Source organism: uncultured Algibacter sp. (genome assembly GCF_947495675.1).
In the GTDB taxonomy this organism is placed as follows: domain Bacteria; phylum Bacteroidota; class Bacteroidia; order Flavobacteriales; family Flavobacteriaceae; genus Algibacter_B.
In genome coordinates this window covers 1-57,671 of record NZ_CANLZX010000020.1, presented here as the reverse complement: position 1 = coordinate 57,671, position 57,671 = coordinate 1, and the positions used below count along the sequence as shown (strand labels likewise).

The window sequence follows — 57,671 nt, the reverse complement described above, 5'->3', positions numbered from 1 at the left end:
TTAGTTTTCTTTTTTTAGAGCGGAGAAAAAATACAGACGTATAAGCAACTAGTAATGGAGGCGATTGAATAATAACTGTTTTTGGAATTTTATTCCATGTAAAAAACCAAATTAAACTCATACTATAAGATAGCATGGCCAAAAGCCGCAACAGTTTATTTTTAGAATTACTGGCGTAAATCCACAAACGGCTAATAGTTATATTGTTTTTTTGTGAAGTGTGCTTAAAACGACCTCTATATGCTTCAAAAATCTTTCCTTTAGGGTAATTAGGTAAAGGTGTTAAAACGGTAACGTTGATATCATGTTTTTGTAAACCTTCAGCTAAATGAAAAATTCGGTTTGAAGCTGCTCCTGTTTCAGGCGGAAAATAATTGGTTATAATTAGGATATCTTTCATTTGTAACTTCAAATAGATATTAAGTGTTGGATAATTCTCTTCGCAGCCTTACCATCCCAAAGTTCTGGAATTTTTCCTTGTTTCCAAGTTCCTGAAAGTAATATATTAAATGTAGTATTAATTTTTTCAACATCACTTCCAACTAAAACATTAGTACCAATATCACAAGTTTCTGGTCTTTCTGTACTGTCGCGCAAAGTTAAACAAGGCACGTTTAAAACGGTAGTTTCTTCTGTTATACCTCCAGAATCTGTTATTACCGCAAAAGCATGTTTAACTAAAAAATTGAACTCTAAATACCCTAAAGGATTAACATAATGTAGGTTGTCAAAGTTTAAGTTTAGGTTGTTTAAAAGTTTTTGAGTTCTTGGGTGAACAGGGAAAATTATAGGGTAATCCTTACCTAAGTATACAATTTGAGTTATTATTTTTTTTAATTGATCTTCTTCATCTACATTACTAGGTCTGTGAAGCGTCATGACCATATATTTTTTTTCAGATAGGCTTATATTATTCCAAATAGATGGTTTTTTAAGTCTATTTTTATTTTTTAATAAGGTGTCAATCATGACATTACCTACAAAAAAAATGTTTGATTTTGAAACCCCTAATTTTATTAGGTTATTATTTGCATAACTTGAAGTGGTAAAAAAATAATCAGTCAGACTGTCTGTTACAATTCTATTAATTTCTTCTGGCATTTTCATATCTCCAGAACGAATACCAGCCTCAACATGTGCGACCTTAATATGTGCTTTTTTTGCTACAATTGTACAAGCCATGGTGGATGTTACATCGCCAACTACCATAACTAAATCGCAAGGGTTTTGCTTAAGTTCTTCCTCAAAACCTATCATAATAGCCGCAGTTTGTTCTGCTTGAGTGCCACTTTTTACTTCTAAATTACTATCTGGTAGTGGAATATTTAATTCTTCAAAAAAGGTGCCGCTTAAATTTTTATCATAGTGTTGACCAGTATGTACAAGCCTATAATTAATATTAAAACCTTCTTTTTTCTTTTCTTGAATGGCTTCAATAATTGGAGCAATTTTCATAAAATTAGGTCTTGCACCAGCAACTATGGTTATATTCATGTATTTTGATTTAAGTAGGAAGAAAACTGCTTCAATTTACCACTTTTTGAACGAAGTAATTGATCTTGTTTTTCAAACTCAACAATAAGTCCTTTTTCAAGATAGTTTTCAATTTCAGTATTAATTGTTTTTATTTTTTCTTTGGAAAGTATTTCTGAGCTAACATAAATAATTTTAAAAGTATTGGGCTTTAATTGTTTAATTACAAATTCTTTCACATTTCCATCATCTTCTATAATGCTTTTAGTAATGTAATAAAAGGTTAAACCAGCAGCTTTTTTCCCACTTGGCAAAATTACAACATCATTAGTTCGCCCTACTAACTTTTCAAGAATAGGTGTTTTTAGAGTACTTGCTTTTGAAAGGGTTCCTACGTCCCCAATATCATATCTTATAAATGGGTGTGCTTTATTGTAAAGCGAGGTAATTACAATGCGCCCTTCTTCACCATATGGCAAAACATTGTTGTTTTCATCAAGAATTTCAACAAACAAGGTTTCACTATTAACTTGCCAATTTCCGTTAGGGTTTTCAAAAGCAATTAAATCAAGTTCAGAGGCGCCATATTCGTTAATAACAGGTACATTAAATTGTGTTTCTAATAGTTTTTTATCGGCTTTAAATAGCATTTCAGAAGTTACAACACAGGCATTTAAAGATGGACAAACATCTTTTAAAACACAGTTTTTCTTTTTAAGAAATTTAGCAAACTGAACAATGGCACTTGTATAACCATTAATATAGTTAAAAGACGTTGATTTAAATTTCTCTAAATGTTTTTCAAAAGTACGATCGCTTAAATCAAACACAGAAAACCTAAATCTACCACTAATTTTATCCTTAAAACGCTCTTTGTAATATCCTTTTTTATCTAATGGAATACCATAAAAACGAGCTTGTTTGGAACTATTAAAATTTATGTTATACCATCCAAAACGATTTTGAATAATTGCCCAAGTTAAGGCATGACTAAATTTATCTTTAGCAAAAATAAAAGGATGCCCAGATGAACCAGAGGTTTTGTTAATATAAATAGTATTCTTGCTAAAACCTTTTGAAAGTCTTTCTTGTAGTGGTTTTTGTAAATCTTTTTTTGTCATTATTGGAACCGAATTCCAATTGGAAACATCAATATTATTTGTAAAAGATTTATAAAAAATATTATTTTCTAAATGGAACTTAACAATATCATTTTTTTTAGAATTGATGTAAGCTAAGTAATCACTATCATTTATTTTATGAATTGTTTTTAATACACCAGAAGCTTCCTTAATAGGAAAGCCATTTAATTGTAAAGAAAAATCAAATAAATTCACGTTAAAAACATATAATTTGTAAAGTAAATAAAAAATATTCGTGTATTCGAGGCATTAATTTTATTTTTGCTGAAACAACGAAAAACTATGAATATTTTAATACTTGGTTCTGGAGGAAGAGAACACACTTTTGCTTGGAAAATTGCACAAAGCCCTAAATGCGAAAAACTATTTGTAGCACCTGGTAATTCTGGTACTGCACAAGTAGCAACAAACATAAACATAGGTGTTACAGATTTTCCAGCTATAAAAGAATTGGTTTTAAATAATCATATAGATTTAGTTGTTGTTGGTCCTGAAGACCCTTTGGTACAAGGTGTTCATGATTATTTTTTAAATGATGAGGCTTTAAAACATATATCGGTTATTGGGCCACAAAAAAAGGCAGCAGAGTTAGAGGGTAGTAAAGAATTTGCAAAAGAGTTTTTATATCGTCATAACATCCCAACCGCAGCTTACGAGAGTTTTACAAAAAAAACTGTAGAAAAAGGTTATGCATTTTTAGAAACTTTAAATGCTCCTTACGTTTTAAAAGCAGATGGATTAGCAGCAGGAAAAGGTGTTGTTATTTTAAATGATTTGAATGAGGCTAAAGCAGAACTAAAAAGTATGCTAGTTGATGCTAAATTTGGTGAAGCAAGCACTAAAGTAGTTATTGAAGAATTTTTAGACGGTATTGAATTAAGCTGTTTTGTATTAACTGATGGTGAGCATTACAAAATTTTACCAACAGCAAAAGACTACAAGCGCATTGGAGAAGGTGACACAGGATTAAATACAGGAGGTATGGGAGCGGTTTCTCCAGTACCTTTTGCAACAGACGAATTTTTAAATAAAATTGAAGAACGTATAGTAAAACCAACAATACAAGGTTTTAAAAAGGATAATTTACCTTATGTAGGTTTTGTTTTTATAGGTCTTATTAAAGTTGGTAACGATCCAAAGGTTATTGAATATAATGTTAGAATGGGTGATCCAGAAACCGAAGTAGTTTTACCAAGATTAAAAAACGATTTTGTTGAAATTTTGTTAGCTATGGCTAATGGTACTTTAGATAAAATAGATATTGAAATTGATGAGCGCGCAGCAACAACAATTATGACTGTTTCCGGCGGTTATCCAGAAGCGTATGAAAAAGGTAAAGAGATAACAGGTGTAAATGATATAAAAGATTCAATAGCATTTCATGCAGGAGCGCAACTAAAAGATGAAAAAATAGTTACTTCGGGAGGGCGTGTTATGGCAATTACATCTTATGGGAATACGTATCAAGAAGCCATAAAAAAATCTTACCAAAGCATAGAAAAACTACATTTTGATAAGATGTATTATCGTAAAGATATTGGATTCGATTTATAAAAATGAGTGAGAAGATATACTTTTATCTTCTTCATTGTTTTGATCAAATATTCTAAGTTGTAGCATCCAGTAAACCATTGCTACAAAACCTATTAATATAAAAATCCAAGATATTATATTTGCTGCAAACCAATTTTCTAATTCTAGCGCTCTAATAGCATCCATAGGAGCAAAAAGAACATTAACAAATAAATCTTGTATTGCGTAAAAGAAATCTTTCATGAGATGTTTTTTAATTATTTTATAACCATGTTATAGTTAGTATATTTACAAAGCAAAAATACAAAAACAGTTAATGATTACAAGCTTTTTTAATAAATCTAGACCATTATATTTTGCAATTGTTTTTTTTATTACACTTTTAGCGTTCATTTTTGCTAGAGTTGGTAAAGTTCATGAAGCAATATCTATAGATTTTGTAATACAGCAAATCGTACTTTTTTTTATTCTTTTTGGTTCGATTTTACTTCTAAATTTCATAGTCAACAAAAACAGTTTAACCAACAATAACAATTATGAAATATTATTATTTAGTCTTTTTTTGTTATTCATAACGCAGTCAACCAGCAATTCAAACATCATATTATCTAATTTTTTTGTGTTATTAGGGTTAAGAAGAATAGTAAGTTTACGTTCTCTTAATAATACTAAGAAAAAACTTTTTGATGCAGCTTTTTGGATTGCAATTGCGGCAATATTTTATTTTTGGTCTATTCTTTTTTTTGTGTTAATAGTTTTATCGCTTGTCCTCTACACAGATAATAATATTAGACATTGGATCATTCCTTTTTTAGGAGTTACAACTGTTTTTATAATAACTAGTTGTTTTTCTTTAGTTGTTTATGATAATTTTTTAGGTGTATTTAATCAGTCTACTAAAATTAGTTACGATTTTAGTAATTATAATTCTATTCAATATTTAATAGCAATTACACTTTTAATTTCTTTTGGTATATGGTCTTCCATGTTTTATTTAAAAAATATAAAAAAGAAGAAAAAGGCATTTAGGGCTTCTTTTAAAACAATAATTATAGCGGCAATAATAGGTTTTTTAATTGTTATACAAGCACCAGATAAAAACGGTAGTGAGTTTTTGTTTTTATTTGCTCCCTTGGCTATCATTATAGCCAATTACATTGAGGTTATTCAAGAAAAGTGGTTTAAAGAAGTATTTCTAGCTGTATTAATTTTGGTTCCTTTTCTATTATTAATGTTGTAATTTTTTACCATAAGCCAAATCTCCAGCATCTCCAAGACCAGGTACTATATAGCCTTTGTCGTTTAAGGTTTCATCAATTGCAGCAATCCATAAATGTGAATTAGAATCAAAATTTTGTTTTACAAAATCAACACCATCTTGAGCGCCAATAACACTTATTAGATGCACTTCTTTAGGTTTTCCAAAAGGCTTTAAAGCTTCAAAAGTAGCTACCATAGATTGCCCTGTTGCAAGCATTGGGTCTGCAAGAATAAGAGTTTTGCCTTCTAAATCTGGACAAGCTAAATATTCGACAATAATCTCAAAACTTTCAGGATTATGTTTATGATGCCTATAAGCAGAAATAAAAGCATTTTCAGCCTTATCAAAATAATTTAACAAACCATTATGCAAAGGAACACCAGCTCTTAAAATAGAACATAAAACAATGTCATTTTCTGGTAAATTGATGGTGCATTTTTCCATGGGAGTTTGTACCGTTTCAGATTTATAACTTAAGTTTTTACTCATTTCATAGCTTAAAATCTCACCAATACGTTCAATATTTCTCCTAAATCGCATACTATCTTTTTGTATGTCAACATCTCTAATTTCTGTTAAGAAATTATTTAATATGGAATTTTGTAGGGATAAATTATGAATTGTCATAGGTTAAAATCTAAATTTCGTGAAGTAAAGTTAATGAAACACAATTAGAAATTTATTTTTATCTATTTCAAGTTTTTTGATATTTAACATTCTTATATAATTTACGTAGTTTTGTAGCACAAAAAATAACACATATGTTCACAAGTAAAGCCAATAAAATTTTTCAAGATGTTATTGAAAAATATCATATTATTAATACAGTAGATCAACCTTTTGAAAATGCTTACTCAGAAAGCGATTTACTAGAGCATTTATTATATAGAAAATGTTGGATTGATACAGTTCAATGGCACTATGAAGATATCATTCGTGATCCGCAAATAGATCCAGTAGACGCATTAACGTTGAAACGTCAAATAGATGCTTCTAACCAGGACAGAACTGATATGGTAGAGTATATTGATAGTTATTTTTTAGAAAAATATAAAGATACTACAGTAAAACCTGGAGCTACTATAAATACAGAAAGCCCTGCTTGGGGTGTAGACAGACTCTCTATATTGGCTTTAAAAGTGTATCATATGAATGAGGAAGCTACACGTAAGGATGCTTCTTCAGAACATAAAGCTGCTTGCCAAAAGAAATTAGATGTTTTATTGGAACAACGTGTTGATTTATCAACTGCTATCGATACGCTTTTAAGTGATATTGAAAAGGGTGATAAATACATGAAAGTATACAAGCAAATGAAAATGTATAATGATGACGAGCTAAACCCTGTACTTCGTTCTCAAAAGTAAACATTAGTTGTTCTGAGTTACTTCCAGAAATTCTACCCTAATTTGAGATGTCAAAACAAAAACATATTCTAGTAATACGTCTCTCTGCAATGGGAGATGTAGCTATGACTATACCTGTTTTAAGAGCATTAACACTTCAATATCCAGAACTAAAAATTACGGTTTTAACAAAAGCTTTTTTTAAACCTTTTTTTAGAGATTTGGAACGTGTTGAGGTATTCTCTGCCGATGTAAAAGGCGAACATAAAGGTGTATTTGGTTTATATAAATTGGCAAAAACTCTTAATAAAAAAGATATTTTTTGTGTTGCCGATTTGCATAATGTACTTAGAAGTAAAATTCTAAAAAAGTTTATTATATGTAAGCGTTTTATTTCTGTTGATAAAGGTAGAAAAGAAAAAAAGCTTTTAATTACAGGTAAAGCATTTAAGCAGCTTAAAACAACTCATCAAAGATATGCCGATGTATTTGAGCAATTAGGATATAAAGTTGATTTAAAAAGCCCCACTTATCCTAAAAAAGTGGTTTTAAACTCAAAGCTTAAAAAATTAATAGGAGATACTTCAAAAAAGAGTATCGGAATTGCTCCTTTCGCTGCACATGAAAGCAAAAGATACCCATTAAATTTAATGCAAATTGTTATTGAAAACTTATCAATTAATTACAATATTATTTTGTTTGGTGGAGGTAAGCAGGAGTCTGAAATTCTAAACAATTACCAAAACAATTTTGATAATACAATAAATTTAGCTGGAAAATTAACACTTGATGAAGAAATGGATATTATATCTAATCTAGATGTTATGCTATCCATGGATTCAGGAAATGCGCACATTGCAGCTATGTTAGGAGTAAAAGTTATTTCTATTTGGGGTGTTACACATCCTTTTGCAGGTTTTTCACCATTTAATCAACCAGAGCATCATGCATTATTACCTGATAGAAATAAGTTTCCTTTAATACCAACTTCAGTTTACGGAAATAAATATCCTGATAGCTATATAGAAGTTTCGGGGAGTATTTCTCCGGAAACAGTTATTAGTAAAATTAAATCTATTGTTTAAATAAACCTATTAATAAGCTATAATATAGGGTTTTGTGTTGTGTTAAACATCATCAAAATCAACTGCTATTGTAGGGGTGGTTGGGTGTGCTTGACAAGTTAAAATTAAACCTTCAGCAACTTCATTTTCAGTTAAAATATTGTTTTGTCTCATAGTAGCTTCACCTTCTGTAATTCTAGCTAAACAACTACTACATATACCTCCTTGACAAGAATATGGTGCATCTAAATCTTCATCTAAAGCTGCTTCAAGAACTGTTTGTTTTTGAGACATTTCAAAAGTTGTAGTTTCATCATCAACGGTAATTGTTATTTTTGTTTTGCCTGAAGATGTTACATTCACTTCTTCAACTTCGTCTGGTTTTGATGCTTTAAAAAGCTCAAAATGAATTCTGTCTTTATCAATATCATGATCTATTAAAACATCTTTAATAGTAACAATCATAGCTTCTGGACCACATAAGTAAAAGGCATCAACTTCAACATGTTTATGTTTGTTTTTCATCACATAATTAACCGTGCTTTTTTCAATCCTACCGAAAATTGAATCATCTTCGTCTTGCTGGCTAAATACAAACTGTATTGAAAACCTATCTTTATACTCATGTTGTAAGTCTAAAAGTTCATTTAGAAACATAGTATCGTCTGTTGTTTTATTTCCATAAACCAATATAACCTTACTGTGTATTTCTTCCTCTAAGGCGCATTTTATAATGCTTAATATTGGAGTAATACCACTACCAGCAGCAAAAAGTGCAATGTTTTTAGTTTTAGAATCATTTGGTTCAAAAGTAAACCGACCTTTTGGCGGAGCAACCTCAATAGTATCTCCTACCTTTAATGTATTATTTGCATAAGCAGAAAAGGTACCATCTTTAACTTCTTTAACAGCTACTTTTAATTCACCACTTTTTGGAGATACACATAGCGAATAATCACGGCGAATTTCATTGCCATCTATTTCGGTTTTCAAAGTAATATATTGTCCTGCTTTAAAAGCAAAAGTATCTTTTAGATTTTCAGGAAGATTAAACGAAATACTTATTGCTTTTTCCGTTTCTCTCTTTATATTTTTTACTGATAATTTATGAAATGATGACATACAGAATGGTTTTTAACAAAAATAGTGAAGCCCATAAAAATAAGCTTGTTTTTTCTATAAAAATTAATACATAAGAATATAATGCATAATTATATTATGTATATATTTGAACTATCGATGAAAAACACAAATCTATATAAAGGCAGTATTACAACCATTATTTTAAAACTTTTAAACGAGCATGATAAAATGTATGGTTATGAGATAACACAAAAGGTAAGAGATATAACAAAAAACGAACTTCAATTAACAGAAGGCGCTTTATACCCTGCGCTACACAAATTAAAAGATCAAGGCTTGTTAGATGTTGAGGTTTTATATGTTGGTAATAGAGTTCGTAAATATTATAAGCTAACTGAAGCTGGAACAAAAGAAACAGTAAAAAAATTATCTGAACTAGAAAGTTATATAAGAAACATGCGTGCTTTAGTAAACCCTAAATACAGAGATGAATAAAACGAGATAAATATAATTTTAATATTTAATGTAACATTTTAATATTTTAGAACACTTACTTTTAAGGAAACTAAAACCACCAGAATGATAAAACAATTTTTAAGTTTAGAATGGAAAGCTTTTTTTAGGTCAGCTAGTTTTGGTAAAAGTTTGGGTATTAAAATATTTATGGGTTTTTTAAGCCTTTATTTTATCGCTGTATTTTTAATAATGGGTATTGGCCTCTACCCTGGATTAAAAAAAGTTTTTCCTGATAAAGACCCTTTGTTGCTTGTAAATAGTTTTTTGTTTTACTGGGTTATTGGGGATTTAGTAATTCGTTTTTTCTTTCAAAAACTTCCTGTAATGAGTGTAAAGCCACTATTAACATTACCCGTTAAAAGAAGTAAGGTTGTAAATTATGTTTTAGGTAAATCTGCTTTTTCTTTTTTTAATTTTTTACCATTATTTGCTATTATTCCTTTTGGTATTACGTTAATATTTAAAGATTACCCTTTAGTTAATGTTCTAATTTGGATGGCTGCTTTAATTCTTGTTGTTCTTATCATTAACTTTTTAAACTTTATTATTGAAAGTTTTTCGGCCGAAACTGAATTGTCCTTTCTGCCTATTATTGTTATTGCTGGAGCCTTATATGCTTTAAATCATTTTAATATCGTTCCCTTAAATGAGTTGTTAGGAAATGGTTTCAATGCAATTTATAAAACCCCTTTTTTAATTATAATACCATTATTAATTCTTCTTTTGTGTTATGCTTTTAATTTTAAATTATTAAGACAAAAACTGTTTTTAGATAGTGGATTAAAAACAAAAGTCAAAGAAGTTAATGTTTCAAATTTAGATTGGACAAAAAACTTTGGAGACATTGCCCCTTTTTTACAGCTTGATTTAAAATTAATTTGGCGTAATAAACGAACCAAATCATCAATTTGGATGGTGGTTATAGGTTTGCTTTATGGTTTGTTTATTTATACTAATCCACAATTTAAAAATTTAACGCCATTTTACATTTTTGTTGGTATATTTTCTACAGGAATATTTTTAATCAACTTTGGGCAATTTATACCAGCCTGGGATAGTAGTTATTACAAGTTGCTTATGAGTCAGAACCTTAAATACGAACAGTATTTAAAGTCTAAATTCACTTTAATGGCCATAAGTGTATTGATTCTTTTTGTTTTAGGAATACCATATGTGTTTTTTGGTTGGAAAGTTTTAGTAGCTCATTTTGCTGCAGCTATTTACAATATTGGTGTAAACACACATGTTATTTTATTAGGGGGGTCCTTTAACAGAAAAAAAATAAATTTAAGTCAAAAAGCAGCATTTAACTATCAAGGTACAGGGGCTGTACAATGGCTAATTGGTATCCCTTTATTGCTTTTGCCAATGGGTATATTTGCGGTTTTCTATTTTTTAATAGGTTTTGAGATAGCTTGCTTAGTCTTAATAATTCTTGGAGTAGTAGGTATTGTTTTTCATCAAAAATTAATGAAAATAATTACTCAAAAATATATAGATTCAAAATATAAAATGATTGATGCTTTCGATCAAAATAACTAATAATAATATTATGATAATAACGTCTAATTTATCTAAAACATACAATGGTAATCAAGTGTTAAGTATTGAATCATTAGAAATTCCTAAAGGCCAAAGTTTTGGTTTAGTAGGTAATAATGGAGCAGGAAAAACAACTTATTTTAGTTTGCTTTTAGATTTAATTCAACCAACAACGGGTAATATTAAAAGTAACGATGTACAGGTTAATAAAAGTGAAGACTGGAAACCTTTTACATCGGCATTTATAGACGAAAGTTTTTTAATTGGATATTTAACACCAGAAGAGTATTTCTATTTTATTGGCGAACTAAGAGGGCAAAATAAAGCAGATGTAGATACCCTTATTTCTGAGTTTGAAGATTTTTTTCATGGAGAAATACTTGGTCAAAAGAAATATTTGAGAGATTTAAGTAAAGGCAATCAAAAGAAAGCTGGTATTGTAGCAGCCCTTATTGGGAATCCAGAAGTAATTATTTTAGATGAGCCTTTTGCAAATTTAGACCCTACAACTCAAATTAGGTTAAAAAATATTATTAAAGAATTAGCTAACAAACAAGGAGTTACCGTATTAATTTCTAGTCATGATTTAATGCATGTTACAGATGTTTGCCAGCGTATAGTAGTTCTAGAAAAAGGAGAAGTTGTAAAAGATTTAGAAACTAGTGCGGTAACTTTAAAAGAGCTTGAAGCACATTTTGCAAACTAAGCCTTTTATTTAAAAGTCGTTACATTTTTTAGGTAAATACAAAAAGATGCTTATTTTTACCACTCTATATAATAATAGCAAGAGTTTATAGTTATTATTTAGACTAAAAACACCAGCATTGAAAACACCTACTAAAGCCATACTATTAGTTATTTTCTCAACATTTCTAACATTAAGTTGTTCAAGGAAAAAGGATAAATTTATCAATAGAAATTTTCATGCTATTACAGCCGAATATAATGCACTTTACAACGGGTACAATGCTTTAGAACAAGGTAAACAATCACTTAATGATGCTTATTTTGATAACTATTGGGAAGTATTGCCAATAGAGCGTATGCAGATATTTGAAGACATTGTATTACCAGGTCAATCTAAAAATGAAAACTTTTCAAGAGCAGAAGAAAAAGCTGCAAAAGCAATACAAAAGCACAGTATAAATATTGATGGAAAAGAAAAGAATCCTCAAATAGACGAAGCATACTTATTGCTAGGAAAAGCTAGGTATTTCGATCAACGTTTTGTACCTGCTCTAGAGGCTTTTAATTACATTCTTTATAAATACCCTGCAAGCGATAAAATTAATCAAGCTAAAGTTTGGCGCGAAAAAGCAAATATTAGATTAGATAATAATGAGTTAGCTATTAAAAACTTAAAACGTCTTTTAAAACAAGAAGATTTAGAAGGTCAAGATTTAGCCGATGCAACATCTATACTTGCCCAAGCGTATTTAAACACTAAAATTATAGATACTGCTATTACGCAGTTAGAAATCGCATCAAATGCTACAAAAAATAATGATGAGCGTGGTCGTTATCGTTTTATACAAGGGCAATTATATAATCAATTAGGTTATAAAGATAGTGCCAATATTGCATTTGATAAGGTGATTGAACTTAATAGAAGAACACCAAGAATCTATATGATTTCTTCATATTTAGAAAAAATTAAAAATTTCGATTTTGAAAATGGTGATAAGTTAGAAATGACCGAATTACTTAACGAACTGGAAGAAAATAGAGAAAATCGCCCGTTTTTAGATAAAATTTATCATCAAATAGGCATGTATCATTTACAAAATGGTTCCGATTCATTAGCCGTAAAATATTATAACAAATCTTTACGAACAGATACGCGAGATAATCTTCTTAAAGCAAAAAATTATGAAACTTTAGGAGACATGAATTTCGATGCATCTGTTTATGCCGATGCAGGGCAGTATTATGATAGTACGATGAGTAATTTAACACTCAATTCTAAACCTTACCGTATTATAAAACGTAAACGCGATAATTTAAAAGATGTTATTTATTACGAATCTATTGCTACAGTAAATGATAGTATTTTAAAATTGGTAAATATGCCAGAAGTTAATAAACTGGCGTATTTTGAATCTTTTGTTGAAGAATTAAAAGCAAAGGCTGAAGCCGAAAAAGAAAAAGAAGAAGCTGCCCAACGTAATAGTGGCTTAGCAACCAATAATATTGGAGCTCAACCAAACAGAATAGGAGTACCTAATAAAGCGTCCAATAACTTTTATTTTTACAATCCTACAACTGTAGCATATGGTAAGAATGAGTTTGTAAAGTTTTGGGGTGATAGACCACTTGAAGACAATTGGAGATGGTCAAGCAAAGGAGTTTTAAATAACCCAAGTAATGGTGGTGCTAGCAATATTGTAGACTCAGCATCAGAAGAACAACGTTTCGATCCTCAATATTATATCTCTAAAATTCCAACCGAAGAAAAAGTAATAGACAGTATCTCAAAAGATCGTAATTACGCTTATTATCAATTAGGATTAATTTATAAAGAAAAGTTTAAGGAATATAATTTAGCAAAAAACAAATTTCAAAATCTATTAAACAGTAACCCAGAAGAAAGACTTGTATTACCTTCAAAATATAACTTGTATAAAATTTACGAATTGCTTGGTTCAAATGATGAAGCCTCTATTGCCAAAGAGGAGATTATTGCTAAATATCCAGATTCTAGATATGCAACCATATTAAAAAATCCAGAATTGGTGACACAACGAGACGAAAACAGTCCAGAAAGTTTATATGAAGCTTTATATATTCAGCATGAAAACCAAGATTATCTTTCCGTTATATCAAAAAGTGAAGAATATATAAAAACCTTCGATGGTGAAGCTATGGTGCCAAAATTCGAGCTATTAAAAGCTACTGCAAATGGTCGCTTATACGGTTATGAAGCTTACCAGAAAGCAATAAATTATTTAGCAATTACTTACGCTAATACCCCAGAAGGGAAACAGGCACAAAATATAGAATCTAATTTTTTACCAAAAATAGCTAACAAAGAATTTGCTCAAGAAACAGATAGTATACCCGATAATTATAAAGTAATTTTTCAATTTAAAAACCCACAACCAGAAACTATTTCTAGTTTTAAAGAAACTTTAGATGAGGTATTAAAAAATGTTAAATACTATAAGTTAAACGCTTCAATAGATGTTTATGATACAAACACTAAATTTGTAGTGGTACATGGTATAAAAACAGCGCAAGTTGCAAAAACTTTCAATCAATTACTAACTGAAGAAGATCAAAATAAAATTACAGCCCCTTATTTTGTAGCATCATCTACAAATTATCAAATCATTCAAATCCATAAAAATTTGGATGCCTATTTGAATATAGATAATAATTAAACTTAACACATTCATTATGTTCTCTGATAATAAAAAAGATAAACAAATGGCAGAAGGCGCATCAAGTCAAAATATCATCGCGCAAAGCACCAAAATGCATGGCGATTTTACAAGTAAAGGTGATTTAAGAATTGACGGTACTATTGAAGGAAACATTAATACGTCGGGCAAGGTAGTTGTAGGGAAATCTGGATTAATAAAAGGAACATTAAATGGAACCGATGCTTATTTTGAAGGAAAGTTTTCTGGAAAATTAGTTTTATCTGGTACATTAACACTAAAAGCAACAGCCCATTTAGAAGGAGAGGTAGTTGCAGCTAAATTAGCAGTTGAGCCTGGAGCAACGTTTAATGTTACTTGTTCAATGAAAGGTGCAGTAAAAGATATTAATAATGGCGAACAAGCAATCCAACAAAGAAAATCTAAACCAGAAAAAACAGCTTAAACAAATTGCCGCTTTATCTGGAATAGCTATACAGATGGGTGTAACCATTTATCTTTTTGTTTTATTAGGCAAATGGTTAGATGGTAAATTTGATGGCGGTTCAAAAACCTTTTTAATTATTTGTACTTTACTTGGAGTTTCAATTTCTTTGTATACCGTACTACAACAAATAAAGAAGCTAAACCCTTGACATTAAAAAAACTTATTACAAATTGCTTAACGGTGATTTTTGTAGCATCCATAGCGTTTTTTATTCATTTATTTATAAATTCATCAATTGCCAATTCAGTTGAGTTTAGTCAGTTATTTTATTCATATTGGGTAAATGTGTTATTAGCTTGTGGAGTTATTGTACTTTTATTTATGTTAAGAAAAAGACTAAAAGATCAATTAGGATTTATTTTTATGGCAGCTAGTATGCTAAAATTTGTATTCTTTTTTTTTCTTTTTTATCCAGAGTATAATTCAGATGGTGATTTAAGTAGATTAGAGTTTTTAACTTTTTTTATTCCATACGTAGTTTGCCTAATAATTGAGAGTATTATATTGTCAAAGTTTTTAAATAGTTTGGATAATTATAATTAGTAATGAGATAAGTAAGTAAATAATATTAAATTTTCTTTTTTGCTTTTGATATAAAAGTATACCTTTGCACCGATTTTTAAGCCACTATTCATAATAAGTGATATGCATAACGTAATGTCTTTAAAAACTATTTGTTTATTATTTGTATTTGTAACAAGTCTTTCTTTTTCTCAAGAATCAATGCATTTAGAGGAAATTGCTCCTGAAGTAGAAGGTAAACAAGATGTAAAAACAGAAATAAAAGAGTATATAAATCATCACTTACTAGATTCGTATGATTTTAGTTTAACGTCCTACACTACCGATAGTGGAGAGCATAAATATATTGGGTTTCCATTACCAGTTATTTTATGGGATAATGGATTAAAAGTGTTTTCTTCTTCAAAATTTCATCATGGTGAATCTGTCGCAGAGGTTGATGGTAATCATTACGCATTACACCACAATAAAATTTATAAAACAGATGCTGCAGGCACTATTACTTTAGACGAGCATCATCATGCAACAAATAAAAAACCACTAGATTTCTCCATAACTAAAAACGTATTTACAATATTTTTAGTAGGACTACTTATGTTTTTTATGTTTAGCGGAATGGCTAAAAAATACAAAAAAGGAAATATGCCTAAAGGTATTGGTAGGTTTTTAGAGCCAATAATACTTTACATAAGAGATGATATAGCATTGCCAAATATTGGTAAAAAGCACTACAAAAGATATATGCCTTATTTATTAACGGTTTTCTTTTTTGTTTGGATTATCAATTTATTAGGTTTAACTCCATTAGGTGTAAATGTCACCAATAACATAGCTGTGACTTTAGCTTTAGCTTTAATCACATATGTGTTAACAACATTTACTGCTAATAAAAACTATTGGGGACACATTTTCTGGATGCCGGGTGTACCTGTGCCAATGAAAATTATTTTAGCTCCAATTGAGTTACTAGGTACTATTATTAAACCATTTTCATTAATGATTCGTTTGTATGCAAATATTACTGCAGGACATATCGTATTAATGAGTATTATTGGTTTAATGTTTATATTTAAAAACTGGTTAGGAAGTTCATTATCATTTGGTTTAGCATTTGCTTTATCATTGTTAGAACTTTTAGTGGCTGCATTACAAGCATATATCTTTACAATGTTATCTGCTTTATATTTCGGTTCGGCGGTTGAAGAACATCACGACGACCACTAAAAAAAGAATGTTTAATTTTTAATATATATATTATGACAGGTTTAAATTTCGTAGGAGCTGGTTTAATTGTTATCGGTGCTGGATTAGGTATTGGTAGAATCGGTGGACAAGCAATGGATGCTATTGCACGTCAACCAGAAGCTTCTGGAAAAATCCAAACAGCAATGCTTATCGCAGCTGCACTTATTGAAGGTATTGGATTTGCTGCTTTATTTGCAGCTTAAAAAAGCTAAAACAGCTTTAACGGTTGGTTAAAGCTGTTTTTAAATTTAATATTTATAAAAATCATAGATATAAATGGAAAAGTTAATAAATGAGTTTTCAATAGGGTTATTCTTTTGGCAATTAGTATTGTTCATAGGGTTAGTTTTACTTTTAAGAAAATTTGCTTGGAAACCAATTCTTGATGCTGTTGAGAAGAGAGAAAGTGGTATAGAAGATGCACTAAAATCTGCTGAAAATGCAAAATTAGAAATGCAAAATCTTCAAGCAGATAACCAAAAGTTATTAAAAGAAGCAAGAGCAGAGCGTGAAGAAATGTTAAAAGAAGCACGCGACATGAAAAATAAGATGATTGAAGATGCTAAGGCTGAAGCTAGTGAAACAGCTACTAAACTTATTGAACAAGCACAAGCAAGTATTCAATCTGAAAAGAAAGCTGCTATTGCAGATTTAAAATCTCAAGTAGCTAACTTATCAGTAGAAATTGCTGAAAAAGTAGTACGCACCGAATTATCTAACAAAGACAAGCAATTACAATTGGTTGAAACTATGTTAGGTGAAAAATCATTAAACTAAGTTATAATGGCAGGAGCAAGAGCAGCAATACGTTACGCAAAAGCATTATTAAGCTTAGCTACAGATAAAAAAGCAGCAGATGCTGTTAATATTGACATGAAGTTAATTGCTGATACAATTGCAGGTAACAAAGAATTGAGCGATGCGCTTCAAAGTCCAATAGTTTCTTCTTCAGTTAAAAAAGCAACGTTATTAGATATATTTAAAAACTCTAATGAAAGTACACTAAGCCTTATAGATACATTAAATAGTAATAACAGAATTGATATTTTAGGTCATGTAGCTTCAAAATATATTCAGTTGTTTGATGAGTCAAAAGGTATTCAAGTTGCTTCAGTAACTACAGCTGTAGAATTATCTTCAGATTTAAAGAAGAAAGTTTTAGCAAAAGCTAAAGAGCTTACTGGTAAGGATGTAGAAGTAGAAAATATTATTGATGAAACCATATTAGGAGGTTTCATTTTACGTATTGGAGATATGCAATATAACGCTAGTATTGCAAATCAGTTAAATAAATTAAAACAAGAATTTACATTAAACTAAGATCTTTAAGATCTAAATAAATAATAAGATGGCAGAAGTAAAACCAGCTGAAATATCAGCAATCTTAAAACAACAACTTTCAGGTTTTGAAGCGGGCGCTTCATTGGATGAAGTTGGAACTGTATTAACTGTAGGTGATGGTATTGTTCGTGCCTACGGATTATCTAACGCACAATATGGCGAGTTAGTAGAATTCGATGGCGGATTAGAAGGAATTGTACTAAACCTTGAAGAAGATAACGTTGGTATTGTATTACTAGGGGCTTCAGTAGGAGTTAGTGAAGGCTCTACAGTTAAACGTACAGGACGTATTGCTTCTATTAATGTAGGTGAAGGTATAGTTGGTCGTGTTGTTGATACTTTAGGTAACCCTATTGATGGTAAAGGACCTATTTCTGGTAAAACTTACGAAATGCCTCTAGAGCGTAAAGCTCCTGGAGTTATTTTCCGTGAGCCTGTTACAGAGCCATTACAAACTGGTATCAAATCTATTGATGCAATGATTCCTGTAGGACGTGGTCAACGTGAATTAGTTATTGGTGACCGTCAAACAGGTAAAACAGCAGTTTGTATTGATACAATCTTAAATCAAAAAGAATTTTATGATGCAGGAGAACCTGTATTTTGTATATATGTCGCTATTGGACAAAAAGCATCAACAGTTGCTTTAATTGCTAAAACATTAGAAGAAAAAGGCGCATTAGCTTATACTACTATAGTTGCAGCAAATGCATCAGATCCTGCTCCAATGCAAGTTTATGCTCCTTTTGCAGGTGCTGCAATTGGTGAGTATTTTAGAGATACTGGTCGTCCAGCTTTAATAGTATATGATGATTTATCTAAGCAAGCTGTTGCTTACCGTGAAGTATCTTTATTATTACGTCGTCCACCAGGACGTGAGGCGTATCCAGGTGACGTTTTTTACTTACACTCTAGATTATTAGAACGTTCTGCAAAAGTTATCAATAATGATGACATTGCTAAGGATATGAACGATTTACCAGATTCATTAAAACCTTTAGTAAAAGGTGGTGGGTCTTTAACAGCATTACCAATTATTGAAACTCAAGCGGGTGATGTATCTGCTTATATTCCAACAAACGTAATTTCGATTACAGATGGACAAATTTTCTTAGATGGTGATTTATTTAACTCTGGTGTACGTCCAGCAATTAATGTAGGTATCTCAGTATCTCGTGTTGGTGGTAATGCACAGATTAAATCAATGAAAAAAGTATCAGGTACTTTAAAATTAGACCAGGCACAATTCCGTGAGTTAGAAGCTTTCGCTAAGTTTGGTTCAGATTTAGATGCTGTTACTCTAAACGTAATTGAAAAAGGAAAACGTAACGTAGAGATCTTAAAACAAGCTCAAAACGATCCGTTTACAGTTGAAGATCAAGTTGCAATTATATATGCGGGGTCTAAAAACTTATTAAAAGATGTTCCTGTAAATAAAGTAAAAGAATTTGAAAGAGATTTCATTGAATTCTTAAATGCTAAACACAGAGGTATATTAGATACTTTAAAATCGGGTAAATTAACTGATGAAGTTACAGATACATTAACAACTGTAGCTAAAGATTTATCAGGAAAATATAGAGCATAATAACGATTCCTACTTTCGTAGGAATCCTATTTCATATTTTAAAATATGGCAAATTTAAAAGAAATACGTAACAGAATATCATCAGTATCTTCAACGATGCAGATTACGAGTGCCATGAAAATGGTATCGGCTGCTAAGTTAAAGAAAGCGCAAGATGCTATTACAGCAATGCGTCCTTATGCTGATAAGTTAACTGAACTTTTACAAAGTTTAAGTGCAACTTTAGATGCAGACTCAGGAAGTGCATATTCTGAACAACGTGAATTGAAAAAAGTACTTATAGTACCAATAACCTCTAATAGAGGTTTAGCAGGTGCTTTTAATTCAAACATCATTAAAGAAGTTAACAGATTAAAATCTGAAACTTATGCTAATCAAGAGGTTTCTTATTTAGCAATTGGAAAAAAAGCAAATGATGCTTTTAAAAAGACAAATAATGTCATTGCCAATAAGAGTGAAGTATATGATGATTTAACATTTGATAATGTTGCTGAAATTGCTGAGTTATTAATGGAAAAATTTATTACAGGCGAGTTTGATAAAATCGAAATTGTTTATAATAAATTTAAAAACGCAGCGACTCAAATTGTTATGACTGAGCAATTTTTACCAATTGTTCCTGTTGAGGGTAGTGCTAATGTTAATTTAGATTACATCTTTGAGCCTTCAAAACTAGAAATAGTAGAAGAATTAATCCCTAAGTCTTTAAAAACACAGTTATATAAAGGAATTAGAGATAGTTTTGCTTCAGAGCATGGTGCACGTATGACAGCAATGCATAAAGCAACTGATAACGCAACAGAATTAAGAGATCAATTAAAATTAACTTATAACAAAGCACGTCAGGCAGCTATTACCAATGAAATCTTAGAGATTGTTGGTGGTGCGGAAGCTTTAAATAATTAATATTATTATGCTGAGTTTGTTTCAGTATCTTACATAAATTAATAAAAACCTAACTTTAACCAGTTAGGTTTTTTTGTTTTAAAAACCCTATTTTTATCGTAATAAACAAATAGTTTTTGAGCACACTAAAGAAGTTCTTTAAAGACACCATTATATATGGTATTGCCGCTATTTTGCCTAGAGCAATTAATATTGGTCTGGTAAAGTTACATACAAGTGTATTTGGGGCAGAACGCTATGCTGTAAATACAGATTATTATGTATATGCGGCTTATCTTAATGCGTTGCTTACTTATGGCTTAGAAACAGCCTTTTTTAGATTTTTTAGTAAAGAAAAGGAGAAGGGTAAGGTTATATCAACATCATTCATTTCCTTATTAATTACAACAACACTTTTTTTAGCTATTGCATTACTCAATGCTCAAAATATAACTTCGATATTTGGGTTTGAAAATATTCTTCATGTTAAAATATTAATCTGGACTGTGTTTTTAGACACTATTGTAGTCATTCCTTTTGCTTATTTACGTGTCACTAATAGGCCCATTAAATTCACAGCAATAAAGGTTTTAAACATCCTAGTTTTCGCGGTTCTCAATATATTGTTTTTATGGGTTATTCCTAATAGTTATTTGTCCGATTCTATTTTACCAGAATCATTTAGGTTTTATAATAATGGTCAACCTCAGGTTATTTATATTTTTTTAGCGAATGTAATTGCTAGTTTTGCCACTTTGCTTTTTCTTCTACCTATCATATTAAAAATAAAGTGGAGTATTAATAAGAACGTTTTAAAAAGACTACTTACATATGGATTACCTATTATGGTAGGAAGTTTAGCCTATGTTACAAATGAAAATATAGATAAATTATTTCTTGGCGATTTTATTGGTAATAAAGAAATGGGTATTTATGCTGCATGCTATAAATTGGGTGTTTTTATGACGCTTTATATTATGGCTTTTAGGCTTGGGGCAGAACCTTTTTTCTTTAATCATGCAAAAGAAAAAAACGCAAAACAAAATTATGCTACCATTCTAAAATGGTTTACTATTCTAGGAGCAATATTTATGCTAGTTGTGGTTTGTTATATAGACGTATTTGCCAAATTATTATTAGGTAAGAATGAGTATTTCGAAGCTTTAAAAATTGTTCCAATCATACTTTTAGCTAATTTATGCCTAGGTATATATAATAACCTATCTATTTGGTATAAGCTTACAGACAGAACAATTTATGGTATGTATATTTCTATTTTTGGAGCAGTTATAACTATAGTTTTTAATGTTGTAATGATACCCATAATTGGCTTTATGGCATCAGCTTGGGCCACTTTAGCGGCCTATGGAAGTATGATGCTTATTTCTTATTTAGTAGGAAAGAAATATTATAAAGTACCATACAATGTAAAAAGCGTTATTCTTTATTTATTATTAGCATCGGTATTAAGTTTTATATCGTTTATTGATGCTTTTAGAGCAAACTATTATATTTCAACAGGTTTAGTTTTAGTATTTTTGGGAATTGTATTTATTCTAGAAAAACGTGAATTAAAAGAGTTATTAAAAAAATAGCATATTTTTTCGCTATGCATAGTAAAAACATCTCATGATTAATAATTTAATGAAATGAACATAAAAATAATAAACAAATCCAACCACGAATTACCTCATTACGAAACTATTGCTTCGGCAGGTATGGATTTACGAGCAAGCTTAACAGAATCCATAATTTTAAAACCTTTAGAGCGTACAATAGTAAGCACAGGATTGTTTTTAGAGCTCCCTGTGGGCATAGAAGCTCAAGTGCGCCCAAGAAGTGGTTTGGCTGCCAAAAAAGGCATTACAGTACTTAATGCGCCTGGAACTATTGATGCCGATTATAGAGGTGAGATAGGTGTTATTTTAGTAAATCTTTCGAATGAAGATTTTACCATTCAAAACGGAGAGCGAATAGCACAATTGGTGATTGCTAAACACGAACGTGCCGAATGGGAACAGGTCGATATACTATCAGAAACCGATCGTGGTTCTGGAGGATTCGGAAGTACAGGAACGAAATAAAAATATAAATACAGCTATTAACAAACAAAGAAATTAAAAATGAAAATAATAGTACCAATGGCTGGTCGAGGTTCTAGATTACGCCCACATAGTTTAACCGTACCAAAACCATTAATTCCAGTTGCAGGACAACCTATTGTGCACAGACTTGTAAAAGATATTGCCAAAGTTTTAAAACAACCTATTGAAGAAATTGCTTTTGTTTTAGGCGATCCAGCATGGTTTGGTGATGAGGTGGTTTCTAGTTTAAAAAAATTAGCTACCGATTTAGGTGCCAAAGCATCTATTTACAGACAAGACAAGCCGCTTGGAACGGGTCATGCTATTATGTGTGCTAAACCATCTTTATCTGGGCCAGCAGTAATTGCTTATGCTGATACGTTAATTAGAGCAGAATTTGATTTAGATTCAACCGCAGATAGCGTTATTTGGACAAAACAAGTGGATAATCCAGAAGCTTATGGTGTGGTTAAATTAAATGCTAATGAAGAGATAGTAGAGCTAGTTGAAAAACCAGAAACGTTTGTTTCAGATCAAGCGGTTATAGGAATTTATTACTTTAAAGATGTTGCGGTTTTAAAAGAAAAACTACAAGAAATCTTAGATGAAAATATTATGAATGGTGGCGAATACCAAATTAACGATGGTATTAAACGCATGATGGCAGAAGGTAAAGTTTTTAAAACAGGAACCGTTGATGAATGGATGGATTGTGGTAATAAAGCCATTACCATTGAAACAAATCAGCGAATGTTAGGGTTTTTAAAAGCAGATGGCGAAGAGCAATTAATAGCTAATTCAGCAAAACTAGATAACTCAAATATTATAGAACCTTGCTTTATAGGTGAAAATGTGGTATTGAAAAATACAACTATTGGCCCTTTTGTTTCAGTTGGAAATAATACAGTAATAGAAAATTCAACCATAGAGAATAGTTTAATTCAAACAAATTCTGAAATAAAAAATGCCACATTAAACAATGCCATGATTGGTAATAACGTTAAGTATAACGGAGATTTTACTAGTATAAGTATAGGTGATTATTCAGTATTGGAATAAGCTTCAATTTGTTTTTCCAAACGTGTATCAAAATCTCATTAAATTTGGAACACTATTTGAATCTAATTTGCATAACTAATACAGAGGAATATTAAAATAATCAATGAAAAAAAACATCTACATATTATTTTTTCTATTCGGAACTCTTTTGTTTCCGCATTTACACTATGCACAAGTAGATTTTAATAAAACACCAGATGATGATTTAGGTGATAATGAAGATAAATTCCAAGAGTTGTTTTACGAAGCATTAAAACAAAAAGGAATTGAAAATTATGATAGAGCTGCTGAAGCTTTACAAAAAGCTATAGAGATTGATAATTCTATTCCTGTTTTATATTTTGAATTAGGCAAAAGCTTTAATAAACTTAAAAATTTTGGAGCTGCAGAAGAAGCATTTAAAAAAGCAGTAGATAAAGACCCAGATAATGAATGGTTTTTAGATGAACTCTACGGGTATTATATATCACAAAATGAAAACGACAAAGCCCTAAAAACGGTAAAGCAACTTGTTAAATTTCATCCAGATTATAAAGAAGATTTGGCTTCACTTTATATGAAAATGAAAAAATATGACCAAGCCTTAGAGATTTTAGACGATTTAGATACTCAATTTGGAATTTCAGTTAGTAGAGATGTTAAGCGAAATAGAATTTACGAAGCTACTGGTCGTAAAAAAGACCAAATAGAAAATTTAGAAACACGTGTTGAAAATAACCCAGAAAAGGAATCAAATTATCTGGCACTTATTTTTCGTTATAGCGAAAATAATGACAAAGAAAAAGCCTTTAAAACAGCTAAAGAGCTTCTAAGAATTAATCCGAATTCACAATTAGTACACTTAGCTTTATATAAATTTTATTTAGACGATGCTGCTGCAGAAAAAGCTATTGAATCAATGAAAATAGTTGTTAAAAGTACAGAAATAAAGCCTGAAGCCAAATTAAAAGTACTTTCTGATTTTGTAGAGTTTGTAAAAGACAATCCACAGTATGAAACAGATTTAGTTGAAGCAACAGCTTTAGTTGGTAATGCAGATAACAGTAAGTCTTTTGAAGAATTAGGACAATATTATTTGACAAAAAATAATAAAGTAAAGGCTTTAGAGTATTTTGAAGAAGCTTTAAAACTTGAACCCAATAACTTCCGTTTTTTACGCAATGTTATGTTGCTGTACATAGATTTAGAAAAATATAATTTGGCAAAAGAAAAGAGTACAGAAGCACTTGAAATATACCCATCTCAACCCGTATTATATTTAATAAATGGGGTAGCTTTAAATCAATTAAAAGAACCAAAAGAAGCTATTAGTTCTCTTGAAACAGGTTTGGATTATATTATAGATGATACAAAAATGGAAGCCGATTTTTACAATCAAATAAGTAAAGCTTATACTCTACTAAACAATACTATTAAAGCAAAAACGTTTAGTGAAAAGGCAAAACAAATACACCCCAAAAATTAATGCATACTTCTTCAAAAATTATTTTCGTTTTAATTGTTACATTCTTGTTTAATTGCAAATCGGCAAAAACAATTAGCAGTAATGAAGCAGACTATAATTTGTCTACAAGACAATTAATAAAAGAAAATGCAAAACAAGCTGCAGATTTTAAAACATTACAATCTAGACTTAAAATCACTTATACCAAAAAAGGAAAAACACAATCACATTCTGTTAATTTTAGATCTAAGAAAGATGAGGTGCTCTGGATAAACGCTACATTTTCTGTAATTAGAGCTTTAGTTACGCCAGAAAAAGTTAGTTTTTATAACAAGTTAGATAAAACTTATTTTGATGGTGATTATAAGTATTTAAGTGATTTATTAGGAACAGAATTAGACTTTAATAAAGTTCAAAATTTATTATTAGGAGAAACTATTTACAATATAAATTCAAGTGAATATAAAACATCGGTTGGAGATGGTTCTTATATAGTGCAACCAAAAAATCAACGCGATTTATTTGAAATATTCTTCTTATTAGACCCATCAAATTTTAAGGTAAAATCGCAACAAATTTCGCAACCTAAAGAATTTAGACATTTACAAATTGATTATTTAACATATCAGGATGTTGAAAAACAAATTATACCAGAACGTATAAAAGTAATTGCTGTAGAGGCGCAAGAAGAAATGGTTGTTGAATTAGAAATGAAGAATGTTTCTTTAAATGAAGATTTACGTTTTCCTTTTAAAATACCATCTGGTTTTAAAGAAATAGAACTTTAAATGACAATGTATACCTATACATATAAACTTATATTCATTCTAGGGTTTCTGTTGTGCAGTAGTTTGTCTTTTTCGCAAAGCGATAAACAAAAACAATTAGAATCCCGTAGGCAAGAACTGCGAAGAGAAATTCAAAAAATTAATGAATTAAGAGACGAAAACAAATCAAAAGCAAAATCTGAACTCTCATTAATTGAAGACTTTAATTATAAAATTAGTGTATTATCTAACTTAATTAAAGTAACAAATCAACAAGCTAATTTATTAACTCGCGAAATAAGATCGAACCAAAACAAAATAACGAATTTAAGAACCGAATTAAAGCAGTTAAAAGAAGATTATGCTGCTATGGTGGTAAAGTCTTATAAAAGCAAAAACCAACAGAGTAGAATCATGTTTTTGTTGTCTTCAAACAATTTTAAGCAAGCTTATAAACGCTTGCAGTATATCAAACAATATTCAGACCACCAAAAGCAACAAGGTGAGATTATAAAGGCTAAAACAGTAGAGCTACAAAAAATAAATGCCAACTTATTAAAACAGCAAGAAGATAAAAAGAAATTGATTGCAGAAAACAGAGTGGTTCAAAAATCTTTAGAAACAGAGCGTAAACAGCATGAAACACTCATGGCTTCAATTAAAAAGAACTTGTCTAAATACGCTTCACAAATAAAACAAAAGCAACGCGAAGCAGATAAAATTGATAGAGAAATAGATCGTATTATTAAGGCTGCAATTGCAAAATCTAATAAAAAAGCAGGTAATAAAACAAGTTCTAAATCATTTGCTTTAACTGCTGAAGAAAAAGTATTAGCATCAAACTTTATATCAAACAAAGGGAAGTTACCTTGGCCTGTAGAGAAGGGTTTTGTTCGTTTAGGTTATGGTACTCAACCGCACCCAATTGATAGATCTTTAACCATTAAAAGTAATGGTGTGCGTATTGCTACTGAAAAAGGCGCAAAAGCTAGAGCGGTTTTTGATGGAGAAGTGAGTGAGATTTTAAAAATGAAAAACGTGAATCCTATTGTTATGATTCGCCATGGTAATTATTTAACGCTTTACAGAAACCTTTCTCAGGTGTATGTAAAAAAGGGTGATAAAGTTAAAACGAAACAGGTTATTGGTGAGGTTTTCACAAATCCATCAAACGGTGAAACGATTTTAAGTTTTACCTTATCTAAAGGGACATCTACAGAAAACCCAGCGAGTTGGATTTATAAAATGTAAAATTTCTGCTAAAGCTGGAATCTCTTATATTAAAACTAAAACGGTATTTCAAGTTCTGCACCCGCGTTAGGGATTGAACGGCCTGTTTGAGCTCCCCGACTTTTTAGGAGGGAGCGAGTAGTAAAAGCCCGACCCTTGTGGTAACGCCCTAAATAAGATATTAATCGAACAACGCTTTTAACTCGGTAGCATCGTTTGGTTTTATTTTTCCTGCTAGTAAAAGGCTTAATTGTTTTCTACGCAATGCGGCTTCGAAACGTGCAATTTCAAGATCTGTTTCAGGAATTACTTCAGGTACCTTTACGGGGCGCCCAGTTTCGTCTACTGCTACAAAGGTATAAATAGCTTCGTTTGCTTTTGTTTTGGCGCCAGATTCGCGGTCTTCCATCCAAACATCTATATAAATTTCCATAGATGTGTTGAAGGCGCGAGACACTTTAGCTTCAACAGTTACAACACTTCCTAATGGGACGGCTCTATTAAAAGCTACGTGATTTACTGACGCGGTTACCACAATACGTCTGGAATGGCGTCTGGCAGCTATACTTGCAGCACGATCCATGCGCGCTAATAATTCACCTCCAAATAAGTTGTTTAAAGGATTGGTTTCACCAGGTAAAACCATATCTGTAAGTGTTGTTTTAGATTGCTCGGGTGTTTTTGCTTTCATCTTAAAATTTTGATGTGGCAAAGGTAAAACGAATTTAGGGTTTAATGATTACGTTTTTTTATAAAGCGTGGGGTTATTGTATAAATTTTATAACCAAAATCTTTCATTTTACGGGAAACCCATAGCAGAAATTGTAAAATTTACAGAAAAATCGCTTATTATGACAGAAAAGGTTGTATAAACCATTTTTTTTTTTTTTCATATTTGAGAGAGAATACATGCGGTTAATGTCTTAAAAACATAAAGATAAAATATTTTGCGTTTTGGCATAAACCTCTAATAGCATGTTAATAAATATAAATATTCCGAGTATTAACTTTAAAACAAATGCCTATGAAATAGAACAAAAGTCACACTATTAGAGGAGTATAAATAAATTTTGGTTAGAAAATGCCTCTACAGACAAATAAAAGATTTTCAATAAAAAACCTAAAGTAACAATTTTAAAAAGTATAAAAATGAAATTTAACAATAATATAAGTTTATTATTTGCTATAGTGTGCTGTTGTACACTTATTTTTACAGGATGTAATAAGGATAGCATTGACGTTAAAGAGGACGTACAAATTGAGAATAACGACCCTATTAAAGTTATTAATTATGGTAGAAGTACAAGTTCTAAAAATTCTGCAAAAGGTCAAGGGTTTACAGGAACAAGTATAGCGGTGTTCAGTAACGAAACGAGTTACAAGAATTATATTGAAGACTTAGAAGTTGAAGTAGAAAATTGGGATGATGCCTTTTTAGCAGAATGGGATCACTTAAATGATGAAGATTTGAATGCAAAAGAAGAAGAACTTGGTTTTGATAGTGAAAAACCTTTAACTGATTTTGAAAATCAATTTGGTTTACAATCTTTAAGGAAAAAATATCTTCAAGAGGAGGAAACTTGGTTAAGTAATGATGTTTTGGACCCAACAACTGATCCTGGTTTTAACCCACTTTATGATTTTGATGAAAGCGAGCTTGCAGTAATGAATTCCTTAGCAGAAATACAAATAGGAACAAAAATTGTAAAAAAATTAACTAAAGAAGAATTTAATCTTGTAAATCAAGAGCTTGGTAAATCTAGTGGTACAAAAACTGCTTTTACAATACCTTATGAAGATACTTATTTAGTTATAGATGATTCAGATTATGATGCATTGATTGATTTCAATAATGGTGATTCCTCAGTTGTTAATAACGATAATGTTACGGTAATAAATAACCCACCTGTAACCGAATGTAAGTATGGTAGGGAAGTAAGAGACGAAATTGGCGGCGGTTCTAGGAAATTTTGTAGAACACTTATAAAGGTTCGTAGACCGAGTTTAATATGGAATGGAAAAGTAAAAATAACATCTTATAAAAAGCGAAGACTTACTGGCTGGGGTAAATGGCGTACTAATATTGGAGTAGGTATCGAAGGAAATGTATTTGATGATAATTGTAGTAGTTCTCCAACTTATATTAACAAGTTAAAAGGAAAAAAAAGAAAAAGGAAACAAAAATATAATTGGAGGAACAAATCATTTGATAGTCATAAGGTAGAAAATGAAGGTATTAAGGGAGTTTATTTATACAACAATATAGTAAAAGAAGTAACCTTAGAATGGTAAAAACACAAATAAAATTAGTAGTTATGAGCATTTTGTTCATAACTACTTTCTTGATTAATCCATCTGTAAAGGCGCAAAATAGTAATAGGCTTTTTAATAAGCATCATAAGTGGGGTGCTGTTACTCAATATAATATATTTGATTCTGCTAATATATCTCCCAATAACAATCCAAATGTTAATTATGAAATTTTCAAGAGTAAATTGTTTGCTTTAGGTATTGTATATAACTTTTACCAATACAATAATTGGAATTTTAATGCAGAATTACAATTACAATGGTTTGGGGACATGGAAAGTATTACGATTTTGGAAGCGGAAAACATAACTTCTTTTAATTATGTAGATTTATCCAATACAGAACATGATAAAACCGGTTATTTACCATTAACAGCTGAATACATATTTTATGAAACTGGAAGTTTTAGTTTTGGCATTGGTGCAGGTGTTGGTTTAACCTATTACTGGCATTATGATATTTCTGGCTCCAGCAGTTTAACTATAAATGATGTTACCTTGTTTGAGGCTTTTGAAATAGATGATTATCAGCTTTTTTATTTAAGTAACCATTTACAAGCAAGTGTTTACTTTAAAAGAGAAAAATTTATGTTAAAAGCAAGTGTAGTTTATAAAAAAAGCCACACATCCTTCAGAGAAGGTTATTATGAATTTAAAAATTTGGAATTATCGCCAGATTTTCAAGGAATATTTGATCAATCGGGAGATTTTTTAGGCTTTTCTTTAAGTATTTACCCTAAGAAATATTTTAATAAATGAAAATTGTAATAACACTCATAATTTTTTTGCTACACTTTAATACTTTATACTCTCAAGAGAAATTAGTAGAAAAGGTCGTAATGCAAAAAAACTTATTTGTTAAAGGCTATCTTTTTAATACGCCCGTTTTAAATAATCTTTGTTTGCAAAATGGCTTGCTTTTTACTAAACATAATGAATTTAATAGATTGGAGTTTCCTTTTTTGTTAAGATATAATATTTCAGAAAAATGGAATCTTTTATTTGGAGCTCAATTAAGTACAATAACCAATTATAATAATGTGTTGTCAACTAAGTATTCTGCTTTTAAAAACTTAGATGCTTCTATTTATTTGGGTTCAGAATATAAGTTCTCAGATTTAGTTTCTGGGCAGTTTTCTTTACAATATTCTATTTTAAATATTGAGGATAAGGCTTTTAAAAATTTTAGGATAGATACTAATCCATTAAAATTTAATGTTGGTGTTAAATTTTAAAACTAGTCTAGTTTCTGCACTAACAACCAAGCGTCACGATTATGTGTTCTTTTAATATTCCTTAGAGCTTTTAAGGCGTCAAGTCTCCCTTCGTAGCTAGAATAAACAACTTGGTGTAAACCATATCTATTAGCACCAATTTTTCTTGCACTAAAACCATCTTGTTTTAGTTGTTTAACTTTTTTGTCGCAGTTTTCTTCAACTCTAAAGGCTCCTGCAACTATGTGGTAATTTCCTGTTTGCTTAGTTACATTTAAAGTAATTGCAGGTATGGGATTTAAATTAAAAGTAGCTTCTTGAATTTTAATATCTAACTCTTGAGTAGCTTTTCTTTGAGCTAATTGATTATGTTCTTCAATCTGGTTAACATAATAATTAGAAGCACCAAAACCACCTAATGTTAATGCTATTAAAGCAACAGCAGCATATTTTAAATACGGCTTAGATTTTCGTTTTTCAGGTGTTACAGCAATTGGAATAATTTTTTCAATTGCTTCTGCTTCTTCTTTGTAAACCTCGCGAGTTACAGTTGGTGTTACAAATTGAGATAAACCAAAAGAATCGGTTAAATAATTGAGGTGATAGGTAGGTTCAAATAAAATTTTACCTTCTTTATTGAAAACAATTTCACCAATATTTTTAAAAGTAAGTGTTTCGCCTTGTATTAAATAAGATTTTAAAAGCTTTACACGTTTTGCAATTTTACTATTTGCAACTTCAAAAGGAATTTTTTCTACATCGGCAATGTAATGGGCAAGTAAACCATCATTTTGTTGAATTTGCTCATTAAAAGACACTACTTTTTTTGGCGCATGAAACGTATTTGATTCATTATTAATTGTTGCAGATACGCGTTTAGTTAAAAAAGCACCAAAATCAGGAATGGTAACACACTCATATCTATATAGTAAGTCGCTAATGTAAGTTTCTAATTGCATGAAAACAAAGTTAAAAAAATGTGCTTTCCAATAAAATTTAGGCATAACTATTTATTAACAATGTAAAAATTCTTTTATTGCAGTTTCAAAATCAATAAGATACAATGACAGAAAATGATTTGCTTTATACGTTAGCTTTACAACATGTACCAAATATTGGAGATATTACAGCAAAACGACTTATTTCGCATTGTGGTTCTGCAGAAGAAGTATTAAAAGAAAAGAAACAAAACCTCCTTAAAATTGATGGTATTGGTAGTGTTACAATTAGTGATTTGTTTAAACCTCATCATTTAAAAGAGGCCGAAAAAGAGATTTTGTTTATAAGAGAAAATAATATTAATGTATTTTATTTCCAGAATGATAATTACCCAGAAAAACTAAAACATTGTATAGATGGTCCCATTTTATTATTTCAAACTGGCAAAATTGATTTAAAAAAGCAGCATATTATAAGTATTGTTGGAGCTAGAAAGATTACAACCAATGGTATTGCTTTTTGCGAAAATTTAGTTGAACAGTTAGCACCTTATAACCCCATAATTGTATCAGGCTTTGCTTATGGTACTGATATTACTGCGCACAAAGCGGCAATGAAACATAAAATGCAAACTGTGGCTTGTTTAGCTCATGGTCTCAATCAAATATACCCTAAAGTGCATAAAAAGTATATGGTTGACATGGAGAAAAATGGTGGTTTTTTATCTGATTTTTGGAGTACCGATACTTTTGATAAAAATAATTTTTTAAAAAGAAATAGGGTTATAGCTGGTTTAAGTGAAGCGACTATTGTTATAGAATCTGCAGAAAAGGGTGGAAGTTTGGTTACCGCAGATATTGCTAATTCTTATAATAGAGATGTGTTTGCTGTTCCAGGAAGAACAACAGATAGCCAAAGTATTGGGTGCAATAATTTAATAAAATATCAAAAAGCACATATGCTCACTACGCCTTTGGATGTACCCTACATTTTAAATTGGGAGTTAGAAGATACCAAAAAGCCAGCTGTACAAAAACAACTATTTGTCGAGTTGGATGCTACCGAAAAAGTGATATATAACTACTTAAAAGATAACGATAAACAGCAATTGGATGTGATTGCTATAAATTGTAAAATGCCTATTTTTAAAGTGTCTGGGACACTTTTAAATATGGAATTAAAAGGAGTTATAAGACCTCTACCCGGAAAGTTGTTTGAGGTTATTTAATACCCAACCTTCTCACGAACTCTAGCCAAAACATCATTAGCAATTAACTTCGCTTTTTCTGCACCAACAGAAAGTGCTTTGTCAATCTCGTTTAAGTTGTTCATGTAATAGTTATATCGCTCACGAGGTTCTTTAAAAGTTTCAACAATTAACTCAAAAAGTGCTTGTTTTGCATGTCCGTACCCATAATTACCATTTTCATAATTCGCTTTCATTTCGGCAATTTGAACATCGTTGGCTAGCAAACTATAAATAGCAAAACAGTTACAAGTACTCCAATCTTTAGGGTCCTCTAACGCTGTACTATCGGTTTGAATACCCATAATTTGCTTGCGTAGTTTTTTATCGTTTAAAAATATATTAATGGTATTGTTTTGGCTTTTACTCATTTTTCCGCCATTAGTACCAGGAATAAGTTTGGTGTCTTTTTGTACTTCTGCCTTAGGTAAAACAAAAGTTTCGCCAACTTTAGCATGAAAACGAGATGCTACATCGCGTGTCATTTCAATATGTTGTTCTTGATCTTTTCCAACAGGTATTATTTCGGCATCATACAATAAAATATCGGCAGCCATAAGCATTGGGTAGGTAAATAATCCTGAATTTACATCTTCAAGCCTATCTGCTTTATCTTTAAAACTATGTGCTAAGGTTAAACGTTGGTATGGAAAAAAACAGCTTAAATACCAAGATAATTCGGTAACTTGGGGTATGTCACTCTGTCTATAAAATACTGTTTTTTCAATGTTTAAACCAAAGGCTAACCAAGTAGCAGCTGTTGAGTATGTGTTTTCTCGTAAGGTTTTTGCATCTTTAATTTGCGTTAAGGTATGCAAATTTGCAATAAATAAATACGAATCATTTTTAGGGTCTTCAGCCATTTTTATAGCTGGTATAATTGCACCTAAAATGTTTCCTAAATGCGGTGTTCCTGTACTTTGTATGCCTGTTAGTATTCTTGCCATTTTTTTATTTCCTTGAAAATGGGAATCTTTTTAAATTAAACGTCTTAAGTATTTAATGAGCAAAGGTAAACGTTTTAATAAAATAGCTCAATACAATTATGTATTTTTGGGGGTAATGAAGATATTTAAATATTTATTTTGGTTTTTATACCGCATTTGGTTTTATATTCTTGTTACATTACCAATTCTTATACTTTTTCCAATACTTTTAATTTCTATTTTAAAAGAGTCTTGGTATCCATTTTTTTTTAAACTAGCTAGATGGTGGGCAAAATTTATATTAATAGGTATGGGGTTTGCTTATAACATTAAACGCGAACAAATACCTGAAAAAAATAAAAGCTATATGTTTATTGCCAACCATACATCTATGACAGATATCATGTTAATGTTAGTTTCGGTTAAAAACCCGTTTGTTTTTGTTGGCAAAGCAGAATTGGCTAAAATCCCATTATTTGGATTCTTTTATAAACGTACTTGTATTTTAGTTGATAGAAGCTCGCCACAAAGCAGACAGGCTGTTTTTTTAAGAGCGCAACGAAGGTTAAAGTCTGGACTAAGTATTTGTATTTTTCCTGAGGGAGGCGTACCCGAAGAGCATATTATGTTAGATGAATTTAAAGATGGTGCTTTTAGATTGGCTATAAACCATCAAATACCAATTGTTCCAATTACTTTTGCTGATAATAAAAAACGTTTTTCTTATACTTTTTTTAGCGGAAGCCCAGGAAGAATGCGAGTTAAAATTCATAAATTTTTATTAACTGAAGGTTTAAATACTAAAGACACAAGAAGTTTAAATGATAATTCTAAAACAATTATTTTAAACCAACTTGAACAATTTGCTAATAGTTAATAGACTTAATTATAGGGAATTATAAACCTGTTTACAATGATATGTAATTTTAAAAAAAAATATTTATATTTATATCCCCTAAAAACGTAATATAAATACTATATGATTAAATTTTTTATATCTCTATATGAGGGGGTTTACAAGAATATATTAATTACAGCTACTTTTATTGGTGGTTTTTTTCTGTTTATAGCATATTTTGACATTTTTTTTGAAGATGGCAGTGCTTTTCGAGAATTATTCAAAGTCCTTGGAACTGCTGTTGTTTCTGGTGGAGTATTCATGGCGATAGCTAAGTCTTACCAATTTACAAATATTTTTAAAGACGAATTAAGAAATGTGATTTATTCTAATGAACATTTAGAAAACAGAAAAGATATTGAAGATATATGGCGTAGAGTAACCGAGTCTCTTTGTAAGCAAAAATACTCAACTATTAATAAAAAACTATTTGAAACGGTAAAGAAGTACTACCTTCCGATTGAAAGCGAATATTATAATAAAAGATTTGACCTTGTTGTAAATATTGAGACCATACCAGAAAATCCTGGATTTCTTAAAATTACAGAAGAGATTGAAGCTGACATTACATCAGAGGAAGCAGATACTTTCGATTATACTTATTCTGCATTTATTCCGAGGAGTTCTAGCGACGATATTACTGATTATAATTTAAAAGAGTTTTCCATGAACGATGCTAAATTAGATTTTGAGAGAGACAATCTTTTAAGTAAAGTTGTTAGCGAAGAATCCGTTAGTGTAAAGTTTTCGTATAAATGTGAAAGAAAATTAAACGATTACAGAGTCAAAAGAACAGAAGAGAAAATTATTTGTTTATCACATAATCCATACAGAATACATAGAGCTACTTGGATGTTTAAAAGTTTCAAAGTAACAATTAATTACCCTAAATCTCTAGATATTAGATTTATTGATTTAGGTGTTTTAGGCAAATGGAATGTAACTAAGGATGAAATAAATGGGTTAAACAGAATTAGAGCCAACTATAACGCCTTAATGTTTAAAAATCAAGGATTTATGGTTACTTTAAAAGAAGTTTAACAGGTAATTATTGCAATAAAACGATTTTTAGCACGTTATTTGTATATTATTTTAAAAAGCATTAAATTTATAAAGTATGAAAGTATTAGATATCAGTAACGGATAGTATTGAAACCGTTGTTTTACAACAATTTCAAGGATAAATACGGTGTTATTCTTCACCTTAATCAAAAGAATAAAGAGCATATATTATGCTCTTTTTTTATTTTAGAACTTTATTACACCTAATGCTTGTTTATAGTGTAAATAACTACTATATTTGTTTAATCAAAACAGATATACAATGTTTAATAAAGAAGTAAAATCAATTTTAGACTTAATTCAAGCTTTTCCAACAGAACAGGATTGCATTGAGCATTTAGAATTATTACGTTGGAACGGTAATGTTGTTAGTCCTTTTGATGAAACCTCTAAGGTTTATAACTGTAAAGGAAATAAGTATAAATGTAAAAACACAGGTAAATACTTCAATGTAAAGACAAATACTATTTTTGATAATACTAAAATGGAATTACAAAAATGGTTTATGGCTATTTGGTTGGTTACTTCACATAAAAAAGGTATTTCAAGTTTACAGTTAGGACGTGATTTAGGTATTACTCAAAAATCTGCTTGGTTTATGTTACAACGTATTAGAAATTGCTTTGGGTTAAATGACGATAACGGTGAGAAGTTACAAGGCGAAGTTGAAATTGATGAAACTTATGTAGGTGGCAAGTCTAAAAACCGACCTGCTTCAATCAGAAAAGACAAATCAGAAGAAACTAAACTAAAACATAAGAAATCAGCCGTTTTAGGAATGGTTGAACGTGGTGGTGATGTTAGAGCAATGCATGTAAAAAATGCAACTGAATTATCTCTATTACCTCCAATAGTAAATAATATATCTTTTGATGCTACGATATACTCGGATGAATTAACATCTTACAGTAAATTACAACGTGTTTACGACCATCAATCTGTAAAACATGGTAGAGGTGAATATGTAAGAGGTCGTGTATCTACAAACTCAATAGAGAGTTTTTGGGCGTTGTTAAAGCGTGGTATTTATGGTATTTATCATTTCACGTCTAAAAAACATTTACAATTTTATGTTGATGAATTTGTGTTTAGATACAATACTAGAAAATCAACTGAAAGTGATAGATTTAATTTACTTTTGAATAATATTGAGAATAGAATAACTTATAAAGAATTGATTAATGGGTAATTTAGAAGAACAAAAAAACTTTCTTTTCTATTCCACAGAAGAAGGAAATACTAATATTCAAGTTATTTTAGATGATGATACTGTTTGGGTTACTCAAACAAGTATGGCAGAGATTTTCGAGACTACTAAACAAAATATAAGTCAGCATTTAAATAACATATATAAAGAAGGGGAGCTAAACAAATACGCAACTGTAAAGGATATCTTGACAGTTCAAACGGAAGGGTCACGAAAAGTCCAAAGGTCTATAGAATTTTATAACCTAGATGCAATAATATCTGTTGGGTATAGGGTAAACTCCCCTAAAGCAACTTTATTCAGAATATGGGCGTCTTCAATATTAAAGGAATATTTAATAAAAGGTTTTGCGCTAGATGATGATAGGTTAAAACAGGGTAAGACATTATTTGATAAAGATTACTTTGATGAATTAATAGAGCGTATTAGGGAAATACGTGCTTCTGAAAGAAGGTTTTACCAAAAAATTACAGATATATATGCCTTAGCAATTGATTATGACTCTAAAGCTCCAATATCACAAGCGTTTTTTGCTACAGTTCAAAATAAATTAGAGTACGCTATAACGCATCATACCGCCTCAGAAATAATAAAACTAAGAGCAAATGCTTCCTTGCCAAATATGGGGTTAACAAGTTGGAAAAATGAAAAAAAAGGGGGTAAAATATTAAAATCAGATGTTTCTGTTGGTAAAAACTATTTTAAGCATGACGAAATATCAGAACTAAACATATTAGTAAATATGCTTCTTGATTTTGCTGAATTACAAGCAAAAAGAAATCAAGGATTAACAATGAAAGATTGGGTTGAAAAACTTGACTCGTTTATAAAGTTTAATGATTATGATATTTTACAAGGAAAAGGAAAGGTTAGTGCTAAAGTCGCTAAGACATTTGCTGAAAGAGAATATTCTAAATTTAGAATAGTTCAAGATATTGAGTTTAAATCTGACTTTGACAAGTTGGTAGAAAAAACAAAAAAAGGTGAAGTGCCACCACCGCCTAAACCAAAGCCAAAAGAACCTTTGTCAGAATTTAATAAAAATTTAATCAAAGGGCTTAATCATAACCCTAAAGACAGACCCGAATCGGCTTTAAGTTTAAAAAGCCTTAAAAAGAGAAACGATAAAAAATAAAATGCCTAACAATAAAAAACATAACGACTAATATGATAATCTCACTAATAGATATAAAACCAACTTTATAGGTGGTTTGTTATGGATTTTATTATTTGTTGCTATTTACAAACTAATAGAGTGGTTATTTTTATAACCTATTGACCTGTAAATACAACAATGTTCATTGAAAAGTAAGAACTCAATTTGACTAAGGTCAGCAAGAGCTTATATTTATGTGAATCTGAATTAGCGGATTTCTAAATATAAATTGAACAACTTACATCCTTCAAAAAAAGCACATTTTCTAAGTGCGAGATTCAACTTTATTTTCTGGTGTAAACTTATATATAGTTCCCTAATTATAATATATAAAAAAACTGCTCGAGGGGACGAGCAGTTTCTTTTTTTGATATGAGTTTTCGAGCTTAAATGAAAACCCATATCCAGATCTAACCAAAAACCTAGAACTTTATAGAGAATCCGCTATATACACCAATAAAATATGGTGAAAAATTACCAGATGTATTGTTAAATGTGTTGAATTGATATTTAAAGATAGGCTCTAAATTCAAATCGAATTTTTTAGATACTTTATAGTTTAAACCTAAGCCAAAGTTTGCACTATAACTTGTTTTATTAATATTATTAGCTTCTCCAAGAAATGTTCTTCTTCCATTATCTTCTTCGGAATAAATTTCATTATTATTTAAAAAGAAGGAGCTAAAACCACCAATAAGGTTAACACCAAATTTTTTATCAGAAAGTGTGTATTGAATTTCTAGTGGAATTTCAATATAGCCAAAAGCTTGATTAATAGAAGCATTAGAGGATTCAAAAGCTTGAGAAGTATTTAAAGTTTCTGAACTAATTAATGATACAGCATCAGAGCTGCTATTAGAACCAGAATTAACATTTTGCAATGCACTACTTCTGGAACTTAAACCAACTGATTGAAAAACTACAACATCATTTGTGTTATAGCCCAAATTAACACGGTTAATACCAGAGCGTACACTTAATTTTTTATTTATAGCATAACTAGCTGAAATACCATAACTCATATTAACTTCTCCAGATTTAGAGTTACTACTAAATTGTGGGTCTATGGATGAGCCTTCTCCTAAAGTATTAAAATAAACTGGAGCTGCATTTGGTGTAACACTCCACCTATTGTTTATGTTATTGCTTTTATCATCTTCAATAACATCTTGATTAAGAGCGTCTTCAATAGATTGTTTGTTTTCTTCAGTATTTTTATTGTTTGAATTTGCAATTGCGGTATTGTCTTTTGAGGTTTCCAAAATAAGCTTTTTAGCTTCCTCTTTATTTACTATTTGAGCTTCTTTTTTAATATCAACGCTTTTGTCTTTTTCTTCGGTAGTATTAGCAATAACAATATTGTTTTTTTCTTCTTTTTGAGAATTTTTAGTACTGTTTTTTTCTTCTAAACTGTTAGCAATTACATTGTTATTTTTGGGGCTAACTATCTTCTTATTGTTATTCGATTTATTAGTTGTAATTAAATCAGTTTTACTTTTGTTTTTGTTTTTTGAAGAAGAAGTTTCTGCAATTGAACTTTCTTTTGATGGATTTATTTTATTGGTAATAATTTCAGACTGAATTTTTGAAGCTTCAGTTGTGTTATCAGAGCTATCTTGTGAATCATTATCAATAGCTATAATATTTGTTTCCTCACCTTCATTTAAAGGATTACTAATTTCTTCTACTTTATTGTTTTCAGGATTTGTATTTTCAGTATCAACAACCTGGTTGGTAATATTTTCGTCTGTATTATTAAAATAGATGCCACCAACAGTAATAAGTAGTAATAACAAAGCCGCAACACCAGCATAACGCCACCATATAGGAATAACGCGACGTTTTTTCTTTTTCTCGGTTAATTTAGATTCTATATTTTTCCAAACAGCATCATTAGGAGTTGCTTCAAAATCTTTGAAGTTTTCCTGAAATAACCTATCTATATGTTTCTTATCGTTCATTTATAATGATTGGGAACGTTGTATTATTTTATAATCTTCAATAGTTTGTTTCAAAGTTTGTCTAGCTCGTGCTAGATTAGATTTTGAAGTCCCTATATTTATTTCTAGCATCTCAGCTATTTCTTTATGCGAATAACCATCTAAGACATATAGATTGAAAACCAATCTGTATCTGTCTGGTAATTCTTGAATGATTTTTAAAAGGTAATCGATAGAGATTTCGTCTTCATCAACTTCCAATTCAACATCTTCAATGGTGTTTTCATTTATTATGTCAAAAACCTTTTCTTTTCGGTAACGTTGTAATACGGTATTTACTGTAATACGTTTTATCCAACCTTCAAAAGAACCTTTGTTTTTATACTGTTCAATTTTTTTAAAAATTGTTAAAAATGCGTCTTGTAAATTATCTTCAGCTTCGGCATAGTTTCGCGAATACTTTAAGCATATTGCGAATAATTTACCCGAAAAGAGTTTATATAATTCACCTTGTGCTTTAGTATCATCAATCTTACAATTTTCTATGAGTTGATTTAAACTCAATTTAAACATGTATTAGTTAATACTTACTCAACAACGGGCACTTCAATAGTTAAATATTGCGTTTCACCATCAGCATCTTCACCTTGCCAAAACTTAAAAATATAAGAGCCATTACTAGTTACTTTAAAGTTAAAAGTTGCTTCTACTAAATCATCTTCAAGTGTTTCACAATCATTTTGATCAAAAACATAGGTGATTGGTGCAACGGTTCGCTCATTATTTTCTTTAAAATAATAAAACTCTTTAAAAGCGTGACATGTTGAAGGTTTATAATACGAAACGGTTATTGGGTAAACTTCACCCATCATAAATTCGTTTGGTATATCTACACTTTCAACAGGTAAAATTTCAAAACTATAATTTGTACCATCGTCATCAATACTACAAGACGTACAAATTAAAAGTGTTAAACAAAGCACTAATAAATTTTTCATAGCAAAATAAATTCAGGGTTAAATACATGTTTGCACTATGTAGATGCAAAATAAATAGAATGGTTGCGTATAAAACGAATTTATTTGAATCTTATTTTTTGGTAATGGTTGGAAATAAAAAAATCCCGAATTAACGGGATTTTAAATTTATTGTTCTGCTACAGCTTTTCTAACCTTAGCTTCAAGTTCGTCCATGAGTTCTGGATTGTCTTTAATTAATGCTTTTACGGCATCTCGACCTTGACCAAGTTTGGTTTCGTCATAACTAAACCACGAGCCACTTTTCTTTACAATTTCATGCTCTACAGCTAGGTCTAAAATTTCACCAACTTTAGATACACCTTCGCCATACATAATATCAAATTCTGCAAGTCTAAATGGCGGAGCTACTTTGTTTTTAACCACCTTTACACGGGTTTTATTACCTAAAACAGCACCATCTGTACTTTTTATTTGTGTAGATCGTCTAATATCTAATCTTACAGAAGCGTAGAATTTTAAAGCATTACCACCAGTTGTTGTTTCTGGATTACCAAACATTACGCCAATTTTTTCACGTAATTGGTTAATGAATATTACAGTACAATTAGTTTTACTAATTGAGGCTGTAAGTTTTCTTAAAGCTTGAGACATTAATCGCGCATGAAGTCCCATTTTTGAATCTCCCATTTCACCTTCAATTTCACTTTTTGGTGTTAAGGCTGCAACAGAATCGACTACTACAATATCGATAGCTCCAGAACGGATTAAATTATCGGCAATTTCTAAAGCTTGCTCACCATTATCTGGTTGAGAAATAATTAAATTATCAATATCAATACCTAGTTTTTCAGCATAAAAACGATCAAATGCATGCTCTGCATCAATAAATGCTGCAATTCCACCAGCTTTTTGAGCTTCTGCAATGGCATGTAATGTTAAAGTAGTTTTACCAGAAGATTCTGGTCCATAAATTTCAATTACACGTCCACGTGGATAACCACCAACGCCTAAAGCAATATCCAATCCTAATGAACCTGAAGGGATAGCTTCAACATCTACAATAGCAGAATCGCTCATTTTCATTACGGTTCCTTTTCCGTATGCTTTATCAAGTTTGTCTAAAGTAAGTTTTAGTGCTTTTAATTTTGCTTCTTTTTCTTTGTCGCTGCTCATTTTCTTTGTTTTTCTAAAAAAATTGTATGCTAAAGTACTATAACTTTTCTCATGTTACAATAATAGTTTTCAACATAAATTCATGAAGTTAAAAATAGTTATTTCACAGGTATAAATAATTAAATCGACCATAAGCACGCAACCATTTAGTGTTATTTGCATCTAAATAAAAAAGAGGAAAAAATTTGCTATCAAATTTGCCAAATGAGTTTTGAAATATGACTAACTCTAAACTCAATTAAAGCATCTAAATTTTTATTTAGGTGCTTTTTTATTAATTAACACAAATGTGTTTTAACAGTACTTGATAGTTAATTTCATTCTTGATTAGTACCTAATATTTATAAAATTGTGTAATTGTTTATTAATTGTATTTTTGCATTTCAAATATTTCTTATAACCTTAAAATTAGTATAGCATGCAACTGTACAATACCTTAAGCGCAAAAGAAAGAGCAGAGTTAATTGAAAAAGCCGGAAAGGATCGATTAACCCTATCTTTTTATCAATACGCTAAAATTACAAACCCTCAAGAATTTAGAGATCAATTATTTATTGCTTGGAATAAACTAGACGTTTTAGGGCGTACTTATGTTGCAAACGAAGGTATTAATGGTCAGTTATCGCTGCCTGCAGATAATTTTAATGCTTTTAAAGCACATTTGGATACTATTGATTTTCTTAAAGACATACGCTTAAACATTGCTATTGAACAAGACAATATGTCTTTTTTAAAACTGAAAGTAAAAGTTAGAAACAAAATTGTTGCTGATGGTTTGGTTGATGAAACGTTTGATGTTACCAATAAGGGTGTGCATGTAGATGCTTTAAAATTCAATGAACTTATTGAAGATGAAAAAACTGTTTTGGTGGATATGCGAAACCATTACGAAAGTGAAATTGGGCATTTTAAAAATGCAGTAACGCCTGATGTTGATACGTTTAGAGAATCTTTAGATATTATTGAAGATGATTTAAAAGACCATAAAGAAGATAAAAACTTGGTAATGTATTGTACTGGCGGTATCCGTTGCGAAAAAGCTAGTGCGTATTTTAAGCATAAAGGGTTTAAAAATGTGTTTCAGTTGGAAGGCGGTATTATTGAATATACAAGACAGGTTAAAGATCAAGACTTAGAGAATAAATTTATGGGTCAGAATTTTGTCTTCGATGAAAGACGTGCAGAACGTATTAGTGACCATGTAATAGCACAATGTCACCAATGTGGCGAACCTTTTGATACGCATAGTAATTGTGCAAATGACGCTTGCCACTTATTATTTATACAATGCGATACATGTAAAGAAGAGATGAATAGTTGTTGTTCTACAACTTGCAAAGAGATACATGCTTTACCTTTTGAAGAGCAAAAAGCACTTAGAAAAGGACAAGGAAATAGTAATGATATATTTAAAAAAGGTCGCGCAGACCATTTGCCATATAAAAAGGACTTGAGGAATATATTTGAAACTTTAAAAGTAAATAAAAAATAAAGCAGGAATTATGCAAAAGATAGAATTAATGGCACCTGCAGGTAATTTTGAATCACTTCAAGCTGCTTTAGATAATGGTGCCGATTCGGTTTATTTTGGCGTAGAGCAGTTAAACATGCGTGCCAGAGCATCTATAAATTTTACTTTAGACGATTTACAAGAAATATCTAAACGTTGTAAAGCTAAAAATGTTAGAACGTATTTAACCTTGAATACTATTATTTACGATCATGATTTATCGATTGTAAAAACATTAATAAAACAAGCTAAAGAAGCCGATATTACAGCTGTAATAGCTATGGATCAAGCAGTAATTGCTTCGGCTAGGGAGGTTGGTATGGAAGTCCATATTTCTACTCAAATAAATATAACGAATATTGAAACGGTTAAGTTTTATGCCATGTTTGCAGATACCATGGTTTTAAGCCGTGAGTTAAGTTTACGTCAGGTAAAAAGAATTACCGAACAAATTGAAAAAGAACAAATAAAAGGACCATCAGGTAAACTTGTAGAAATAGAAATTTTTGGTCATGGTGCTTTGTGTATGGCCGTTTCGGGCAAATGTTACATGAGTTTACATTCTCAAAATTCATCGGCTAACAGAGGAGCCTGTAAACAAAACTGTCGAAAAAAGTACACCGTTATAGATCAAGAAACTGGTTTTGAAATGGAGCTAGATAACGAGTATATTATGTCTCCTAAAGATTTGTGTACTATTGATTTTTTAGATGAAATAGTAGATTCTGGTATTAAGGTTTTAAAAATAGAAGGTCGTGGTAGAGCACCAGAATATGTTGCTAAAGTAATTAAATGTTATCGCGAAGCTATTGATAGTATTGAAAATGGCACTTACAGTAAAGAAGAAGTTATTACTTGGATGAAAACTTTAGAAACCGTTTATAACAGAGGTTTTTGGAGTGGGTACTATCTTGGCCAAAAACTTGGTGAATGGAGTAAAGGCTCGGGCTCTCATGCCACACAAAAGAAAGTTTACATTGGCAAAGGCACACATTTTTTTCCTAAAGCAAAAGTAGGAGAGTTTAAAATTGAGGCTTATAATATAAATGTTGGCGACACTATTTTAATAACAGGACCTACTACTGGTGCACAAGAATTAGTTGTTAACGAGTTTTTAGTAAACGATGTAAAATTAACAGAGGGAACTAAAGGAGATTTAGTAACCATTAAATTACCATTTAGAATTCGCCAATCAGATAAGTTATATAAAATTGTTGAAAATAAAGTAGAAGCCTAATGGTAGTTATAACATTGCAACGTAATAAATGCATTGGTTGTAATTATTGTGTAGAATTAGCACCTAGCCAATTTCAAATGTCTAAAAAAGATGGTAAATCGGTATTGTTACATTCAAATGAAAAAAAAGGCTTTTTCACATTAAAGTCTAATGACGATTTAATTTTTGATGAATGCGATAATGCTGCAAAGGCATGTCCTGTTAAGATTATCTCGGTTAAAAATGTTTAATATATAAGGCATGATTGGGTGTCTGGCTATTGTTTAATGCTAAATTTTTTGCCAATTATTTTGATACCTTAGTAAAAATTATTTATGAATATTTATAAACTTTTACAACTTAATAGAAGAATAAAAAATCACAGAATTAAGTTTCTAGGCTTATACCTATTACATAAATTAAACAGGCGCTATTTAGCTGTAAATTTAGATCCTGTTTTAGCCTGCAATCTGCGTTGTAAAATGTGTTATTTTACAGATGAAGAATATGTAAAAAAATTAAAAGGGCAATTTAAAGAAGAAGAAATTGAGCGTGTCGCAGAAACGGTGTTTAAAAGAGCATTAAAACTTCAAGTAGGATGTGGTACAGAGCCTACACTATATAAAAACCTTCCAGAATTAATTGCATTAGGTAAAAAGTATAATGTGCCATATATCTCCCTGACTACAAATGCAAATTTATTAACCGAAGAAAAAATAGAAGCCCTTTTAAAAGCAGGCTTGAATGAGTTTACCATTTCGCTTCATGGCGTAACCAAAGAAAGTTACGAGAATTTCATGGGAAAAGCCGATTACGAAAAATTCCATGCCGCTTTTAATGCTTTTAAAAAACTTAAAAATTTTTACGACTTCAAGGTTCGAATTAATTATACTTTTAATAAAGATAATTTTCATGAATTAGAAGATATTTTCGAATATTTTGATGGTGAAAGTTTTGATATACTCCAAATAAGACCTATTCAAAAAATTGGAAATACAGAATATAACAATTTTGATATTTCAAGTTTAAAAAGCGATTATTCTAGAGTAATAAAGCTTATATCAAAAAAATGTAAATCAAATAATATTACATTATTAGCACCTAAATCTATATCAAATTTAGCCATAAAAAATGAAGCTAGTTTTATATTTGATTATACTTTTTGTTATGTGTCTCCAACAAGTTTTTGGAAAGAAGGTTTTAATTGGAAGGAAGAAAGTTTTAATACTTATAGCAAAAGAATTGGGTGGAGTAAATTGCTATTTTCAAACATTTTTAAATCTAAAAAAGAACTTAACACAACATCTAATAAGCTTAATTACGATGTTGAGTTTAATTGAAAAAAATTTATAAAACCCTTTGCTTTATAGTCTCTTATATTAATCTTATATTTACATCCAAGAACATGTTTTTTTAAAAAACCTTTTCAAAAACAAATTCTTAAAATTTCATTATCAAGTCTTTACAAACAAGGCAAGATTCAAAATAGTTACGAACCATCTTCCGATAGACACTTAGTTCTAATCGGAATCAATATATATAAAATATGGCTTGCGCAAGTTGCTCAACTAAAGACGGCTCACCAAAAGGCTGCAAAAACAATGGTACTTGTGGTACAGATAGTTGTAATAAGTTAACCGTTTTTGATTGGTTAGCAAATATGGCCCTTCCTAATGGCGAAAAACCATTTAATTGGGTAGAAGTTCGTTATAAAAACGGACGAAAAGAATATTACAACAATACCGAAAACTTAACATTAAGTATTGGCGATATAGTTGCCACACAAGCCAAAGCAGGGCATGATATTGGTATGGTTACCCTTACAGGGGAATTGGTACGCGTTCAAATGAAGCGTAAAAATATTTCTGAAAATCAAGAAGAAGTACTAAAAATTTATAGAAAAGCAAGCCAAAAAGATATAGATATTTGGAAGGCAGCAAGAGATAAAGAAGAGCCAATGAAAGTTAAGGCTCGTCAATTTGCTATTGATTTGAAACTTCAAATGAAAATTTCAGATATCGAATTTCAAGGTGATGCTAGTAAAGCAACATTCTATTATACAGCCGAAGAGCGTGTAGATTTTCGTGAATTAATAAAAGTTTTTGCTAGAGAATTTAGAACCAGAATTGAAATGAAACAAGTTGGGTTTCGTCAAGAAGCAGCAAGACTTGGAGGTATAGGTTCATGCGGTCGCGAATTATGTTGTTCTACTTGGTTAACAGACTTCCGTTCAGTAAGTACATCTGCGGCACGTTACCAGCAATTATCATTAAATCCTCAAAAATTAGCAGGACAATGTGGTAAGCTTAAATGTTGTTTAAACTATGAGCTAGATACTTATCTTGATGCATTAAAAAGTTTCCCTAAAAACGATACGAAATTATATACTGAAAAAGGTACAGCTGTTTGCCAAAAAACAGACATTTTTAAAGGGCATATGTGGTTTGCTTATGAAGGTGAATGGATGAATTGGCACAAAATCACAACAGATCAAGCCAATGAAATTATTGAGTTAAATAAACAGAAGAAAAAAGTTGCTAGTCTTGAAGAATATGCTTCAGATCTTGTTGAAGAAGATACTAAAGAAGTATTTGAAAACGTTGTTGGTCAAGATAGTTTAACACGATTTGATAGTCCAAAGCGTAATAATAAACGTAAAAATAACAGAAGGAAAGGGAATCAAAAAAATAAAAAACCTGTATCAAATCAAAATACAACAAATAAAAACGGTGGTTCAACCAATAAAAATGAGGCGCCTAAGAAAAACCCTAACCAGAATAGGAGAAAAAAGAATAATAGAAGAAAACCACAAAACAGTAAAAATGCTGAAAAATAGAATCTTTTTATTTTTTTTAATATTTATATTTAATTTGGTTTCATGCGATTCAGGTAGTGTCTACGATAACTATAAATCTGTCCCAAATACATGGCATAAAGATTCAATAATGAGTTTTAAAGTAAACCCACCAGACTCTATAAATTCATATAATTTATTTGTTAATTTAAGAAACACAAATGCTTATAAATACAATAATTTATTTTTAATTGTTGAAATGATTTTTCCGCACGGTAAAACAATAAAGGATACTTTAGAATATAGAATGGCAGAACCAAGCGGAAAACTTTTAGGCGAAGGGTATACCGATATTAAAGAGAATAAATTGTGGTATAAAGAAAGCGTTGTTTTTAAAGAAGCAGGCGAGTACCAGGTTAATATTCAACACGCCATGCGAGAAAATGGAAAGGTTAATGGCATTGTAGAATTAGAAGGCATAACAGATATAGGTTTTAGAATAGAAAACCCAAATAATAAATAACATAACTTTAAATACTTAAGGCATTTAGAACTTAAGACACTTAAACTATGGCAAAAGTAAAAAAAGAAGCAAAAGCAGTTCAAGATTTTTCAAAATACGTTCGTCGGTTTTGGATGGTTTTTTTAGGAGGTATTCTAGCGGTCGTACTTATGTTTTTATTAACCGCTTTTTTTGGAGATTTACCAGATCATACAGTATTAGAAAATCCTAAAACACATTTAGCTACTGAAATAATTTCTTCAGACGGGAAAACTTTGGGGAAGTTTTATTTAAACGATAATAGAACACCTGTAAGTTATGATGAATTACCTAAGAATTTAGTTGAAGCATTAATTGCTACTGAAGATGCACGTTTTCATGAGCATTCAGGTATAGATGGATTGGGTACTTTAAGAGCTTTTGCTTTTTTAGGTTCTAGAGGAGGCGCTAGTACTATCTCTCAACAATTAGCAAAATTATTATTTACAGAAAAAGCATCAGGTAACATTATTAAAAGAGTTCTTCAAAAAATGAAAGAATGGATTATAGCAATCCGCTTAGAACGTCAATATACCAAGGAAGAAATTATAGCGCAATACTTTAATATATATGATTTTGGTAACAATGCAGATGGTATAAGAAGTGCCTCAAGAATTTATTTTGGAAAAGAACCATTGGAGCTTGATTTAAAGGAATCTGCCATGTTGGTTGGAATGTGTCAAAACTCTTCATTTTATAATCCTAGGCCACATAGAAACCCAGTTGGAGTGAAAAATAGACGTAATGTGGTTTTAGCTCAAATGGAAAAATATGGCTATATCAATGAAAAAATTAAGGATTCATTACAAAAAACAGAATTAGATTTAAACTATTCGCCAGAATCACATCGTGAAGGTATTGCCACTTATTTTAGAGGTTATTTAGATGGGTTTATGAAAGATTGGATTAAAAAGAATCCTAAACCCGATGGTACAAAATGGAATTTATATAACGATGGTTTGAAAATTTATACAACTATCGACTCCCGTATGCAAACCTATGCAGAAAATGCTGTTCAACAACACATGCCAAGGTTACAAGCAGAGTTTTTTAATCAAAATACACCAAAACGAAATCCAACAGCACCATTTTTAGACCTAGAAAAAGAAGAAATTGAAGCATTGCTAAATAGAGGGATAAAACAATCAGAACGTTGGAGACATATGAAGTATGATCTTAAAAAATCTGATAAAGAGATAAAAGCATCGTTTGATAAAGCAACAAAAATGTCTGTTTTTAAATGGATTGACGGTAAAGCTTCAGAAGTCGATACTATAATGAAACCTATAGATTCAATGCGTTATTACAAGTCTTTTTTAAGAACAGGAATGATGTCTATGAATCCACAAACTGGACATGTAAAAGCTTGGGTTGGTGGTATTAATTACAGGCATTTCCAGTACGATATGGTAAAACAAGGAAAACGTCAAGTTGGTTCTACTTTTAAACCTTTTGTTTATACAGCTGCTATAGATCAATTACATTATTCGCCTTGTGATGAATTTCCAGATGTACCATATTGTATTGAAGCTAACAAATACGGAAACCCAGAAGAGTGGTGTCCTAAAAACTCCAATGGTGATAGTGATTATGGTGGAACCAGAACTTTAAAAAATGCATTAGCCAATTCTGTTAATACTGTTACAGCACAATTAATTGACAAAGTTGGACCACAAACAGTTGTAGATTTAGCAAAAAAGCTAGGCATTGAATCAGAAATGCTTCCAGTACCATCAATAGCCCTTGGTACACCAGACATTAGTGTTTATGAAATGGTAGGCGCTTATGCATCATTTGCAAATCATGGGGTTTATACTAAACCAGTTATGGTTACAAGTATTGAAGATAAAAACGGTACTATTTTATATCAATTTAAGCCAGAAACACGCGATGTATTAAGTGAAGAAACCGCTTATGTAGCCGTTAAGCTTATGGAAGGTGTAACACAAGTAGGATCTGGTGCAAGATTAAGACATAGTTGGGCAAAGCATAGATCGGATTATAAAGAGGTAATTACAGGTTATCCTTATGAGCTTACAAACCCAATAGCAGGAAAAACAGGAACCACACAAAACCAAAGTGATGGATGGTTTATGGGTATGGTCCCTAATTTAGTTACAGGTGTATGGGTAGGTGCCGAAGATAGAGCAGCGCACTTTAAAACAATTACTTATGGACAGGGTGCAGCTATGGCATTACCTATTTGGGGTTTATATATGAAAAGCTGTTATGCAGATGAAGCATTAAATGTTTCGAAAGAAGAATTTACAGAACCAGAGAACTTATCTATAAATGTTGATTGTTCTAAGCATACTAGTACAACTGAAACTGATGAAACTCCTGAAGAAGACACACCAGATGATTTAGATTTTGGGTAATTATTAAAATTTAAATATCAATAATTAAATATAAACCGTTCTATTATGAGCGGTTTTTTATTTATCAGAAATTTAGACTTATTATTCAATTATTCGTAAATTTATACAGTAAAAACTGAATAATAATGATTAATAAAAAAGTAGCTCATGTTCAAGATGCCTTAAAAGGTGTTACAAATAACATGACATTTATGCTTGGAGGTTTCGGACTTAGTGGAATTCCTGAAAATGCTATTGCAGAGTTAGTAAAGCTTGGTGTAAATGGATTAACATGCATTTCAAATAATGCTGGGGTTGATGATTTTGGATTAGGATTATTGCTTCAAAAAAAGCAAATCAAGAAAATGATTTCGTCTTATGTTGGTGAGAATGATGAATTTGAACGTCAAATGCTTTCAGGTGAATTAGATGTTGAATTGATTCCTCAAGGAACCTTAGCCGAGCGTTGTAGAGCTGCTCAAGCTGGTTTCCCCGCAATCTTTACACCTGCAGGATATGGAACAGAAGTCGCTGAAGGTAAGGAAACAAGAGAGTTTGATGGCAAAATGTATGTTTTAGAGCATGCTTTTAAAGCAGATTATGCATTTGTAAAAGCATGGAAAGGCGATGCAGCTGGAAATTTAATTTTTAAAGGAACAGCTAGAAATTTTAATCCAAATATGTGTGGGGCAGCAAAAATAACTGTAGCTGAGGTTGAAGAGTTAGTCCCAGTTGGAGAATTAGACCCTAATCAAATTCATATTCCAGGAATTTTTGTACAACGTATTTTTCAAGGTGAAGTTTATGAAAAAAGAATTGAACAGCGTACAGTAAGGCAAAGAAGTTAAATTTGTGAGTATTTAAAGTGCATTAAGTATTTTCTTAAATATGTAAACGTTTCTAATTTTATAATCGAAATATTAATTATGTGCCTTACTATATGTACTTAAGGCACTATTAACTTATAACTAACTATGTTAGACAAAAACGGTATAGCAAAACGAATAGCAAAAGAAGTAAAAGATGGCTATTACGTAAATCTTGGAATCGGTATTCCTACTTTGGTAGCGAATTATGTTAGGGATGATATTGAGGTTGAATTTCAAAGTGAAAATGGAGTATTAGGTATGGGGCCTTTTCCTTTTGAAGGAGAAGAAGATGCAGATGTTATTAATGCAGGTAAGCAAACCATAACCACCTTACCTGGCGCTAGTTTTTTTGATTCTGCAATGAGTTTTTCTATGATTAGAGGAAAGCATGTCGATTTAACAATTCTTGGTGCTATGGAGGTCGCGCAAAATGGCGATATAGCCAATTGGAAAATTCCTGGACGAATGGTAAAAGGCATGGGCGGTGCTATGGATTTAGTAGCTAGTGCAGAAAATATTATTGTTGCCATGATGCATACTAATAAACATGGAGATTCTAAATTACTAAAACAATGTACCCTGCCTTTAACTGGTGTAGGTTGCGTAAAACGAATAGTCACTAATTTAGCAGTTCTAGAGATAGTAAATAATGGTTTTAAGCTTATAGAACGAGCTCCTGGAGTCTCTGTAGAAAAAATCAAAAAAGCTACAGAAGGTTTATTAATTATTGATGGTGATATACCAGAAATGGATATTTAAATAATTCTAAAACGCAATCATATCGTAAGTAAATTCTTTTAAATGTTAAATTATATAGCATTTAATCGAATATATGTGATTTTAAACGGATAATTTTGAAAATGTATGCTATATTAGCTATCCCCAAAGAAACCAAATAAATATAGATTTACCCAAATCTACCATTAACTTAACGACCTATGAATATTGCAACAAATCTACCTGAACTACCTACAAATGACGAAAGCAAATTCAAAGAAACTTTAAGAAATAATTTAAAGTTTTTAAAAAGTTTAGCTTATCTAACAAAAAAATTATTCATGCTATAACCCTTTTGGTATAGCATGAATTAATCTTTTTGTATAGTCTTTTTTCGGATCATTATATATGGTATCTGCATCATCTAATTCTTCAATTTTACCTTGATTCATAACCAATAATTGATCAGACATATATTTAACCACAGCTAAGTCGTGTGAAATGAAGATATATGTAAAACCAAAATCTTTTTTAAGCTCGTTAAGCAAATTTAAAACTTGTGCTTGAACCGATATATCTAACGCAGAAACCGATTCATCACAAACAATTAGTTTTGGTTGTAATGCAATAGTTCTAGCTATTCCAATACGTTGACGTTGTCCACCAGAAAATTCATGAGGGTATCTATATAGATAATCTTCAGATAATCCAACACGATTTAAAATATCTATTACTTTTGTTTTTCTTTCTGAATCTGTTGTATAAAGATTATGAACTCTCATAGGCTCCATAATAGCTTCACCAATAGGTATTCTAGGGTTTAATGATGAATATGGATCTTGAAATATAATTTGAATATCTTTTCTTAGTACTCTAATTTCTTTCTTAGAAAGTTTTGTGATATCTATACCATTATATAAAATAGTACCAGCAGTTGCTTTATCTAATTGAAGTATAGCATTCCCTAAGGTTGATTTACCACAGCCAGATTCTCCTACTAAACCCAAAGTTTCACCTTCATAAAGTTTAAAACTTACATTATTTACAGCTTTAAAGTGCTTTGGTTTTGTAAACCATCCAGACTTAGTAATATATTCTTTTTCTATATTAATAACTTCTAAAATAGGCTTCTTACTGTAAAGTATTTTGTGATTTATTTCTCGCTGTTTAGTTGAAATAATTTCGGTTGATATATTGTTATTTAAAAAATCTTTAATGGTTGGTAGGTTTTTTAATCGAGTATCTAAAGATGGTCGTGAGTTAATTAAAGCCTTAGTATAATTATGTTTCGGGTTGTTAAAAATGTCTTTAACCATGCCTTGTTCAACAATATCTCCTTTATACATTACTAAAACACGATCTGCAATTTCAGATATTAAAGCTAAATCATGAGTAATAAATATAATACTCATTTTTGTTTCAATTTGTAACCCCTTTAACAGATTAATAATATCTTTTTGTACAGTAACGTCTAAAGCAGTAGTAGGTTCATCGGCGATTAGAATATCTGGTTTGCAAGCTATGGCCATAGCAATCATAACGCGTTGTTTCTGACCTCCTGATATTTCATGAGGAAAAGCTTTAAATATACGTTTTGGGTTTGGCAATTTTACTCTTTTAAAGAGAATTAATGTTTCTTCTTTTATTTGTTTTTTAGATAATTTAGTATGTTGTAATAATATTTCTTCAACCTGTTTACCACAAGTCATTGATGGGTTTAAAGAACTCATAGGTTCTTGAAAAATCATGGCTATCTTATTTCCTCTAATTTTTTGAAATGCTTTTGAAGTAAGTTTTGTTAATTCATTACCATTAAATAAAATAGTTCCATTATTAATTTTAGAAATATTTTTAGGTAGTAATCCTAATATCGATAATGAAGAAACCGATTTCCCTGAGCCAGACTCACCAACAATTCCCAATATTTCATTTTCATTTAAATTATATGAAATATCATGAATGACTTCATTTTCACCAAATGATATGGATAGGTTTTTAATTTCTAGAATTGATTTCATTTTTTAAAAATAGACAAATTTTTAGTTTCAAATAAGTGAACTTTTAAATAGATGAATATATATACAAAATTGTAGGATTAATATTATATGTAGGTTTTTTCTTCAAAACCTTTATGGCAAAGCCATAAAATTATAACTATCTATAAATCAGTTTTAAAAAAAAGATATTTTTTTAAAAAAATAATTTAAATTCAGAATAAAATAATTTTAACCAACCAACCTTCATGAAAAATTTAACATTAGTGCTAGCTTTTTTAGCAATTTCATTTTTTGGGTATTCTCAAACCCTAAATTCAAAAAGAATTAAAATTAGTAACCCCACAGATACTCAATTATTAAAAGTTAAACAAGCAGGTATAGATTTGTCTTGTGGGGCCCTTTTTACCAATAGTAATTTAATTTTAGAACTTGGCTCTGATGAATTACAAATACTGAATAAACAGAAAATTAACTATACTGTTTTGGTAGATGATTTAATCGAACATTATAAAAAGAAAACAGAAATTGAACTTCCTATTGCTAAAGCTCAATTACAAGCTAAAAAAGCAGCAGCACTAGCAAGTAAATCACTAAGTACAAAAAGTACTAGTATCAATAATTTTATTCAGTACGAAGGTTGTTCTGAAGTTAACTGGGGTGTACCAGCAAACTTTAATTTAGGAAGCATGGGTGGCTGTTTAACTTATAGTGAGGTATTAGCAGAATTAGATCAAATGCGAGCATTGTTCCCAAACTTAATTTCTGTAAAAGCAAATGCATCTCCAACAAATCAACTAACCCATGGAAACTCATATACTAACGGTGGTGCTTATGATAGTTGGTCCGGAAGTACTGTTTACTATGTTAGAATTTCTGATAATCCAGATAATGATGAAGCTAATGAACCAGAGTCTTTATATTCTGGAATGACGCATTCAAGAGAGGTTAGTAGTTTAATGAATTTAATGTACTACATGTGGTATATTTTAGAAAATTATAATACTGATGCCGGTATAAAAAATCTTGTTGATAATCATGAAATGTATTTTATTCCAGTAGCAAATCCAGATGGACTACGCTGGAATGAACAAGTTGCACCAAATGGTGGTGGACAACAACGAAAGAATTTAGGTCCATATAATACGGGTAATAATGTTTTAAGAGGTGTAGATTTAAATAGAAATTATGACTATTTCTGGGGTTCTAATTCTCTTTATAATGGATCATCAGGAACTCAAAGTAACAATACATATAGAGGGCCTTCTGCGTTTTCAGAGCCAGAAACACAGATAGTAAGAGATTTTTCTGCAACAAGGAATTTTAAAACAGCAATGAATCATCATGCTTCTTCAAATTTAATTCCGCATGCATATAATGGATACCCTAATGCTCCAGCTTCTGGAAGAGAAGCAGAGTATCATAAGTTTTGTCATGATATGACACGGTTTAATCGATATATTTATGGTGAAGCACCAGATATTTTAACTATTGCAAATGGAGACATGAGTGATTGGATGTTAGGTGGCGTAGCAGATGTAAATGGATCAAATGGATCTGGACAAGGTATTTTAGCACTTGCCCCAGAAAATGGTTCATGGATTGCAAGTGATGGTGAAGGTAGTTTTTGGCCAAATGCTACTAAAATTGTTGAGATTGCAGAAAGAGCAGTTAGAATGAATTTTGTAAACGCATACCATAGTGGAAAATTTGCTCAATTTCATGATCTAAATAATAGTAACATAACGACAACCTCTGGTAATTTAGAGTTTGGATTGGAGTATTTAGGTCAAACTTTAGGAGATATTACTCTTAATGTTACGCCAGTAACATCAAATATTACATCTATTACACCACCAGCTACACAATCTGGCTGGAGTAAATTAGAACAGCGTATTGTAACGGCAGCCTATACTTTAGCCCCTAGTATTCAAGCAAATGATGAAATAGAGTTTCAAATTACACTAAGTAATAATGATGGCTATGTTATGTACAGAGCTAATATTGTAAAACTTTATAATCCTACAGTATTATTTACAGACAACCCAGATACAGATAATTTAACAAACTGGACTGCTTCAGGCGGTTCATGGGGAACTACTTCAGATGCATATTCTGGTTTAAAAGCTATTACAGATTCACCTTCTGGTGCTTATGGAAATAATCAATCAACAACTTTAACTTTAAATTCGGGTGTAAATCTATCTTCAGCTTCAGCTGCAGTTGTTCAGTTTTATGCTAAATGGGATTTAGAAAGAAATTTTGATTATGTACAAATTGAAGGCTCAACAAATGGTTCAACATGGCTTCCACTTTGTGGAAAGTATAGTAAGCCTGGTTCTAGTATATCAACAAACAGATATAGTAGTGGTAATAGCTCTAATACTAGCACAGGTAAATCTACTTCAGATCAAAATAATCAACCATCAGGAGAATCAATCTATGATGCTGATACTATGGATAAATGGGTTATGGAAGAAATACTTATAGATGCAACTGAAAATAGTTTTCTTTTTGGAGCGACTAATGCGCGTTTTCGTTTTGTGTTTGATTCTGATAATTCAAATAGAGCAGACGGTTACCCAACAACATTTGATGGATTTATTTTTGATGATTTCAAAATTATTAGTCAACAAGTACCTTGTGTGGTTTCTGTTCCAACAAATATAGTAAGCAGTAATGTTTCAGCTACTGATGCAACTATTTCATGGGATAATATTCCGTCTAATACGTATGATTTGAGATATCGTGTTGTAGGTGCTCCAAATTGGAATGATGTTTTGGGTTTATCTACACCAACAACAACTTTAACAGGTTTAGAATTATTAACAGATTATGAAGTACAAATTAGATCAAATTGCGGAACAAATAACTCTTCATATTCAGCATCAATAAACTTTACAACACTTGATGTACAATTAGATTATTGTGATTCTGCAAGTACTAATGTAAATGATGAGTTTATTAGTAACGTCCAGATTAATACGATTGATAATAATTCGGGAGCACTATTTTATTCAGATTTCACAAGTATTTCAACTACTTTAACTAAAGAAGAACAATATACTATTAATATTACACCAACTTGGACAGGAACTGTTTATAATGAAGCTTATTCGGTATGGATAGATTATAACCGAGATGGTGATTTTGATGATGTAGGAGAACAAGTGTGGACACAAGGTAATACGCAGGCTACTTCTGTTAGTGGAGATTTTATTATTCCATCTACAGCAGTTGAAAATTCTACACGAATGCGTGTTTCGATGAAATATAATGCGATACCAACATCTTGTGAAACATTTCAATATGGTGAAGTTGAAGATTATACCATAGTTATTGAAGGTTCAGGGCCAGATATAGTTCCCCCAATAATTAATTTAATAGGAGCTACACCAATAGATATTAATGTTGGTGATGTTTACACAGAAGAAGGAGCAACAGCAACAGACGATTTAGATGGCGATATTACAGCAAATATTGTAATAGGCGGAGATGTAGTTGATACTAATACAGGCGGAACATACTTAATAACATATGACGTTAGTGATGCAGCAGGAAACCCTGCAACCCAAGTAGTAAGAACAGTAAATGTTATACCAGATACAACAGCACCAGTAATTACTTTAAT

Annotated in this window: 55 protein-coding genes (1 of these 55 running past the window's edge); 41 read left to right on the top strand and 14 right to left on the bottom strand. The window is 30.6% G+C overall.

The window, feature by feature from the left end; genetic code table 11:
* The 3 genes in view from Q0842_RS13680 to Q0842_RS13670 are tightly spaced (at most 8 nt apart) and all read right to left on the bottom strand, a layout consistent with a single transcriptional unit that may run on beyond the window.
* On the bottom strand, positions 1–400 hold the beginning of the coding sequence (locus Q0842_RS13680) for a glycosyltransferase family 4 protein (protein WP_298499198.1). Its footprint begins 764 nt before the window's first position; only the first 400 of its 1,164 coding nucleotides appear in the window; the start codon lies at positions 398–400; the stop codon falls past the left edge of the window.
* A gap of 8 nt (positions 401–408) precedes the next feature.
* On the bottom strand, positions 409–1,494 hold the full coding sequence (gene wecB, locus Q0842_RS13675; RefSeq protein WP_298499195.1) for a non-hydrolyzing UDP-N-acetylglucosamine 2-epimerase: 1,086 nt from the start codon (positions 1,492–1,494) through the stop codon (positions 409–411).
* Positions 1,491–2,810, bottom strand: coding sequence for a phenylacetate--CoA ligase family protein (locus tag Q0842_RS13670; RefSeq protein ID WP_298499192.1), 1,320 nt, complete (start codon positions 2,808–2,810; stop codon positions 1,491–1,493). The genes wecB and Q0842_RS13670 overlap by 4 nt, the downstream gene beginning before the upstream one ends.
* Before the next feature lie 87 nt (positions 2,811–2,897).
* Here Q0842_RS13670 and purD point away from each other — a divergent pair, with 87 nt between their 5' ends.
* Entirely contained in the window at positions 2,898–4,169 is a 1,272-nt protein-coding gene (purD, locus tag Q0842_RS13665; RefSeq protein WP_298499189.1) for a phosphoribosylamine--glycine ligase, read from the top strand.
* On the opposite strand, the gene Q0842_RS13660 is transcribed toward purD, so the two are convergent.
* Positions 4,164–4,391, bottom strand: coding sequence for a uracil phosphoribosyltransferase (locus Q0842_RS13660; RefSeq protein ID WP_298499186.1), 228 nt, complete (start codon positions 4,389–4,391; stop codon positions 4,164–4,166). The genes purD and Q0842_RS13660 overlap by 6 nt on opposite strands.
* Positions 4,392–4,464: 73 nt before the next feature.
* On the opposite strand from Q0842_RS13660, the gene Q0842_RS13655 reads away from it, so the two are divergent.
* The gene (locus tag Q0842_RS13655) at positions 4,465–5,388 is read left to right on the top strand and encodes a DUF6427 family protein (RefSeq protein WP_298499183.1); all 924 of its coding nucleotides are present in this window, start codon (positions 4,465–4,467) and stop codon (positions 5,386–5,388) included.
* On the opposite strand, the gene upp is transcribed toward Q0842_RS13655, so the two are convergent.
* Positions 5,377–6,036, bottom strand: a complete 660-nt coding sequence (gene upp, locus Q0842_RS13650; RefSeq protein WP_298499180.1) for a uracil phosphoribosyltransferase — start codon at positions 6,034–6,036, stop codon at positions 5,377–5,379. The two genes, Q0842_RS13655 and upp, sit on opposite strands and share 12 nt — an antisense overlap.
* 134 nt (positions 6,037–6,170) lie before the next feature.
* Between upp and Q0842_RS13645 the strand changes: the two genes are divergently transcribed.
* Together Q0842_RS13645 and Q0842_RS13640 are read left to right on the top strand one after the other, a co-directional pair.
* Positions 6,171–6,776, top strand: coding sequence for a DUF4254 domain-containing protein (locus Q0842_RS13645; RefSeq protein WP_298499176.1), 606 nt, complete (start codon positions 6,171–6,173; stop codon positions 6,774–6,776).
* A gap of 47 nt (positions 6,777–6,823) precedes the next feature.
* On the top strand, positions 6,824–7,840 hold the full coding sequence (locus tag Q0842_RS13640) for a glycosyltransferase family 9 protein (RefSeq protein WP_298499173.1): 1,017 nt from the start codon (positions 6,824–6,826) through the stop codon (positions 7,838–7,840).
* Between the two features lie 42 nt (positions 7,841–7,882).
* Here Q0842_RS13640 and Q0842_RS13635 read toward each other — a convergent pair whose 3' ends face one another.
* On the bottom strand, positions 7,883–8,941 hold the full coding sequence (locus tag Q0842_RS13635; protein ID WP_298499170.1) for a ferredoxin--NADP reductase: 1,059 nt from the start codon (positions 8,939–8,941) through the stop codon (positions 7,883–7,885).
* A 117-nt stretch (positions 8,942–9,058) separates the two neighbouring features.
* On the opposite strand from Q0842_RS13635, the gene Q0842_RS13630 reads away from it, so the two are divergent.
* The 19 genes from Q0842_RS13630 (at position 9,059) to Q0842_RS13540 (ending at position 27,013) form a co-directional block, all read left to right on the top strand.
* Positions 9,059–9,397 (top strand): PadR family transcriptional regulator, encoded by a 339-nt coding sequence (locus tag Q0842_RS13630; RefSeq protein WP_298499166.1) that lies wholly within the window; start codon positions 9,059–9,061, stop codon positions 9,395–9,397.
* An 84-nt stretch (positions 9,398–9,481) separates the two neighbouring features.
* Positions 9,482–10,960, top strand: coding sequence for a DUF5687 family protein (locus Q0842_RS13625; protein ID WP_298499163.1), 1,479 nt, complete (start codon positions 9,482–9,484; stop codon positions 10,958–10,960).
* 10 nt (positions 10,961–10,970) lie between these two features.
* The gene (locus tag Q0842_RS13620; protein ID WP_298499160.1) at positions 10,971–11,666 is read left to right on the top strand and encodes an ABC transporter ATP-binding protein; all 696 of its coding nucleotides are present in this window, start codon (positions 10,971–10,973) and stop codon (positions 11,664–11,666) included.
* 118 nt (positions 11,667–11,784) lie between these two features.
* On the top strand, positions 11,785–14,340 hold the full coding sequence (locus tag Q0842_RS13615) for a hypothetical protein (protein ID WP_298499157.1): 2,556 nt from the start codon (positions 11,785–11,787) through the stop codon (positions 14,338–14,340).
* Between the two features lie 16 nt (positions 14,341–14,356).
* Positions 14,357–14,785: a polymer-forming cytoskeletal protein gene (locus Q0842_RS13610; protein WP_298499154.1), complete on the top strand. Its 429-nt coding sequence runs from the start codon at positions 14,357–14,359 to the stop codon at positions 14,783–14,785.
* Positions 14,733–14,975, top strand: coding sequence for an AtpZ/AtpI family protein (locus Q0842_RS13605; RefSeq protein ID WP_298499151.1), 243 nt, complete (start codon positions 14,733–14,735; stop codon positions 14,973–14,975). The genes Q0842_RS13610 and Q0842_RS13605 overlap by 53 nt, the downstream gene beginning before the upstream one ends.
* Positions 14,972–15,370, top strand: a complete 399-nt coding sequence (locus tag Q0842_RS13600) for a DUF6168 family protein (RefSeq protein ID WP_298499148.1) — start codon at positions 14,972–14,974, stop codon at positions 15,368–15,370. The genes Q0842_RS13605 and Q0842_RS13600 overlap by 4 nt, the downstream gene beginning before the upstream one ends.
* Positions 15,371–15,472: 102 nt before the next feature.
* The gene (gene atpB / locus Q0842_RS13595) at positions 15,473–16,573 is read left to right on the top strand and encodes a F0F1 ATP synthase subunit A (RefSeq protein ID WP_298499145.1); all 1,101 of its coding nucleotides are present in this window, start codon (positions 15,473–15,475) and stop codon (positions 16,571–16,573) included.
* 32 nt (positions 16,574–16,605) lie between these two features.
* Complete coding sequence (gene atpE / locus Q0842_RS13590) at positions 16,606–16,797, top strand: ATP synthase F0 subunit C (RefSeq protein ID WP_298499142.1); 192 nt, start codon at positions 16,606–16,608, stop codon at positions 16,795–16,797.
* Between the two features lie 73 nt (positions 16,798–16,870).
* Positions 16,871–17,371, top strand: coding sequence for a F0F1 ATP synthase subunit B (locus Q0842_RS13585; protein WP_298499137.1), 501 nt, complete (start codon positions 16,871–16,873; stop codon positions 17,369–17,371).
* A 6-nt stretch (positions 17,372–17,377) separates the two neighbouring features.
* The gene (gene atpH / locus Q0842_RS13580; RefSeq protein ID WP_298499134.1) at positions 17,378–17,914 is read left to right on the top strand and encodes an ATP synthase F1 subunit delta; all 537 of its coding nucleotides are present in this window, start codon (positions 17,378–17,380) and stop codon (positions 17,912–17,914) included.
* A gap of 28 nt (positions 17,915–17,942) precedes the next feature.
* Positions 17,943–19,523, top strand: a complete 1,581-nt coding sequence (atpA, locus tag Q0842_RS13575; RefSeq protein ID WP_298499131.1) for a F0F1 ATP synthase subunit alpha — start codon at positions 17,943–17,945, stop codon at positions 19,521–19,523.
* A 45-nt stretch (positions 19,524–19,568) separates the two neighbouring features.
* Entirely contained in the window at positions 19,569–20,429 is an 861-nt protein-coding gene (atpG, locus tag Q0842_RS13570; protein ID WP_298499128.1) for an ATP synthase F1 subunit gamma, read from the top strand.
* A 116-nt stretch (positions 20,430–20,545) separates the two neighbouring features.
* The gene (locus tag Q0842_RS13565; protein ID WP_298499124.1) at positions 20,546–22,003 is read left to right on the top strand and encodes an MATE family efflux transporter; all 1,458 of its coding nucleotides are present in this window, start codon (positions 20,546–20,548) and stop codon (positions 22,001–22,003) included.
* A gap of 54 nt (positions 22,004–22,057) precedes the next feature.
* A complete protein-coding gene (dut, locus tag Q0842_RS13560; RefSeq protein WP_298499121.1) occupies positions 22,058–22,492 on the top strand; it encodes a dUTP diphosphatase in 435 nt (144 codons plus the stop codon).
* A 39-nt stretch (positions 22,493–22,531) separates the two neighbouring features.
* On the top strand, positions 22,532–23,551 hold the full coding sequence (locus tag Q0842_RS13555) for a sugar phosphate nucleotidyltransferase (RefSeq protein WP_298499118.1): 1,020 nt from the start codon (positions 22,532–22,534) through the stop codon (positions 23,549–23,551).
* 103 nt (positions 23,552–23,654) lie between these two features.
* A complete protein-coding gene (locus tag Q0842_RS13550; RefSeq protein WP_298499115.1) occupies positions 23,655–25,016 on the top strand; it encodes a tetratricopeptide repeat protein in 1,362 nt (453 codons plus the stop codon).
* On the top strand, positions 25,016–25,783 hold the full coding sequence (locus tag Q0842_RS13545) for a DUF4292 domain-containing protein (protein WP_298499112.1): 768 nt from the start codon (positions 25,016–25,018) through the stop codon (positions 25,781–25,783). The genes Q0842_RS13550 and Q0842_RS13545 overlap by 1 nt, the downstream gene beginning before the upstream one ends.
* A complete protein-coding gene (locus tag Q0842_RS13540) occupies positions 25,784–27,013 on the top strand; it encodes a peptidoglycan DD-metalloendopeptidase family protein (RefSeq protein WP_298499108.1) in 1,230 nt (409 codons plus the stop codon).
* A 160-nt stretch (positions 27,014–27,173) separates the two neighbouring features.
* Here the strand turns inward: Q0842_RS13540 and Q0842_RS13535 are convergent, their stop codons facing one another.
* A complete protein-coding gene (locus tag Q0842_RS13535) occupies positions 27,174–27,683 on the bottom strand; it encodes an acyl-CoA thioesterase (protein WP_298499105.1) in 510 nt (169 codons plus the stop codon).
* 458 nt (positions 27,684–28,141) lie between these two features.
* Between Q0842_RS13535 and Q0842_RS13530 the strand changes: the two genes are divergently transcribed.
* The 3 genes from Q0842_RS13530 (at position 28,142) to Q0842_RS13520 (ending at position 30,536) form a co-directional block, all read left to right on the top strand.
* Positions 28,142–29,284, top strand: coding sequence for a hypothetical protein (locus Q0842_RS13530; protein ID WP_298499102.1), 1,143 nt, complete (start codon positions 28,142–28,144; stop codon positions 29,282–29,284).
* Positions 29,285–29,307: 23 nt separating this feature from the next.
* Positions 29,308–30,060: a hypothetical protein gene (locus Q0842_RS13525; RefSeq protein WP_298499099.1), complete on the top strand. Its 753-nt coding sequence runs from the start codon at positions 29,308–29,310 to the stop codon at positions 30,058–30,060.
* Positions 30,061–30,140: 80 nt separating this feature from the next.
* A complete protein-coding gene (locus Q0842_RS13520) occupies positions 30,141–30,536 on the top strand; it encodes a hypothetical protein (RefSeq protein WP_298499096.1) in 396 nt (131 codons plus the stop codon).
* A gap of 2 nt (positions 30,537–30,538) precedes the next feature.
* Here the strand turns inward: Q0842_RS13520 and Q0842_RS13515 are convergent, their stop codons facing one another.
* Positions 30,539–31,474, bottom strand: a complete 936-nt coding sequence (locus Q0842_RS13515; RefSeq protein WP_298499093.1) for an SPOR domain-containing protein — start codon at positions 31,472–31,474, stop codon at positions 30,539–30,541.
* A 104-nt stretch (positions 31,475–31,578) separates the two neighbouring features.
* Between Q0842_RS13515 and dprA the strand changes: the two genes are divergently transcribed.
* Positions 31,579–32,682 (top strand): DNA-processing protein DprA, encoded by a 1,104-nt coding sequence (gene dprA, locus Q0842_RS13510; RefSeq protein WP_298499090.1) that lies wholly within the window; start codon positions 31,579–31,581, stop codon positions 32,680–32,682.
* On the opposite strand, the gene trpS is transcribed toward dprA, so the two are convergent.
* Entirely contained in the window at positions 32,679–33,647 is a 969-nt protein-coding gene (gene trpS / locus Q0842_RS13505; protein WP_298499086.1) for a tryptophan--tRNA ligase, read from the bottom strand. The two genes, dprA and trpS, sit on opposite strands and share 4 nt — an antisense overlap.
* Before the next feature lie 115 nt (positions 33,648–33,762).
* Between trpS and Q0842_RS13500 the strand changes: the two genes are divergently transcribed.
* The 4 genes from Q0842_RS13500 to Q0842_RS13485 all read left to right on the top strand — a co-directional run bounded on the left by Q0842_RS13500 (position 33,763) and on the right by Q0842_RS13485 (position 37,928).
* Positions 33,763–34,503 carry a 1-acyl-sn-glycerol-3-phosphate acyltransferase gene (locus Q0842_RS13500; protein WP_298499230.1) on the top strand — a complete coding sequence of 247 codons (741 nt, stop codon included), beginning with the start codon at positions 33,763–33,765 and terminating at the stop codon, positions 34,501–34,503.
* Between the two features lie 282 nt (positions 34,504–34,785).
* Positions 34,786–35,565, top strand: coding sequence for a hypothetical protein (locus Q0842_RS13495; RefSeq protein WP_298499083.1), 780 nt, complete (start codon positions 34,786–34,788; stop codon positions 35,563–35,565).
* Between the two features lie 283 nt (positions 35,566–35,848).
* Positions 35,849–36,775, top strand: a complete 927-nt coding sequence (locus tag Q0842_RS13490; protein WP_298499080.1) for an IS1595 family transposase — start codon at positions 35,849–35,851, stop codon at positions 36,773–36,775.
* The gene (locus tag Q0842_RS13485; RefSeq protein WP_298499077.1) at positions 36,768–37,928 is read left to right on the top strand and encodes a virulence RhuM family protein; all 1,161 of its coding nucleotides are present in this window, start codon (positions 36,768–36,770) and stop codon (positions 37,926–37,928) included. The genes Q0842_RS13490 and Q0842_RS13485 overlap by 8 nt, the downstream gene beginning before the upstream one ends.
* A gap of 443 nt (positions 37,929–38,371) precedes the next feature.
* Here Q0842_RS13485 and Q0842_RS13480 read toward each other — a convergent pair whose 3' ends face one another.
* The 4 genes from Q0842_RS13480 to recA form a co-directional block, all read right to left on the bottom strand.
* Positions 38,372–39,910, bottom strand: coding sequence for an outer membrane beta-barrel protein (locus Q0842_RS13480; RefSeq protein WP_298499074.1), 1,539 nt, complete (start codon positions 39,908–39,910; stop codon positions 38,372–38,374).
* The gene (locus tag Q0842_RS13475; RefSeq protein ID WP_298499227.1) at positions 39,911–40,453 is read right to left on the bottom strand and encodes an RNA polymerase sigma factor; all 543 of its coding nucleotides are present in this window, start codon (positions 40,451–40,453) and stop codon (positions 39,911–39,913) included.
* A 23-nt stretch (positions 40,454–40,476) separates the two neighbouring features.
* The gene (locus tag Q0842_RS13470; RefSeq protein ID WP_298499071.1) at positions 40,477–40,887 is read right to left on the bottom strand and encodes a hypothetical protein; all 411 of its coding nucleotides are present in this window, start codon (positions 40,885–40,887) and stop codon (positions 40,477–40,479) included.
* Positions 40,888–41,034: 147 nt separating this feature from the next.
* A complete protein-coding gene (recA, locus tag Q0842_RS13465; protein WP_298499068.1) occupies positions 41,035–42,042 on the bottom strand; it encodes a recombinase RecA in 1,008 nt (335 codons plus the stop codon).
* Between the two features lie 418 nt (positions 42,043–42,460).
* Between recA and Q0842_RS13460 the strand changes: the two genes are divergently transcribed.
* From Q0842_RS13460 to Q0842_RS13420, 9 genes are all read left to right on the top strand, one after another.
* Complete coding sequence (locus tag Q0842_RS13460) at positions 42,461–43,534, top strand: rhodanese-related sulfurtransferase (protein WP_298499065.1); 1,074 nt, start codon at positions 42,461–42,463, stop codon at positions 43,532–43,534.
* Between the two features lie 10 nt (positions 43,535–43,544).
* A complete protein-coding gene (locus Q0842_RS13455) occupies positions 43,545–44,789 on the top strand; it encodes a peptidase U32 family protein (RefSeq protein WP_298499063.1) in 1,245 nt (414 codons plus the stop codon).
* Positions 44,789–45,019 carry a ferredoxin gene (locus Q0842_RS13450; RefSeq protein ID WP_298499060.1) on the top strand — a complete coding sequence of 77 codons (231 nt, stop codon included), beginning with the start codon at positions 44,789–44,791 and terminating at the stop codon, positions 45,017–45,019. Before Q0842_RS13455 ends, Q0842_RS13450 begins: the two co-directional genes overlap by 1 nt.
* Before the next feature lie 84 nt (positions 45,020–45,103).
* Positions 45,104–46,108, top strand: coding sequence for a radical SAM protein (locus tag Q0842_RS13445; RefSeq protein ID WP_298499057.1), 1,005 nt, complete (start codon positions 45,104–45,106; stop codon positions 46,106–46,108).
* Between the two features lie 206 nt (positions 46,109–46,314).
* The gene (gene ricT, locus Q0842_RS13440; protein WP_298499054.1) at positions 46,315–47,604 is read left to right on the top strand and encodes a regulatory iron-sulfur-containing complex subunit RicT; all 1,290 of its coding nucleotides are present in this window, start codon (positions 46,315–46,317) and stop codon (positions 47,602–47,604) included.
* Positions 47,591–48,085: a gliding motility lipoprotein GldH gene (locus Q0842_RS13435; protein WP_298499051.1), complete on the top strand. Its 495-nt coding sequence runs from the start codon at positions 47,591–47,593 to the stop codon at positions 48,083–48,085. The genes ricT and Q0842_RS13435 overlap by 14 nt, the downstream gene beginning before the upstream one ends.
* A gap of 47 nt (positions 48,086–48,132) precedes the next feature.
* Positions 48,133–50,481 (top strand): transglycosylase domain-containing protein, encoded by a 2,349-nt coding sequence (locus Q0842_RS13430; protein ID WP_298499048.1) that lies wholly within the window; start codon positions 48,133–48,135, stop codon positions 50,479–50,481.
* Positions 50,482–50,606: 125 nt separating this feature from the next.
* Positions 50,607–51,308 (top strand): CoA transferase subunit A, encoded by a 702-nt coding sequence (locus tag Q0842_RS13425; RefSeq protein ID WP_298499044.1) that lies wholly within the window; start codon positions 50,607–50,609, stop codon positions 51,306–51,308.
* A 126-nt stretch (positions 51,309–51,434) separates the two neighbouring features.
* The gene (locus Q0842_RS13420) at positions 51,435–52,088 is read left to right on the top strand and encodes a 3-oxoacid CoA-transferase subunit B (RefSeq protein WP_298499041.1); all 654 of its coding nucleotides are present in this window, start codon (positions 51,435–51,437) and stop codon (positions 52,086–52,088) included.
* Positions 52,089–52,390: 302 nt separating this feature from the next.
* Here the strand turns inward: Q0842_RS13420 and Q0842_RS13415 are convergent, their stop codons facing one another.
* Positions 52,391–54,064 carry an ABC transporter ATP-binding protein gene (locus tag Q0842_RS13415; RefSeq protein ID WP_298499038.1) on the bottom strand — a complete coding sequence of 558 codons (1,674 nt, stop codon included), beginning with the start codon at positions 54,062–54,064 and terminating at the stop codon, positions 52,391–52,393.
* A 224-nt stretch (positions 54,065–54,288) separates the two neighbouring features.
* Between Q0842_RS13415 and Q0842_RS13410 the strand changes: the two genes are divergently transcribed.
* Positions 54,289–57,671: M14 family zinc carboxypeptidase (locus tag Q0842_RS13410; RefSeq protein WP_298499035.1), on the top strand; the 3,383-nt coding region annotated here is incomplete at its 3' end.

What these genes read in the sequence shown, in the direction of transcription:
- Q0842_RS13425 (WP_298499044.1), top strand. Translation starts at nt 50,607, where the DNA reads ATGATTAATAAAAAAGTAGCTCATGTTCAAGATGCCTTAAAAGGTGTT.
- upp (WP_298499180.1), bottom strand. Translation starts at nt 6,036, where the DNA reads ATGACAATTCATAATTTATCCCTACAAAATTCCATATTAAATAATTTC.
- ricT (WP_298499054.1), top strand. Translation starts at nt 46,315, where the DNA reads ATGGCTTGCGCAAGTTGCTCAACTAAAGACGGCTCACCAAAAGGCTGC.
- dut (WP_298499121.1), top strand. Translation starts at nt 22,058, where the DNA reads ATGAACATAAAAATAATAAACAAATCCAACCACGAATTACCTCATTAC.
- Q0842_RS13495 (WP_298499083.1), top strand. Translation starts at nt 34,786, where the DNA reads ATGGCGATAGCTAAGTCTTACCAATTTACAAATATTTTTAAAGACGAA.
- Q0842_RS13455 (WP_298499063.1), top strand. Translation starts at nt 43,545, where the DNA reads ATGCAAAAGATAGAATTAATGGCACCTGCAGGTAATTTTGAATCACTT.
- Q0842_RS13555 (WP_298499118.1), top strand. Translation starts at nt 22,532, where the DNA reads ATGAAAATAATAGTACCAATGGCTGGTCGAGGTTCTAGATTACGCCCA.
- Q0842_RS13420 (WP_298499041.1), top strand. Translation starts at nt 51,435, where the DNA reads ATGTTAGACAAAAACGGTATAGCAAAACGAATAGCAAAAGAAGTAAAA.
- atpH (WP_298499134.1), top strand. Translation starts at nt 17,378, where the DNA reads ATGGCAGGAGCAAGAGCAGCAATACGTTACGCAAAAGCATTATTAAGC.
- Q0842_RS13605 (WP_298499151.1), top strand. Translation starts at nt 14,733, where the DNA reads ATGGCGAACAAGCAATCCAACAAAGAAAATCTAAACCAGAAAAAACAG.
- atpG (WP_298499128.1), top strand. Translation starts at nt 19,569, where the DNA reads ATGGCAAATTTAAAAGAAATACGTAACAGAATATCATCAGTATCTTCA.
- Q0842_RS13490 (WP_298499080.1), top strand. Translation starts at nt 35,849, where the DNA reads ATGTTTAATAAAGAAGTAAAATCAATTTTAGACTTAATTCAAGCTTTT.
- Q0842_RS13625 (WP_298499163.1), top strand. Translation starts at nt 9,482, where the DNA reads ATGATAAAACAATTTTTAAGTTTAGAATGGAAAGCTTTTTTTAGGTCA.
- Q0842_RS13485 (WP_298499077.1), top strand. Translation starts at nt 36,768, where the DNA reads ATGGGTAATTTAGAAGAACAAAAAAACTTTCTTTTCTATTCCACAGAA.
- Q0842_RS13500 (WP_298499230.1), top strand. Translation starts at nt 33,763, where the DNA reads ATGAAGATATTTAAATATTTATTTTGGTTTTTATACCGCATTTGGTTT.
- trpS (WP_298499086.1), bottom strand. Translation starts at nt 33,647, where the DNA reads ATGGCAAGAATACTAACAGGCATACAAAGTACAGGAACACCGCATTTA.
- Q0842_RS13515 (WP_298499093.1), bottom strand. Translation starts at nt 31,474, where the DNA reads ATGCAATTAGAAACTTACATTAGCGACTTACTATATAGATATGAGTGT.
- Q0842_RS13610 (WP_298499154.1), top strand. Translation starts at nt 14,357, where the DNA reads ATGTTCTCTGATAATAAAAAAGATAAACAAATGGCAGAAGGCGCATCA.
- Q0842_RS13535 (WP_298499105.1), bottom strand. Translation starts at nt 27,683, where the DNA reads ATGAAAGCAAAAACACCCGAGCAATCTAAAACAACACTTACAGATATG.
- Q0842_RS13545 (WP_298499112.1), top strand. Translation starts at nt 25,016, where the DNA reads ATGCATACTTCTTCAAAAATTATTTTCGTTTTAATTGTTACATTCTTG.
- Q0842_RS13435 (WP_298499051.1), top strand. Translation starts at nt 47,591, where the DNA reads ATGCTGAAAAATAGAATCTTTTTATTTTTTTTAATATTTATATTTAAT.
- Q0842_RS13520 (WP_298499096.1), top strand. Translation starts at nt 30,141, where the DNA reads ATGCAAAAAAACTTATTTGTTAAAGGCTATCTTTTTAATACGCCCGTT.
- atpB (WP_298499145.1), top strand. Translation starts at nt 15,473, where the DNA reads ATGCATAACGTAATGTCTTTAAAAACTATTTGTTTATTATTTGTATTT.
- atpA (WP_298499131.1), top strand. Translation starts at nt 17,943, where the DNA reads ATGGCAGAAGTAAAACCAGCTGAAATATCAGCAATCTTAAAACAACAA.
- Q0842_RS13585 (WP_298499137.1), top strand. Translation starts at nt 16,871, where the DNA reads ATGGAAAAGTTAATAAATGAGTTTTCAATAGGGTTATTCTTTTGGCAA.
- wecB (WP_298499195.1), bottom strand. Translation starts at nt 1,494, where the DNA reads ATGAATATAACCATAGTTGCTGGTGCAAGACCTAATTTTATGAAAATT.
- Q0842_RS13445 (WP_298499057.1), top strand. Translation starts at nt 45,104, where the DNA reads ATGAATATTTATAAACTTTTACAACTTAATAGAAGAATAAAAAATCAC.
- Q0842_RS13655 (WP_298499183.1), top strand. Translation starts at nt 4,465, where the DNA reads ATGATTACAAGCTTTTTTAATAAATCTAGACCATTATATTTTGCAATT.
- Q0842_RS13660 (WP_298499186.1), bottom strand. Translation starts at nt 4,391, where the DNA reads ATGAAAGATTTCTTTTACGCAATACAAGATTTATTTGTTAATGTTCTT.
- Q0842_RS13460 (WP_298499065.1), top strand. Translation starts at nt 42,461, where the DNA reads ATGCAACTGTACAATACCTTAAGCGCAAAAGAAAGAGCAGAGTTAATT.
- Q0842_RS13415 (WP_298499038.1), bottom strand. Translation starts at nt 54,064, where the DNA reads ATGAAATCAATTCTAGAAATTAAAAACCTATCCATATCATTTGGTGAA.
- Q0842_RS13525 (WP_298499099.1), top strand. Translation starts at nt 29,308, where the DNA reads ATGAGCATTTTGTTCATAACTACTTTCTTGATTAATCCATCTGTAAAG.
- Q0842_RS13430 (WP_298499048.1), top strand. Translation starts at nt 48,133, where the DNA reads ATGGCAAAAGTAAAAAAAGAAGCAAAAGCAGTTCAAGATTTTTCAAAA.
- atpE (WP_298499142.1), top strand. Translation starts at nt 16,606, where the DNA reads ATGACAGGTTTAAATTTCGTAGGAGCTGGTTTAATTGTTATCGGTGCT.
- Q0842_RS13640 (WP_298499173.1), top strand. Translation starts at nt 6,824, where the DNA reads ATGTCAAAACAAAAACATATTCTAGTAATACGTCTCTCTGCAATGGGA.
- Q0842_RS13530 (WP_298499102.1), top strand. Translation starts at nt 28,142, where the DNA reads ATGAAATTTAACAATAATATAAGTTTATTATTTGCTATAGTGTGCTGT.
- Q0842_RS13450 (WP_298499060.1), top strand. Translation starts at nt 44,789, where the DNA reads ATGGTAGTTATAACATTGCAACGTAATAAATGCATTGGTTGTAATTAT.
- Q0842_RS13630 (WP_298499166.1), top strand. Translation starts at nt 9,059, where the DNA reads ATGAAAAACACAAATCTATATAAAGGCAGTATTACAACCATTATTTTA.
- Q0842_RS13620 (WP_298499160.1), top strand. Translation starts at nt 10,971, where the DNA reads ATGATAATAACGTCTAATTTATCTAAAACATACAATGGTAATCAAGTG.
- purD (WP_298499189.1), top strand. Translation starts at nt 2,898, where the DNA reads ATGAATATTTTAATACTTGGTTCTGGAGGAAGAGAACACACTTTTGCT.
- recA (WP_298499068.1), bottom strand. Translation starts at nt 42,042, where the DNA reads ATGAGCAGCGACAAAGAAAAAGAAGCAAAATTAAAAGCACTAAAACTT.
- dprA (WP_298499090.1), top strand. Translation starts at nt 31,579, where the DNA reads ATGACAGAAAATGATTTGCTTTATACGTTAGCTTTACAACATGTACCA.
- Q0842_RS13480 (WP_298499074.1), bottom strand. Translation starts at nt 39,910, where the DNA reads ATGAACGATAAGAAACATATAGATAGGTTATTTCAGGAAAACTTCAAA.
- Q0842_RS13635 (WP_298499170.1), bottom strand. Translation starts at nt 8,941, where the DNA reads ATGTCATCATTTCATAAATTATCAGTAAAAAATATAAAGAGAGAAACG.
- Q0842_RS13645 (WP_298499176.1), top strand. Translation starts at nt 6,171, where the DNA reads ATGTTCACAAGTAAAGCCAATAAAATTTTTCAAGATGTTATTGAAAAA.
- Q0842_RS13550 (WP_298499115.1), top strand. Translation starts at nt 23,655, where the DNA reads ATGAAAAAAAACATCTACATATTATTTTTTCTATTCGGAACTCTTTTG.
- Q0842_RS13540 (WP_298499108.1), top strand. Translation starts at nt 25,784, where the DNA reads ATGACAATGTATACCTATACATATAAACTTATATTCATTCTAGGGTTT.
- Q0842_RS13470 (WP_298499071.1), bottom strand. Translation starts at nt 40,887, where the DNA reads ATGAAAAATTTATTAGTGCTTTGTTTAACACTTTTAATTTGTACGTCT.